Here is a 57,551-nt window from a genome sequence, read left to right as displayed (position 1 = left end):
TCGAGCCGCCGTGATCGAGCGCGACCCGGGCGATGTCGCGTTTCGCGTCGACCCACATGGCCCACGCCCGGTCATCCAGCTGCTGCTCCCAGATGCCGATGTCGATCTCGGTGAGGTAGTCCACCCCGGTGCTTCCCTGCGTGTACGCGAACATCCCCCAGTCGTCGAAGACGTCGGTGCGGCGTCGCAGGTCGGCGACGATCTCGTGCCACGCCCTGGTGACGGACGGGAGGGCCGAGAAGTTGATGGCCGCGTCCTCGCAGTGCCAGCTCATCGGCACGACCTGGCCGTCCTTGGTGCGACCGTGCAACGGGGTCGCGTAGCGATCGTGCCGCGCCGCCCAGTCGCCCTCCGAGATCTCGTCGCCGAGGTAGCGGGCGCCGTGCTCCTTCGCGATCCGGAACAGACGCCTGCCACCGGCGCGCACCTCGTCGTCCCAGCCGTACATCACGGCGCAGACGAGCGCCCGCACATCCGTCGGCTGGGGGATGTAGGCCTCATCGTCTCGTCGCAGGTAGGCGACCTTGTGCTCATCGAAGAGCACCGCACCCGCGAACGTCGCCACGCCGGCGCGCGCGAGCGCGCCCGTACAGGCGTAGGCGTCGTCGTAGTTGTCGAACGCCCAGAACGGCGAGAGCTCGGCCTCGGGCTTGGGGAAGAGCTTGAGGGTCGCACGCGTCGCGATCCCGAGCGTGCCCTGGTGCCCCATGAAGAGGTGCTTGAGCTGGTAGCCGCTCGAGGACTTCGAGACCTTGCGCCCGATGCCGTCGCCGACGTGCATCACCTCGCCCGTCGGCAGCACGTGGTCGAAGCTCAGCACGAGGTCACGCGTGTGGCCGTAGCGCGCCCCGATGAGCGACCATCCGCTCGTGCCGATACGTCCGCCCACGAGCGAGCACGGGTACGACGCCGGATCGTCGGGATAGAAGAGGCCGTACGGGGCGAGGTACTCGTTGAGCTTCAGCATATTGATACCGGTGCCCACCGTCACGGTGCGGTTCACGAGGTCGAGCTCGTGCACCTGGTTCATCCGCTTGACATCGACGAGGATGCCGCCCCGCAGGGGCACCGCGCCGTCGGTCAGTCCCGTGCCGCCGTCGCGGGGAACGACCGGCACGCGCAGGTCGTTCGCGATCCTCACCACCGCGGCGACCTGCTCGGTCGAGGTCGGGAGCACCACGAGATCGGGAACTCGCTCCGACCAGCGGTGCACCGGGAACGGTGCGGGAACCCTGGCCCGGTTGAAGCGGTCGGCGCGGCCCGTGAGGATCTGTTCGTCGGGGAGCACGGTGCGCAGGGCGCGAACGACTTCATCGACGTGCTCGAGCATGATCGTCATCGGTGCGCTCCCTCTCAGCCCTCGCCCTCGCCGGTATCGCGCCTGCTTCTCGTTCGACGCACCCGGCCCGGAGCGCCCGTACGGATCTGCGCGAGCCGTCGATCGCCGGTCTCGCCGCGCGAACCGCCCACATCGATGCCGAGCGAGGTCGCCAGCAGTTCGTGGATGTCGAGCACGTCGATGTCGACGTCGTCACCGGCTTCGGTGAGCGGGCGCTCCGACCACGGGCACGCACTGACGAGCGTGTCGACGTCGAGCCGGCCGGCGTGGTCGAGTCGTCGGGCGCTGATCGCCGCCGTGAGCTCGGGCTTCTCGACCGCGAGTCCTCCGCCGGCGCCCGAGCAGTACGACCATTGCGTGACCCGGTCGACGTCCTCGAACCGCAGGCCCGGGATCGCGCGGAGCACCTCGCGGGGCTCCTTCCAGATGCCCTTGCGCTTGTTGAGCCGACACGGGTCGTGGTAGGTGATGGCGCGATCCACGGGGACTTCCGGCACGAGCCGGCCGTCGCGGATCATCTCGGCGAACAGTTCGACGACGAGCACGACCTCGAGATCGAACTCCGCCCCGAAGTACTTCGGGTAGTCCTCGGTGAACGCGATGTAGTCGTGCGGGTCGAGCACGAGCAGTCGCTTCGTCCCGGTCGCACGCCACGACGCCAGGTTGTGCTCCGCGAACGCGCGAGCCTGGTCGACGTAGCCCATCTCGGCGGCGGGACCGCCGCAGCACCACTGCTCGCCCATCAGCCCGAACTCGTACCCGGCTTTCTGCAGCACCTGCGCGACCGCGCGCGGCACCGACGTGCGGTAGAACGCCGCCTCGCAGTCCACGAAGAGGATCGACTCGCCGCCGATCGGGATGTCGAGACCGTCGGCCCAGTCGCGCACCGTCTCCTGGCCGACCGGCACTTCGCCGAGCACCGGCTCGTGGCTGCGCTCCGCCGTGCGGGCGTTCCACGAGCGGTACCCCTCCTGATGGATGCCGGAGTCGACCGCGAGCGCGCGCGCCGCCTTGACGACATCGACCGTGCGGGTGCGGAACCGGTAGAAGTCACCGGTGAACAGCGTGTTGGGACACCGCAATTCGCACGCGCCGCACTGGGTGCAGTTCACGTAGTCGGCGGCGACGTCCTCGATGGTCAGCTCGCCGCGCTCCATGGCCACGACGTTCGCGTGGAACGCCGTCGGACTCCACGATTCGTTGCGCGTCTCGGTGACGACGGGACAGACCTCGCGGCAGAACTTGTGGCCCGACGAGTAGCAGTTGTACGAGGCGTTGCGCCACTCCTCGACGAACTCGCGGGTCTTCACGTCGGCGAGCGGGATGACCACCTGCGACACGATCTCGTCGTTGCGTGTCAGCTCTGCGAGCTCGGGCGGATTCGCCCGCATGCCGGGCGTGAATGGTTCGAGCAGCGGATCCGCGGACGGTGCCCCGTCCTGGTCGAGGTCAGTCACGGCACACTCCCCAGGGCCAGAATGCACGCCCCGGCGCGTGTGTCCGGGACGGCGATGACGTCGGACTGCGATTGTGAGTCATCCTCGCGGACTTCGTCCCACGAACGCAAGAGCCAGCCGGCCTCGGCGCCGGCAATGGCCCGAGAAGAGGGGCCACGGATGCCGCGACGCCGCGCCTGCGGCATCCGAGCTGCAGAGGAAAGGAAGCTCGCGGCAAACCAAAAAGACTCGCGGCATACCAAGAAGAAAGGCCCCGGATCTCCGAGGCCATGCTTGTGCGCGAGGGGGGACTTGAACCCCCACACCCTTGCGAGTACTGGCACCTGAAGCCAGCGCGTCTGCCAATTCCGCCACTCGCGCGTGTGGCGCACCGAGGTGCGTCAACCACACGAGCCTAACATCTCGCACGCGGTGTTTCGCGCAGACGTTCCTGCTGTGGTGGCGATTCCCGTGCCGAGAGTGCAGTCGTCTCCCTCGCGAGGGCGCGAAGTGCACACTGGGCGATGAACTGAATGCTCCTCGCACCCGGGAACCCTCTGTGAATCCTCAGAGTCCCCGTCCGGCCTCGCACTCCACGGTCGTCGGGAATAGCATCGATCAGCGGGATCCGGTGCCCTACAACCCGATCCGACGAAAGGACGACCGTGACCTCGCCCGAAACCTCCCCTACGCCCCGTCGAGGCGTCGACCTCAGCGGCATCCGGGGCTACCTCTTCGACCTCGACGGCGTGCTCACGCCCACCGCGACCGTGCACATGCACGCCTGGGCGCGCCTGTTCACCCCGTTCCTCGAGGCGCACGGGGCGCGCCCATATGAAGAGGCCGACTACTACGCGTACATCGACGGCAAGCCCCGCTACGACGGCGTCCGCTCGCTGCTCGAGAGCCGCGGCATCCGCCTGGAAGAGGGCGACGTGACGGATGCCCCGACCGAAGACACGGTGCACGGCCTCGGCAACCGCAAGAACGAGGCCTTCAATGCGACGCTCGCGGAGGAGGGCGTCACCGCGTATCCCGCGAGCGTCGCGTTCCTCGACGCGGTCGAGCGCACCGGGGCGAAGGTCGCCGTCGTGTCGAGTTCGAAGAACGCGCCCGCGGTGCTCGAGGCGGCCGGGCTCGCCGACCGGTTCGACGTGGTCGTCGACGGCTCGGTCGCCGCACGCGAGGGGCTGCCCGGCAAGCCCGAGCCCGACACGTTCGAGCGCGCCGCCGAACTGCTCGGCCTCCCCACCACCGCGTGCGCCGTCATCGAGGACGCCGAATCGGGTGTGAAGGCCGGGGCGGCCGGAGAATTCGGTATCGTCGTCGGGGTCGATCGCGGCGTCGGCCGCACCGCGCTCGAGCAACTCGGCGCCGACGTGATCGTCGACGAGCTCGACGAGCTCATCCCCGCGCTTCCCCCGAGCACCACCCGAGAGGAACCCGCATGAGGTTCGCCGACAACGACCCCCTGAATCGCCTACGGTTCCCGATCGACGAGTGGGCGCTCGTCGAGACCGACTTCGGGATGCACGACATGGGCCGCACCGAGACCCTGTTCGCCGTCGGCAACGGGTACCTCGGGCTGCGCGGCAACGTCGAGGAGGGCCGCGACGGCTACTTCCACGGCACGTTCATCAACGGCTTCCACGAGACCTGGCCGATCCGGCACGCCGAGGAGGCGTTCGGCTTCGCGCGGGTCGGTCAGACGATCGTGAACGCCCCCGATGCGAAGGTGATTCGCCTCTACGTCGACGACGAGCCCCTCGTGCTCACCGTCGCCGAGCTGCTCGGCTACGAGCGGCGCCTCGACTTCCGTCTCGGAACGCTGTCGCGTTCCATCGAGTGGCGCACGCCGTCGGGCAAGCGCGTGCTCATCACGAGTCGGCGCATGACCTCCTTCACCGACCGGCACCTCGCCATCATGGACTACGAGGTCGAACTGCTCGATGCGGATGCCGCGGTCACGATCTCGAGCCCGATCCTGAACCGCCAGGACGGCCGCGACGAGTACCGTTCGGGCGTGACGGCGCCCCCCGCCGGATTCGACCCGCGCCGGGCCGAGCAGTTCATCGACCGCGTGCTGCAGCCGCGCGTGCAGCGCTCGGGCAACGGTCGCTACGTGCTCGGGTACCAGTGCACCAACTCGGGCATGACCCTCGCGGTCGGCGCCGAGCACACCATCTCGACCGAGAACCCGTACACCGAGAGCGGATCGATCGGCGACGACCTCGCGAAGCACATCTATCGGATCCAGGCGAAGCAGGGCAAGCCGATCCGGGTCACGAAGTTCGTCACCTACCACACCGCGCGCATCGTGCCCACCCGCGAGCTGGTCGACCGCACCGACCGCACCCTCGACCGCGCCATCGAGCTCGGCGTGGCCGAGCTGTTCGACCAGCAGCGTTCCTGGCTCGACGACTTCTGGGCGCGGTCCGACGTCGAGATCGCCGACCAGCCGGCGCTGCAGCAAGCGGTGCGCTGGAACCTGTTCCAGCTCGCACAGGCCACGGCCCGCACCGACGGCGACGGCGTCGCGGCGAAGGGCGTCACCGGTTCCGGCTACGGCGGGCACTACTTCTGGGACAGCGAGATCTACGTCATGCCGTTCCTGAGCTACACGGCTCCGATCGTCGCCCGCAACGTGCTCCGATTCCGGCAGCGCATGCTCGACGCCGCCCGTGCTCGGGCGATCGAGCTCAACCAGCGCGGAGCCCTGTTCCCCTGGCGCACGATCAACGGGCAGGAATCGTCGGCGTACTACGCGGCCGGCACGGCGCAGTACCACATCGATGCGGACATCGCCTACGCGCTGTGCCAGTACGTCGCCGCCACCGGCGATGTGGACTTCCTCGCCCGTGGTGCGATCGACATCCTCGTCGAAACCGCCCGCATGTGGGAGGACCTCGGCTTCTGGCGATCCAACAAGACCGACGACGTGTTCCACGTCCACGGCGTCACGGGTCCCGACGAGTACACGACGGTCGTGAACGACAACCTGTACACCAACGTGATGGCGCGCGCGAACCTCGCGGCCGCGGCATCCGCCGTCGACAACCTGCAGGTCGACAACCCGATCGCCTACCACAAGCTCGTGAACCGCCTCGACATCACTCCCGGTGAGGTCGCGAGCTGGCGTCGGGCCGCCGCGCACATGCACATCCCCTACGACGAGCAGCTCGGCATCCATCCGCAGGACTCGCAGTTCCTCCAGAAGGAGCTGTGGGACCTCGAGAACACGCCCGAAGACCGCCGCCCCCTGCTGCTTCACTACCATCCGCTCGTCATCTATCGCTTCCAGGTGCTGAAGCAGGCCGACGTCGTGCTCGCCCTCTACCTGCAGGGCGATCGCTTCTCGACCGAGATGAAGCGCGCCGACTTCGAGTACTACGACCCGCTGACGACGGGCGACTCCACCCTCTCGGCGATCGTGCAGTCGATCATCGCCTCGGAGGTCGGGTACCACGAGCTGGCCATGCGGTACTTCCGCGCCGCGCTCTTCGTCGACCTCGCCGACCTGCACCACAACGCGGCCGACGGTGTGCACGTCGCCTCTGCCGGCGGCGTGTGGAGCACGCTCGTCGCCGGCTTCGGCGGATTCCGCGACCACGGAGGCGTCTTCACGTTCGACCCTCGGCTGCCCGACGAGTGGACGAAGCTCACGTTCCGCATCACCCTCCGCGGCACCCGCGTGCGGGTCGAGCTCGAGCCCACGACCATCTCGTTCACGCTCGAGGTCGGCGACGAGGCGCGCCTGCGGGTCCGAGGCGCCGAGATCGTCGTCACGGCCGACGAGCCCGTGAGCGTTCCCCTCCTCGATCAGGGGCCGCGCCTCTTCGGCGCCCCGACGATGCGCGACGTCGAGGGATCGCGCCGCTCCGACGGCACGCTGCTCACCGCATCGCTGCCCACGTTGTCGCTCGACCCCGACGACGAGGAGGCGCCGATACCCGTGGACTGATCGGGAGCGTTCCCAGACGCCACCGCTAACATGACACACAATCACGGAACCGGATCGGGAGACCTGTGGGCCTACTGGACAACTTCGAGAAGGGTCTCGAACGCGCCGTCAACGGCGCTTTCGCCAAGACCTTCCGCTCGGGGCTGCAGCCCGTCGAGATCACCGCGGCACTCAAGCGCGAGATCGACACGAAGGCGGCGGTCGTCTCTCGCGACCGGGTGCTCGTGCCGAACACGTTCCGGGTACGGATGTCGCCCGCCGATCACGACCGCATGGCCGGCCTCGGGCCGGCGCTGATCGACGAACTGACCGACCTCGTGCAGAAGCACGCCGCGAACCAGCGGTTCCAATTCGCCGGGGGCATCTCCATCACCCTCGAGCCCGACGCCGCACTCTCCGAGGGCATGGTGCAGGTCGACTCCCGCAACGTGAAGGGCAACGTCGCCTGGACGCCGGTGCTCGACGTCGGTGGCACGCGTCACCCGATCATCAAGGGACGCACGATCATCGGTCGTGGCAGCGAAGCCGACCTCACCCTCGACGACTCGGGCGCCTCTCGGCGCCACGCCGAGGTGCAGTGGGACGGCACCCGAGCCCGGGTCCGCGATCTCGGCTCCACGAACGGCACCCAGCTGAACGGCGCCCCGGTGACGGAGGCGGTGCTCGAACCCGATTCGGTGATCACCATCGGGCGCACGCGCATCGTCTTCCGCGTGCTCGCGCAGGCGTCGGCGACGGGCGCGCACAACGCCGCCCCCGCCGACCGCCGGTCCGACCCGGGCGGGTTCTGGGGGCCCGGCGAATGAGCGAACTCACTCTCCTGGTTCTTCAGCTCGGTTTCCTCGTGCTGCTCTGGGTCTTCATCTTCGCCATCGTGTACGCCCTCCGCAGCGACCTGTTCGGCCAGCGGGTGCGCAAGCTGCAGCCAGACGCCGGAGCGGCGCAGGCCCCGGCGCCGGCCGCGTCGTTCCCGGCGGCTGCGCCGGCGGCCGTCGGAGCATCGGCCGGTGCGGCCCCGCACCCCGCGGCCCCGGCGTCGGGGCCCGGCGGTGAGACGGCGTCGACCCAGAACGCGACGAAGCTCGTGATCACGAGCGGCCAGAAGGCCGGCACCGAGTTCCCGCTCGGCCGCGACGAGATCACGATCGGGCGGTCGGCCGACTCGGCGATCATCATCCGCGACGACTACACCTCGACGCACCACGCCCGCCTCATGCTCTGGAACGGCCGCTGGATGATCCAGGACCTCGATTCCACGAACGGCACCTTCCTCAACGGCTCCCGAGTGACCGTGCCGACGCCCATCCCGCTCGGAGCCACCGTGAAGGTCGGAGCGACGACGTTCGAGCTGCGGCGGTAGCCATGGCCACGGTCAAGGCGAGCGCGGCGGTCTCGCACGTCGGTCGGATCCGCTCGAACAACCAGGACTCGGGGTACGCCGGGCAGCGGCTGTTCCTCGTCGCCGACGGCATGGGCGGCCACGCCGGCGGTGACGTCGCCAGTGCCATCGCCACACGGCGCATCGCCGAGGCCGATGCGGACTACGATTCGGCGTCCGAGGCGACGGCGGCCCTCGAGCACGCCCTGATCGCCGCGAACCGTCAACTCGCCGAGACCGTGGCCGACCACTCCGAGCTCACGGGCATGGGCACCACCGTGAGCGCGGTGCTGCTGCACGACGATCAGGTCGTCATCTCGCACATCGGCGACTCTCGCATCTACCTGCTCCGTTCAGGGGAGCTCAGCCAGATCTCGACCGACCACACCTTCGTGCAGCGCCTCGTCGATGCCGGGCGCATCACCGCCGAGGAGGCGATGGTGCATCCTCGGCGGTCCGTGCTCATGCGGGTCCTCGGCGACGTCGAGGCCTCGCCCGAGATCGATTCGATGGTGCTCGACACCCGGCCCGGTGACCGCTGGATGCTCTGCTCCGACGGACTGTCGGGGGTCGTGCCGTTCGAGAAGCTGCACGAACTGCTGTCCGCCGATGCCGGCGCCAAGCAGGTCGCCGACCGGCTCGTCAAGGCGTCGCTCGACGGCGGCGCGCCCGACAACGTCACCGTCGTCGTGATCGACATCGGCGAGCCGCCCGCGCCGGCCACGCCGCCATTGGTGGTCGGGTCGGCGGCGGCACCGCTCGCCTTCGGCGCCGCGGCGGAGCCGGTGCGCGCACGCGGCATCCGACTGCCCAGCCTGCGCCCTCACCCGGTGCAGGAGACGCATTTCGAGCCCGACTCCGAGGACTACTTCGACGAGCTGATCGAAGAGGACGCGCGTCGCCGCCGGCGCCGCCGCTGGGTCTGGAGCTTCTGGATCGTGCTCCTCATCGCGGCCATCGTCACCGCGTTCGTACTCGGCTACCAGTGGACGCAGACCCGCTACTACGTGGGCGAGTCCAACGGCCGGGTCGCGATCTTCCAGGGGATCCAGCAGAACCTCGGGCCGCTCTCGCTGCACGAGCTGCACACCGAGACCACCATCGACGTCGCCGACCTCCGCACATACGACCAGCAGCGAGTGGAGCAGACCATCAGCGCCGGCTCCTTCGCGGAGGCGTCCCGCATCGTGCAGCGATTGGAGGAGTCCGTTGACTGACCGTGCCGGTGGTCGCGCGATGCGGACCACCACTCCGCCCGGGGGTGTCTCGGCCACTCCGCCGAGCGGAGTGCGTCGCATCCGACTTCCGCAGAAGCTCCGCAACACCGAGCTGTGGCTGCTCATCGTCGCCTGCATGATCAACGCCGCCGCGATCGTGCTCGTGCAGCTCGGCGCGATGGGCGGCATCGACACCCAGCTCGTGCTGCTCGGCGTCGGCCTCTCGGTGCTCGCGTTCGGCATGCACATCGCGATGCGATTCGTCGCGCGCGACGCCGACCCGTTCCTGCTGCCGATCGCCACGGTGCTGAACGGCCTCGGCATCGCGATGATCTACCGCATCGACATCGCCAACGCCGAGAGCGGCTGGGAGAGCGCATCGGTGCGCCAGATCGTGTGGAGCGCGATCGCGATCATCGCCGGAATCGTGACGATCGTGCTGCTCCGCAACCATCGGGTGCTGTTCCGGTACACCTACCTCTCGGGGCTCATCGCGATCGTGCTGCTGCTCCTGCCCCTCGTGCCCGGTCTCGGTCACCGCGAGGGCGGCGCCCAGGTGTGGATCTCCATCGGCATCGCCACCTTCCAGCCGGGTGAGATCGCGAAGATCGCGCTCGCGGTCTTCTTCGCCGGGTATCTCGTGCGCAACCGCGACTCGCTCTCGATGGTGGGGCGCAAGTTCCTCGGCATGCAGTTCCCGCGGGCTCGCGACCTCGGTCCCCTGCTCGTCGTCTGGGCCCTGTCGATGGCCGTCATCGTCTTCCAGCGCGACCTCGGCACCGCGCTGTTGTACTTCGGGCTCTTCCTCGTCATGCTGTACGTGGCCACCAGCCGGCTCTCCTGGGTCGTGCTCGGCCTCGGGCTCTTCATCGGCGGTGCGCTCGTCGCCAGTCAGACCCTCGACTACGTCGGCAACCGGTTCGCGAACTGGCTCGACCCGTTCAACCCCGAGCGCTTCGACCAGGAGTTCGGCGGCAGCTATCAGGTCGTGCAGGGCCTGTTCGGCCTCGCGAATGGCGGGCTCATCGGCACGGGCTGGGGGCAGGGCCGCCCTGACATCACACCTGTGCCCCAGAGCGACTACATCATCGCGAGTCTCGGCGAGGAGCTCGGCCTGGCCGGAGTCTTCGCGATCCTCGCCCTGTACGTGCTGTTCGTGGCCCGCGGCTTCCGCATCGGCTTCGCCGGACAGGACGACTTCGGCAAGCTCCTCGGCGTCGGCCTGGCGTTCGTCATCGCCCTGCAGGTCTTCATCGTGGTCGGCGGCGTCACCCGGGTCATCCCGCTGACCGGCCTGACGACGCCCTTCCTCGCGGCGGGCGGCTCCTCGCTCGTCGCCCACTGGATCATCGTCGCACTGCTGCTTCGGCTCTCCGACACGGTGCGCAACCATCCGAGGCTGGTGATCGACGGATGAATCGAGAGCTCAAGCGCGTGACCATCGTCGCGCTGCTCATGTTCCTGGCGCTGTTCGTCTCGTCGACGATCATCCAGTTCGTGCAGGCCGAATCGCTGGCCGCCGACCCCCGGAACTCGCGGACCCTCTACGAGAGCTATTCGGTGGAACGCGGGCCGATCCTCGTCGGGGGCGACCCCATCGCCTTCTCGCAGCCGACGGATGACCTCTACAAGTTCCAGCGCGTGTACTCGAACGGCCCCCTCTACGCGCCCGTCACGGGGTACATCCCGGTCAACGGCGAGGCGACCGGACTCGAGCAATCGCTGAACTCGTACCTCAGCGGGCAGTCGTCGAGCCAATTCTTCGACTCGCTGAACCGCCTCATCTCCGGGCAGGACCCGATGGGCGCATCGGTCGAGGTCGCCATCGACCCCGTGCTGCAGCAGGCATCATGGGATGCCCTCGGCGACTACACCGGGGCGGTCATCGTCACCGAGCCGGCGACCGGGCGCATCCTCGCCATGGTGACCAAGCCCACGTACGATCCGAACGCGCTCGCCGTGCATGACTCGGCCGCCGTGCAGGCGACCTACGAAGGCCTCCTGGCCGACCCGACCGACCCGCTCTTCAACCGCGCGACCGGTGGCGACATGAACCCGCCCGGCTCGGTCTTCAAGCTGGTCGTCACCGCCGCTGCACTCGAGTCGGGCCGGTACACCCCCGAGTCGACCTTCCCGAACCCGTCGTCGCTGACGCTGCCCGGAACCGACTCCGTGGTGCGCAACTCGGGCGGCGGCACCTGCGGGGGCGGATCCGAGGTCACCCTCGCCACCGCGCTGCGGCTCTCGTGCAACATCCCGTTCGCCGAGCTGGGCATGGAGCTCGGCGACACGGCCATCCGCCAGCAGGCGGAGAAGTTCGGGTTCAACTCCGAGTTCGAGATCCCGACGGCGACCGAGGTCAGCACCTACCCCCGCGGGCTCGACGAACCGCAGACCGCCCTCACCGCGTTCGGGCAGGGTGATGTGCGGGCGACGCCGATGCAGATGGCGATGGTGTCGGCCGCGATCGCGAACGGTGGCATCGTCATGAATCCGAACCTCGTCGACTCGATCACGGCTCCCGACTTCACCCCGCTCCAGGAGTTCGAACCCGCGGAATTCGGCCGTGCGATCAGCGAGCAGACGGCGAACACCATGGTCGAGATGATGGTCAACGGCGTCGAGAACGGTGCTGCGAGTAATGCAAGAATAGACGGCGTCAGCGTGGCCGGTAAGACGGGTACAGCGGAGAACGGCGAGGACGACCCTTACACCTTGTGGTTCACCGGTTTTGCCCCCGCCGACAACCCGCAATACGCGATCACGGTTCTCGTGGAGAATGGCGGGGGACTTGGTCAGGAGGGGTTCGGCAATCTCATTGCCGCGCCTGTGGCAAAAGAGGTACTAGAGGCGGTGCTGAATCAATGAGACCGAGCGCAGGGCTCACCTTCGGGGGACGCTATGAACTGCAGTCCCGGATAGCCATCGGGGGCATGGGCGAGGTGTGGCAGGCCACCGACCTCGTCATCGGCCGCCAGGTCGCGATCAAGATCCTGAAGGACGAGTACCTCGGCGACCCCGGCTTCCTCGAGCGGTTCCGCGCCGAGGCCCGCCACGCCGCGCTCGTGAACCACGAGGGCATCGCCAACGTCTTCGACTACGGCGAGGAGGAGGGCAGCGCCTACCTCGTGATGGAGCTCGTACCCGGCGAGGCCCTCTCGACCATCCTCGAGCGTGAGCACGTGCTCTCGACCGACAAGGTGCTCGACATCGTCGCGCAGACCGCCTCCGCGCTGCAGGCCGCGCACGCCGCCGGACTCGTGCACCGCGACATCAAGCCCGGCAACCTGCTCATCACACCCGACGGCCGCGTGAAGATCACCGACTTCGGCATCGCCCGCATCGCCGACCAGGTACCGCTCACCGCCACCGGCCAGGTCATGGGCACCGTGCAGTACCTCTCGCCCGAACAGGCGTCGGGGCATCCCGCGTCGCCCACGACCGACATCTACTCGCTCGGAATCGTGGCCTACGAGGCCCTCGCCGGCCGCCGCCCGTTCACGGGCGAGTCGCAGGTGGCCATCGCGATGGCGCAGATCAATGAGACGCCGCCCGACCTGCCCGTGACGGTCTCCGAGCCGGTACGCAACCTCGTCTACTCGTGCATCGCGAAGAATCCCGCCGACCGCCCGCAGTCTGCGGCACACCTGGCTCGCGCGGCCACCGCGCTCCGTCGGGGCGACGTCCAGGCTGCCGGTGCAGCCGTTCCCGCTGTGCTCGGTGCCGCGGGGGCGACGGCCGCGACGATGCTGCTCCCCCAGTCGGGTGCCACGGCAGCCACCACCGTCCTGCCCTCGGGCGCGGCCGGAGGCGTGGGAGCTGCCGGCATCTCCGATGGCGAGGTCGTCGAGGAGGAGGAGCCCGAGAAGAAGAAGCGCAGCCCGTGGACCTGGCCGCTCATCGTGCTCATCGCCATCCTGGCGATCGTCCTGATCGGCACGATCATCGCGCTCGCGATGAACGGGAACCGGGGCAACGACGACCCGACGACGACGACGGCCCGGCCGACGCAGACCGCGACGCCGACGCCGACACCCACGCCGACGCCCACCGAGGCTCCGCCCGAGACCATCCAGATCGACCGCAACGCCTACATCGGCATGAACATCGACGAGGCGGCGGCGCAGATCGAGGGGCTGGGTCTTCCCGTCAACCGGCAGGCGGGTGCCGCGGCGACCGAACCGGGGCTCGCCAACACCGTCTCCGAGGTGAACCCGAGCGGTCCCGTGCAGCCGGGCACCACGATCACGCTCACGTACCTCACCGATCCCGTCGCCCCCAGCGCTCCGACCGACCCGCCGTCGACCGAGAACAACCCCGTGCAGCCCGACGTCGGCCAGATCACCGTGAACTGGCCCGGTCAGAGCTGCCCCGCCGGCCAGACGCTCAGCGGTTACGAGGTCGCGGTGACCGGCGATGCCACGGTCCCGAACAACCCGGTCTTCGGTCCCGGAACCACGAGCGCTCAGGTCAACGTGAACAACACCCCCGGAGGCTCGTTCCAGGTCACGTACCGGTACTTCTGCGGTCAGCTCGACTCGCCCTTCTCGCCTGCCCTCACGGTCGACATCGAGAACTGATCACAGGGGCCGAGCGTGACTGGAGGATTCGAGACGAGGACGGAGACGCACGTGAGCGATGAAGGACGCGTGCTCGCCGGGCGTTACCGAGTCGGTGCCCTCATCGGTCGCGGCGGCATGTCGGATGTCCACGTCGGATCCGACGCCCGGCTGGGCCGGCAGGTCGCGATCAAGCTCCTCAAGCCGCAGCTGGCGACCGATCCTGCGTTCCGCATGCGGTTCCGGCAGGAGGCGCAGTCGGCGGCCCGGATGGCGCACCCGACGATCGTCCGGGTATTCGACGCCGGCGAGGAGACCGTCGTCGACTCCGCAGGCCACGAGGTGCAGCTGCCCTTCATCGTGATGGAGTACGTGGAGGGGCGCCTGCTCAAGGACATCATCCGCGACGGACCGGTCGACCCGGTTGCGGCGGTTCGGGTCATCGACGGCGTGCTCACCGCCCTCGAGTACTCGCACCGTGCGGGCGTCGTGCATCGCGACATCAAGCCCGGCAACATCATGATCACCACCACCGGCCAGGTGAAGGTGATGGACTTCGGCATCGCCCGTGCCGTCTCCGACTCGTCGACGACGGTCGCGCAGACCACCGCCATCCTCGGGACGGCGTCGTACTTCTCACCCGAGCAGGCGAAGGGCGAGACGGTGGATGCCCGCACCGACCTGTACTCCACGGGCGTGGTGCTCTTCGAGATGCTCACCGGGCGTCCGCCGTTCCGCGGCGACACACCTGTGGCCGTCGCGTACCAGCATGTGAGCGAGCGACCGGTCAAGCCGAGCGTCATCAACCCGAAGGTGTCGCCGGCGCTGGATGCGGTCGTGCTGCACGCCTTGACGAAGAACCGCGAGCAGCGGTACCAGACGGCGGCCGAGTTCCGAGCCGACGTCGACGCCGCGGCGGCGGGTCGCGTCCCCGTGCGGCGGCGGCCCGACGAGGCCGACATGCTGTTCAGCGCGCCGACCAGCTCCCTCTCGACCTCGGAGCTCGCCCTGCGCCAGCTCACCGAGGACGAGACGATGACCCGCACGCAGCGGCGCCCTCCGGCGATCTGGATCTGGTCGGGCATCATCGCCGTCGTCGTCATCGTGATCGCGGTCATGTACTGGGCGTTCAACCTGCGACCGGCCGATGACCTCCCCTCCAACGCGCGCGAGATCCCCACGCTGACGGGCGCCAGCTATGAAGAGGCCGTGCGCGAGTTGCAGGAGCTGGGGCTCCCGGCGAGCCGTATCGACGAGACCAGCGACACCGTGCCCGCCGATGAGGTCATCCGCAGCGATCCGCCCGCCGGCGAGATCGTCAACACGGGAACCGCCGTCACGATCTACGTCTCGACGGGCCGTGAGGCGGTGACCGTGCCCGACGTGCGGAACAAGACGCTGGAACAGGCCAAGCTCGACCTCGAGGCCGTCGGTCTCGCCCCGGGCACCGAGACCCGCGAGAACTCGCCATCCGTGCCCGCCGACACCGTGCTGGGCACGACGCCCGAGGGTGGCACGTCGGCCGAGGCCGGGTCGACGGTCGACTTCCGGATCTCCAGCGGTCTCGTCACGCTGACCGACCTCACCGGGCAGACCCTCGCCGCGGCATCCTCGTACCTGGCCGCCGAGAACCTCCAGCTGAACCCGATCCCGAAACCCGACCCCTCGTGCGAGTCACAGCCCGGCTCACCCGTGACGCAGCAGTCGCTCGCCCCCGGAGACGTGCCGCAACGCTCCGACGTCGAGCTGACGTACTGCGCGGGCTGAGCCGTCGGCTCAGGCGGTACGCACCAACGGACTCAGGCTCACGGCCCGCTCCCGCGCCTCGGGGAGGCCGGCGACCCCGAGCCAGTTCCCGAGCATGCGGTAGCCGCCCTCGGTCAGCACCGACTCGGGGTGGAACTGCACGCCGAAGATCGGCGCCGACTCATGCCGCAGGCCCATGATCACGCCGCCCTGCGTGCGACTGGTGATGACGAGCTCGGGCGGGAGGGTGCCGTCGACCACGGCCAGGGAGTGGTACCGGGTCGCAGTGAACGGCTGCGGCACCCCGTGGTAGAACTCGCTGTCGTCGTGCGTGATGCTCGAGGTCTTGCCGTGCATCAGCTCATCGGCGTTCGTCACCACGCCGCCGAACGCCTCTGCGATGGCCTGGTGGCCGAGACACACGCCGAGCAATGGCTGACCGGCCTCGAGGGCCGCCTCGACGACCGGGATCGACACACCCGCGTCCGTCGGCTTGCCGGGTCCGGGTGAGATGAGCACCGCGTCGTACTCGCCGAGGCGAGCGGCCACGTCCGACGGCGCGATCGCGTCGTTGCGCACGACTTCGGTCGTCGCTCCGAGCTCCTGGAGATAGCCGTTCAGCGTGTAGACGAAGCTGTCGTAGTTGTCGAGCACGAGGATTCGGGTCATGTGGTCACCGTTGCTTGGGTTCGGGAGGACGGGGCCGGCAGCGAGACACCCCGGTGAAGCCCGCCCCTGATCACCAGTCTATTCGGCGGCGACGGGCACTCGCCCGGGCGGCAGGTGGCCTCGGCTGGGAGTCCCAGTCGGACTCGGATAGAATCGCCCGCATGGCACGTACGAAACCAACGAAGCCCGAGCGCGCTGAACAGGTGAGCGGCGAAGAGACGCCGAATCCGGTCTGGTTCAAGCCCGTGATGTTCGGCTTCATGCTGCTCGGACTCGCCTGGATCATCGTCTTCTACGTGAGCCAGGGCCGGCTTCCGATCGCCGACCTCGGTTCCTGGAACATCCTCATCGGATTCGGAATCGCGTTCGTCGGGTTCCTCATGACGACACGCTGGCGCTGAGCCGAGCCCTCGGCTCGTTCACGCCCCGAGAAAGCGGGCGGATGCCGCGGCACCGCCCGTTTTCCGTGTGCCGTCGCCGTCGACGACGCAACGGAAAGACCCGTTGGGCTGACCCCCGAAGAGGCGTCAACTACATCGCTGTAACTCTCCCCACATGTGGACAGAGCTGTGGATAACTAGGCCGCGCCGATCTTCCAACGAGCGACGACGACGGCGATGGCGATGAGCGCCACGGTGAGCACGATGAGCAGTCCGATCTGCAACGCGCGCCTCGAGCGGTCTCGGGTCTCGAGGTAGACGAGGCCGACGAGCGCGCCGCCGATGAGCCCACCGAGGTGGGCCTGCCACGAGATGTTCGCGCCCGGGATGAACCCGATCGCGAGGTTGATCGCGAGCAGGATGTAGAGCTGCGTGGCGTTGCCGCCCAGCCTGCGCTGGATCACGACGAAGGCGCCCATCAACCCGAAGATGGCACCCGACGCCCCGAGTACCTGCGAATTCGGCGCAGCGAAGACGACGACGCCGACCGATCCGGCCAGCCCGCTGATGAGGTAGAGGGCGAGGAACCGGATGCGGCCGAGCATGGGCTCGAGCAGGCGGCCGAAGATCCACAGCGTGTACATGTTCAGCAGGATGTGGAAGATCAGCGCGGTCGAGTGCAGGAACACGGAGGTGATCGCCCGCCACGGCTCGGGGATGAGCCCGGTCATGAACACCGGGCTGAAGAACAGCGCGTTCGTCACCCCGAGCCCGGGAATCCACTGCAGCAGGTACACGAATGCCGTGATGCCGATCAGGGAATATGTCACGACCGGGGCCCCACGACCCGCCGCTGAGCGCGCCCGCGTGATCACGGCGGGCTTCGTGCGCGGAGCCGCCGCGCGCTGCTCGCGCATGCACTCGGGACAGATCACGCCGACCGGCGCCGGGGTCTGGCACTCACCGCAGATGGTGCGGCCGCATCGCTGGCAGAGCACGTAGCTCTCCCGGTCGGGATGCCGGTAGCAGGAGTTCGCGCGATCGACGCCCGGTTCGCTCACCCGAGTGTCAGACCTGCTCGACCGTGACGCTCTCGATCACGACGTCCTCGAGGGGACGGTCGCGCCCGTCGGTCGGAACCGCGGCGAGCTTGTCGACGACAGCCTGGCTCGCGGCATCCGTCACCTTGCCGAAGATGGTGTGCTTTCCCTGCAGCCACGTCGTCGGCCCGACCGTGATGAAGAACTGCGATCCGTTCGTGCCGCGGCCGCCCTGGATGCCGGCGTTCGCCATTGCGAGCACGTACGGCTCGGTGAAGTCGAGCTCGGGGTTGATCTCGTCGTCGAACTGATAGCCCGGTCCGCCGACGCCCTGGCCGAGCGGGTCGCCGCCCTGGATCATGAATCCGGGGATGATGCGATGGAAGATGACGCCGTTGTACAGCGGGTCGTTCGACTTCTCGCCGGTTGCCGGGTGGGTCCACTCGATCTCGCCGGTCGCCAGTCCGACGAAGTTCTTCACGGTCTTCGGGGCATGGTGGCCGTAGAGGTCGACCTTGATCGGGCCGTGATTGGTGTTGAGCGTCGCGACTGCGGTGTGAATCGGCATCCACCTATTCTGTCATGGGCCTGTTCGTCAAGCCGTACGGAGGATTCGGCCTCCCACCCCGTTTCCAGCCGTTTCGGTGGCAAGATGGAGGAGTTCGCCGCACAACGATGGAGGTCGAGATGAGCCTGTCACGCAAGCGCCGGAAGGAACTCAAGCGACTGCGCAGGAGTGCCGAGGAACTCTGGGGCAACCAGCAGAACGTGCTCGAGCACGCCAACATCGTGGCGAGGGAGGCGAGCCGGCAGCTCGGTCACCTCACCCGCGAAGAGGTCGTTCCGCGGATGCGTATGGGCTACGACAGCTACCTGCGCCCGCGCGTCGATCAGGCGAGGAGCCTCGCGCAATCCGCGGGCAACACGGCCGAGAAGACGCTCGGCACCGCCCTCGGGTCGTTGCTCGCGATCGGCGATGTCGCCAATGATGCTCGCGTGCGTCGTGCGGTCGGCCGCGTCTCGCCCCGTTCGGCCGCGATCGTGGAGCAGAAGAAGGGCCCCGGCTTCGGCACGTATCTCGCCATCGGCGCTGGCGTGATCGCCGCCGTCGGCGTCGCGTACGCGGTGTGGCAGACGTTCCGCGCCGATGATGAGCTCTGGGTCGCCGACGACGAGCCGATGCCCACGACGCCTCCGCCGGCCACGCCGCCGTCCTCGACCTCGTCGACGTCCACAGACGCGACCATCTGATCTTCACGCCGAAACGTACGCGAACGCCTCACCGCTCCGGTGGGGCGTTCGTCGTCTCCACGGAACGTTCCGTTGCGCACCGCTCAGGGTCTGCACCGATTTTCTGCCGCATTTCGACGAATCTGAGAAATCGCCTTGCGTTCGGTACGAAAGTCCCGCTAAGGTCAACACTCGGTCGCGTTCCCTGAAGACCGGAGAGGAGTTGATACCGATGATGCCCATTCGCATTTCTCGTCAGGCACACACGGAAGTCCTCCTCGCCATTGCGGCCTGCTAGCCGCCAGCGCGTCGTGCGCGTGAGCGCCTGACCGCCCCGTCGCCAGTGGTGCGACGGCCGCATCCGTCACTCCATCCGACGTCGACCGTCGTCGTCGCCATGTCCTGATCCGGATGCCGCAGCGCGGTCGCTCCTGCGCACGCGCGTCTCTTCGCCCCTGCGCGAGCGCGCTTTCGCGCGCCCATTTCCGTCACCTCGAAGAACCATCACCCACCCACAACCGAAGGAATGATCGTGAACACCAGTTCGCTCACCGTCGGCTCGACCGATCGAGGTCGAGCCACCGCCCTCCGTGCCCAGGCACGCCAACTGCACGAACGGCTCGCCCGCCGCGCCGGCCTCGCGCTCCTCGCGTGGAGCCGTCGCCAGGACGAGCGCCGCACTCACGATGCGATGCAGCTCCGTCGCCAGACCGAGCAGGCCGCAACCCGTGCACGCGACGGCGAGTTCCTGCGACTCGCCACCCTCGGAAGCCCGCAGCTCTGATGAACGCGGCAACCGAGTCCATCACCGAGCCGCCGCGGCTCGCGACCTCGTCGTCGATGAGGAAGCGAGCCGCGCGGTTCCGGGTGAACGGCGTCGTCGAGAGCGCATCGGCCCATCAGGTCCCTGCGCTGTCGTCGTCGCCGTTCGCCATGAGTGACGAATCCGTCTCGTCCGCCGTCCGCGGCGCCGGTGGCGCGACGCCATCGGCCGGTTCGGCGGCGTTCATCCGCAGGGCGATGTCGAGCAGGCTGACTCGCTTGAGGCTCGGCACGTCTCCGAGCGGGAACCAACGAGCCTCGTCACTCGACCCGCCGACCTCGCTGTGCAGCTCGCCGGCGACGACGCTCGCCCGGTACACGATCCGTATTGCGTAGAGCGGCACGCTTGCGGCGTGGCGTCGGGGCGCCGGTACGACCATCGTGTCGATGCCGAGCAGCCGGTCGACGGATGCCTCGTAGCCGGTCTCCTCGAGGATCTCGCGTTTCGCGGCCTGCACCGGATGCTCGGCACCCTCGATCCCGCCGCCGGGAAGCGTCCATCCCGACCGCCCGTGCTGGTTCCAGTGGGACAGCAGGATCATCCCGTCGCGGATGATGACCCCGTACGCGGCGACGCGGATGTCCATCCCGCCACTGTAAACCCCGACGGCGCGCAGGGAAGCAGCACGGGCCCACCTGACTCACGGGACGCTCGTCACGGCGCGACGTTCGAATCGACGCAAGCCGGGCCGGGACCGGAACGCAACCCGACATCTCAAATTAGCCACAGCGATTCGGCGGCGTGTACGGCGAATCGCGAATCGACGCAAGCCGGGCCGGGACCGGCTTGCAGAACAAGCAGTGTGGAGCCTAGGAGATTCGAACTCCTGACATCCTGCTTGCAAAGCAGGCGCTCTACCAACTGAGCTAAGGCCCCCGAGCGGATGCCGCGGCATCCGCAAGCTGTGGAATTGTTCGGTGGGGATACGAGGACTTGAACCTCGGACCTCTTCGTTATCAGCGAAGCGCTCTAACCGCCTGAGCTATATCCCCGAATTTCGGCCGAAGGAAAGACTACCCGACGGGTCGGGAATCTCCGAATCGGGCCGGGTTCTCGACGCTGAGGTTTCGATTCGGCGTCCCGGGAGGGGCCGCCGACTCAACCTGACTCGGCCGAACGCTGTCGCCTTCGTCGCGAGTCAGTTGTTCGTGAAGCCGACCAGGATGCCGCCCGTGATCTTGACGCTGAGGTTGTAGAGCACGGCGATGATCGCCCCGAGCGCGGTCGTGACGACGAGGTTCAACAGCGCCGCGACGACCGCGAAGCCCATGACGTTGCCGAGCGAAAGAATGGACGAGAGGTCGCCGCCCGAGCCCGCGACATCCTGCACGAGGGAGTTGACCTGCTCGAAGATCCCGGTGGAGTTCAGCACGGTGTGGATGAGGAAGGTCACCACGATGCTGATGACGGCGAAGCACACGGCCACGAGGAACGACAGCTTCACCGCCGACCAGAAGTCGATGTAGACGAGCCGCAGGCGGACCTGCTTGGCCGGAGGCCGGCGGCTGCCCTTGCGGGCGAGCTTCTCGGCGACGCTACTCATACGTGGTTACTCCTCTCGCGCGGGCTCGGCCGCATCGGTGTCTGCGGTCTCCTCCACGAGGTTCCGTTCGGAATTCTTCGCGATGGCGATGATCCGGTCGTCGTTCGCGAACTTCGCGAACACGACGCCCATCGTGTCCCTGCCCTTGGCGGGGACCTCGGCGACGTCAGAGCGTACCACCTTGCCGCTGGCAAGAACCACAAGCACCTCGTCGCTTCCGGAGACGATGAGCGAGCCGGCGAGGTCGCCGCGGTCGTCGTTGAGCTTCGCGACCTTGATGCCGATTCCGCCGCGCTGCTGCTTGCGATAGTCCTCCACCCGAGTGCGCTTCGCGTACCCCCCTTCGGTCACGACGAAGACGTAGGTGTCGGCCGGGCTGAACTTCTGTCCGTTGTCTTCGGGGCCGTCTGCCGCATCGCCGTCGCCGTTGGAGTGCGCGACGACGGATGCCTCGAGCAGCGAGTCGCCGGTGCGGAAGCTCATGCCCTTCACGCCCGACGTGGCACGTCCCATGGGGCGGAGTGCGGCATCCGTCGCCTCGAATCGAAGCGACATGCCCTTCTTCGAGACGAGGAGGATCTCGTCGTCTTCGTCGGCGAGCATCGCCGACACGAGCTCGTCGCCGTCGCGGAGGTTGATCGCGATGACGCCGCGCGACCGATTCGTGTCGTAGGCGGTGAGATCGGTCTTCTTGACGAGCCCGTCTCGGGTGGCGAGCACGAGGTACTGCGCGACCTCGTAGTCGGGGATGTCGAGGATCTCGGCGATGCGCTCATCGGGCTGCAGCTCGAGGAGGTTGGCGACGTGCTGGCCCTTCGCGTCGCGGCCGCCCTCCTGGATCTCGTAGGCCTTCGCCCGGTAGACGCGCCCCATGTTCGTGAAGAAGAGGAGCCAGTGGTGGGTCGTCGTGACGAAGAAATGCTCGACCACGTCGTCGGCCCGAAGCTGGGCGCCCCTGACGCCCTTTCCGCCGCGGTGCTGCGAACGGTAGTTGTCACTGCGGGTGCGCTTGACGTAGCCGCCCCGCGTCACGGTGACGACCATCTCCTCCTCGGGAATCAGGTCTTCGACCGACATGTCGCCATCGAAGCCCGGCAGAATGCGGGTACGTCGCTCGTCACCGTACTTGGCGGTGATCTCGGCGAGCTCCTCCGAGACGATCCCGCGCTGGCGCTCGGGTGACCCGATGATCTCGCGGTAGTCGGCGATGAGCGCCTCGAGTTCCTCGGCTTCGTCGATGATCTTCTGACGCTCGAGCGCTGCAAGCCGGCGCAGCTGCAGTTCGAGGATGGCCCGGGCCTGCAGCTCGTCGATGTCGAGCAGCCCGATCAGTCCGTCGCGGGCCTCCTCGACGGTGGGCGACCGCCGGATGAGCGCGATGACCTCGTCGAGCGCGTCGAGCGCCTTGAGGTAGCCGCGCAGGATGTGCATACGCGCCTCGGCCTCGCGGAGGAGGAACCGGGTGCGGCGCACGATGACCTCGACCTGGTGGTCGACCCAGTGTGCGATGAAGCCGTCGATCGACAGGGTGCGGGGTACGCCGTCGACGATCGCCAGCATGTTCGCGCCGAAGTTGTCTTGGAGCTGGGTGTGCTTGTAGAGGTTGTTCAGCACCACCTTGGCGACGGCATCGCGCTTCAGCACGATCACGAGGCGCTGACCGGTGCGGCCCGAGGTCTCGTCGCGGATGTCGGCGATGCCGCCGATGCGCCCGTCTTTCACGAGGTCGGCGATCTTGATCGCCAGGTTGTCGGGGTTGACCTGGTACGGAAGCTCGGTCACGACGAGGCAGGTGCGACCCTGCAGTTCCTCGACCGAGACGACGGCCCGCATCGTGATGGAACCGCGACCGGTGCGGTACGCGTCGTTGATGCCCTTCACGCCCAGGATCTGGGCGCCGGTCGGGAAGTCGGGCCCCTTGATGCGCTGCATCAGCGCCTCTTGCAGTTCTTCGCGGGTGGCGTCGGGGTGCTCGAGGTACCACTGGGCGCCGGATGCCACTTCGCGGAGATTGTGCGGAGGAATATTGGTCGCCATGCCGACGGCGATGCCGACCGACCCGTTGACCAGCAGGTTCGGGAATCGCGACGGCAGGATCGACGGCTCCTGCGTGTGACCGTCGTAGTTGTCCTGGAAGTCGACGGTGTCCTTCTCGATGTCGCGAACCATCTCGAGGGCGAGCGGCGCCATCTTCGTCTCGGTGTACCGCGGCGCCGCGGCGCCGTCGTTGCCGGGCGATCCGAAGTTGCCCTGGCCCAACGCGAGGGGGTAGCGCATGCTCCACGGCTGAACCAGCCGCACCAGCGCGTCGTAGATGGCGGTGTCGCCGTGGGGGTGGAACTGGCCCATCACGTCGCCCACCACGCGAGCGCACTTCGAGAACGCCTTGTCGGGACGGTACCCGCCGTCGTACATCGCGTAGATGACCCGGCGGTGCACCGGCTTCAGGCCGTCGCGCACGTCTGGCAGGGCACGGCCGACGATGACGCTCATCGCGTAGTCGAGGTACGAGCGCTGCATCTCGAGCTGCAGGTCGACCTGGTCGATCTTGCCGTGCACGCCGAAGGCCTCGCCGGTGTCGCTCTCGTCCGTCATCTTCTCGTTTCTCGTTTCGTCATGTGCTGGGTCTCGATACGTCCGGCCGGAAGGGCCGGACTACTCGACCCTGACCGGCTCGCCGCTTGCGCGGTTCGCGCGGTCAGATATCAAGGAAACGCACGTCCTTCGCGTTCTTCTGGATGAAGCTGCGGCGGCTTTCGACGTCTTCGCCCATCAGGGTCGAGAAGATCTCGTCGGCGGCAGCTGCGTCTTCCATGGTGACTTGGAGCAGCGTGCGGGTCTCGGGGTTCATCGTCGTCTCCCACAGCTCCTGGTGGTTCATCTCGCCGAGACCCTTGTAGCGCTGGATCCCGTTGTCCTTCGGGATGCGCCAGCCTTTCGCGATGCCATCGGCGAGCAGCAGGTCGCGCTCCTTGTCGGAGTACACGAACTGATGCTCCGCGTTCGTCCACTTCAGGCGGTAGAGCGGCGGCTGGGCCAGGTAGACGTACCCCAGCTCGATGAGCGGCCGCATGTAGCGGAACAGCAGCGTGAGCAGCAGGGTCGTGATGTGCTGGCCGTCGACATCGGCGTCGGCCATCAGCACGATCTTGTGGTACCTGACCTTGTCGGGATCGAAGTCCTCGCCGATGCCCGCCCCGAATGCCGTGATCATCGCCTGGATCTCGGCGTTGGCGAGGGCGCGGTCGAGGCGTGCCTTCTCGACGTTCAGGATCTTGCCGCGCAGGGGCAGGATGGCCTGCGTCTCTGGGTTTCGGCCCTGCACGGCGGATCCGCCCGCCGAATCGCCCTCGACGATGAAGATCTCGGAGACGGATGGGTCTTTCGACGAGCAGTCCTTGAGCTTGCCGGGCATGCCGCCCGACTCGAGCAGGCCCTTGCGCCGGGTGGCCTCGCGCGCCTTTCGTGCGGCGATCCGCGCGGTCGCCGCCTGGATCGCCTTGCGGATGATCTCACGGGCCTGCGACGGATTGCGCTCGAACCAGTCGCCCAACTGGTCGCCCGTCACCTTCTGCACGAACGACTTCGCCTCGGTGTTGCCGAGCTTGGTCTTCGTCTGGCCTTCGAACTGTGGCTCGCCGAGCTTGACCGAGATCACGGCCGTCAGTCCCTCGCGGACGTCTTCGCCCGAGAGGTTGTCGTCCTTGTCTTTGAGGATGCCCTTCTCACGCGCGTATCGGTTCACGAGGGTGGTGAGCGCCGCGCGGAACCCCTCCTCGTGCGTGCCGCCCTCGTGCGTGTTGATCGTGTTCGCGTAGGTGTGCACCGATTCGGTGTACGCCGTGGTCCACTGCATCGCGACCTCGAGCGCGATCTTGCGCTCGGAGTTCTCGGTTTCGAACGAGATGATCTCGTCGTTCACCACATCGGACTTCTTGGAGCGGTTGAGGTACTCGACGTAGTCGACGAGGCCGCGCTCATACAGGAAGGTGTCGGAACGCGGGGCGGCGGGATCGGTCTCGGTGTCGGCCGTGTCGTCGGGGTCGACCTCGGTGTGCCCGAGACGCATGTCGGTGAGGGTGATGCGCAGCCCCTTGTTGAGGAAGGCGTACTGCTGGAAGCGTGTGCGGAGCGTCTCGTAGTCGAACTCGACGGTCTCGAACACCTCGGGGCTCGGCCAGAACGTGATGACGGTGCCGGTGGCGTCGGTGGCCTCGCCCTTCTCGAGCGGCGCGTCGGGCACGCCGACCGTGAACGACTGCCGCCAGACCGCTCCCTGCCGGCGGACCTCGACTTCGAGCCTCGATGAGAGTGCGTTGACGACGGATGACCCGACGCCGTGCAGCCCGCCCGAGACGGCGTATCCGCCGCCGCCGAACTTGCCGCCGGCGTGGAGCACGGTGAGCACGACCTCGACGGTCGACCTGCCCTCGGCCTTGTGGATGTCGACGGGGATGCCGCGGCCGTCGTCGACCACGCGAACCCCACCGTCGGGAAGGATGGTCACGTCGATCGCCGTCGCGTAACCGGCCAGCGCCTCATCGACCGAGTTGTCGACGATCTCGTACACCAGGTGGTGGAGCCCGCGTGGTCCGGTGGAACCGATGTACATGCCCGGTCGCTTGCGAACCGCTTCGAGGCCCTCGAGAACCTGGATCGCGTCGGCGCCGTATTCCGGCTTCTGCTGGGCCTTCAGGGGTTCGGCTGTCATGTGTGAATCGGGCTCCTGACCGTCATTCTGGCGACCCTTAACCCTATCAAACCGAGCCTTCGCCGAAGGCCGGAAGCGCCGATCTGAGGGGATGCCGCTGGTGGAGTGACCGAATTTGCCGTGTCAGCCGTAAGTATCGCGCGGGCCACGCCCTGGAACCGATCTGGGGCCCTTTTTCCAGGTGGGGGCATCCGGCCCCTGGAAGCGGATGGTCTCGACGCCGGCACGAGGGAACCGGTCGAGGATGCGGGTGACCAACTCGGTGCGCATCAGCCGGAGCTGCGTCGCCCACGCGGTCGACTCGCACCGCACCTGCAGCACGCCGTTCTCGATCGCGATCGCCTCGGAGTGCTTCGCGATCTCGTCGCCCGCGATCTGCGCCCATGCCACGAGCAGGTCGTGCTGCGACAACGGCGCTGTCCAGCCGAGCTGCGCGGTGAGTCCATCGATCGCTTCGCCGAGCGGCTCGGGGTCGCGGCCGGGGGTGAACGGTTCGCTGCCGGATGACTCCCGCTGACGCGGACGAGCCCGGCCGGGTCGTGGACGTGCATCACCGAAGATCTCGCGGAAGTGCTGGTAGACGCGGGCGGCCTCAGACACCGGTCGGCTCGCTCTCTTCCACGCGGCCCGCCTCGATGTGGACGACACGGGCGGTGAGCGGGTCGGGCACGTCTTGGAGGACCGCCGCGGTGACGAGGACCTGCTCGAATTCCCCGATGGCCATCGCGAGGCGGTCGCGTCGAGTTCGGTCGAGTTCGGCGAACACGTCGTCGAGCACGAGCACCGGATCGCCCGTCGTGCTGTCGCGTCGAAGGAGCTCGGCGGACGCGAGGCGCAGGGCCAGGGCGAAGGACCACGATTCGCCGTGGCTCGCGTACCCCTTCGCCGGCAGCGAGTTGAGCAGCAGCACCACGTCATCGCGATGTGGCCCGGCAAGCGTGATGCCGCGCTCGAGTTCCTTCGGCCGGAGGACCCGAAGGGCATGGCCGAACCGGGACTCGATGTCAGCTTCGTTCGATGGTCGAGCGCCCGGCGAAGCCGGACGCGTTTCGAGACCTTCGGCCGAACTCTCGGGATCCGCGCCATCGATCGAGAGCAGCGGATGAAGCTCGGGCGCATGGTCGGCGTCGACGATGGCTCGATACGCGTCAGCCAGCGGTGTCGCCAGTTCGCGGATCAGCGCGACCCGCTGCTCGATGAGTTCGGAGCCGAGGCTCACCAGCCGTTCGTCCCAGATATCGAGGGTGGAGAGCTGGCTGGCGGCGAGCCCCCTCGAACGCGCACTCTTCAGGAGGGAGTTGCGCTGCTTCAGCACCCGCTCGTAGTCCGTCATGACGCCGGCGAGACGAGGGGTGCGCTGCACCAGCAGCTCGTCGAGCATCCGCCGTCGCACCGAGGGCTCGCCACGGACGATCGCGAGGTCCTCGGGAGCGAAGAGCACCGTGTGCGCGTAACGCGGGAGTTCGCGCGCCTTGACCGGTGCACGATTCAACTGCGCGCGGTTCGCGCCCTGGCGATTCAGCTGCACCTCGATGAGCACCTCGCGGTCGCCGTGCGTGAGAAGTGCCCGGATGATGGCCGAGTCAGCTCCGGCCCTGATGAGGGCCTGATCGCCCGACACCCGGTGCGATCCCAGTGTCGAGAGATAGCCGATCGCCTCGACGAGGTTCGTCTTGCCCTGCCCGTTCCGCCCGACGAACACCGTCGCACCCGCCTCGAGCGAGATCTCGGCGCGCCGGTAGTTGCGGTAGTCCGTGAGCGAGAGCCGGGCGACGTGCACGCTGGGCTCCCTTCGACGACGCGGCATCCGGAATCACCACGCTACCCGCGCCCGACGACACCTGCCTCGGTGGTCGACGCGGCTCAGCGCAGCAGCAGGTTCGGCTGCAGGAGGTAGCGGTACGTGTCGGCGCCGGCCTGGTCGCGCGAGGTCTGGCTCGTGATGAGCACGGGGCCGGGCTTGTTCGGATTCTCGGTCTTCGTGAACGAGATGCGAACGAACTCGGAGTGCACGGCGCCGAGGCCGTCGAGCAGGAACTGCGGCTTCAGCGATACCACCGTGTCGTCGCCGGTGAGGATCGCGTCGATCGACTCCGATGCCTGCGCCTGCTCGCTGCCGATCGCCTCGAGGGTGAGGCCGTCGGCGGTGAAGCTGTAGCGCAGGGCGGCCTCGCGCTCGAGCACCAACGCGACGCGGCGGGTCGCCTCGATGAGCTCGGCGGTGTTCATCACCGCGTAGTTCTCGACGGCATCGGGGAAGAGTCGACGCACCGGCGGGAAGTTGCCCTTGATGAGCAGCGAGGTGACGGTCTTCTTCTCGGCACTGAAGGCGATCAGTTCGCGGTCGTCGCGACTCGTGATCGCAACCGAGATGTTGCCCGAGTGCCCGAACGTCTTTCCGACCTCCTGCAGCGTGCGGGCAGGAACCAGCGCCGCGACGGCGTCATCGGAGGAGACCGAGCCGCCATCCCACTCGATCTCTCGCACGGCCACCCGGTAGCGGTCGGTCGCGACGAGGCTCAGGTGATTCTCGCGCACCTCGAGTTGCACACCGGTGATGACCGGGGTCACATCGTCTCGGGATGCCGCGACGGCCACTTGCGCGACGGCCGTCGCGAATTCGTCGGCCGGAACCAGTCCGGATTGCTCGCCGACCTCGGGGATCGACGGATATTCCTCGACGGGCATCGATAGCAGCGTGAAGGTCGCGGAGCCGCAGGTCACCGAGATGCGGGACTCCTCTGTCGCGACTCGAACGGGAGCGTTCGGCAGCCGACCGGCGATCTCCGCGAGCAGCCGGCCCGACACGAGTACGGTGCCGGGCTCTTCGACATCGGCCTGGATCTCGGTCTGGGACGACACCTCGTAGTCGAAGGAGGAGAGCACGAGGCCATCGGCATTCGCCTCGATGAGGATGCCCGACAGGATCGGCAGGGTCGTGCGCTGGGGCAGGAGCTTGACGGCGAAGGAGACGGCCTCACTGAAGACGTCGCGATTGACCTGGAACTTCACGGTTCTCCCGTCGTGGCTGTGTTGGCCCTGAAGGGGCTGGGTGGCTCCCCCATGCTATCCGCAGAGTTCTTCCCGGCGCCGGAGGAATCGGTGCGGCTCTGGGCCGTCTCCGAATGTTGTCGGGATCCCTCGATTAATCCAGTTCTCTCTTAACAGTGTTAACCGCTGTGGAATCTGTGGATGGTGTTCGGCGATCGGCGCAACGACGCTCGAGTGATGCGATCCGTGGCTGTGGACAACATGTGAGTCGTGACGAAGGCGTCGGCCTGCGGCATCCGTCGGTCGCGGAGTTCTCCACAGGCGCCAAGCCCGTCTCAACAGGAATCACCGGGTTGCTCGTTAATGTTCCACAGGTTTTCCACAACTGTGGGAATGGCTCTCACGCAGCGTCGCCGCAGCGTCGACCGCGGGGCTTGGAGGGGGCGAACGTGGGGGGAGACGGATGCGGAATCCGTCACCGATAGCGATGTGACTGCTTGATGCGCGCGGTCAGCTCGGTGACCTGGTTGTAGATCGACCGGCGTTCCTTCATGAGCTCGGAGATCTTCTTGTTGGCGTACATGACCGTGGTGTGGTCGCGGTTGCCGAACAGCTGGCCGATCTTGGGCAGCGAGAGGTTGGTGAGTTCGCGGCACAGGTACATCGCGATCTGCCGCGCGGTCGCGACGGCCTGTGAACGGCTCGAACCGTACAGATCGTCGACGGTGAGCTTGAAGTACTCGGCCGTCGCAGTGATGATGTCGACCGGCGCGACGATGTTGTCGGAGTCATCCGAGATGAGGTCCTTGAGCACCGTCTGCACGAGCGGCATGTCCACCGGCGTGCGGTTGAGGCTGGCGAAGGCAGTGACCCGGATGAGCGTGCCCTCGAGTTCACGGATGTTGCTCGAGACCTTCGATGCCATGTACTCGAGGATGTCGTCGGGCACCTGGAGTCGCTCGGACTGTGCCTTCTTCCGAAGGATTGCGATGCGAGTCTCGAGGTCGGGCGCCTGGACGTCGGTGATGAGGCCCCACTCGAACCGGCTGCGCATGCGATCTTCGAAGCCGGTGAGGTGCTTGGGCGGCACGTCGCTCGTGATCACGACCTGTTTGTTGTGGTCGTGCAAGGTGTTGAAGGTGTGGAAGAACGCCTCCTGCGTCTCGGCCTTGCCCTGCAGGAACTGGATGTCGTCGATCAGCAGGATGTCGATGTTGCGGTAGCGCTGCTGGAACAGCGAGCCGCGGTTGTTGGCGATCGAGTTGATGAAGTCGTTCGTGAACTCCTCGGACGACACGTAGCGTACACGGATGCCGGGATAGAGGCTCTGTGCGTAGTGACCGATCGCATGCAAGAGGTGGGTCTTGCCGAGGCCCGAATCGCCGTAGATGAAGAGCGGGTTGTAGGCCTTCGCCGGAGCCTCCGCCACGGCGACCGCCGCGGCGTGCGCGAATCGGTTGGACTGACCGATGACGAAGCTGTCGAACGAGTACTTCGGGTTGAGCCGGGCATCGCGCGGCCGGTCGGGGCTGGTGTTCTCGAAGACCGACTGCGGTGTGGCCGGGAGCTCGACCGGGTTCTGGTAGTCGTCGAGCCCGGATGCCGCCGGCTCGGGTGTGCGGAGCTCCTCGAGCTCGGGGTTCACGACGACGTAGAACGACGTGACGGAGGCCGGCGAGTCGATTGCACTCATCGCCGAGAGGAGGGAGACGCGCATGCGCTGGTTGAGCATGCTCGCCGTGAAGTCGTTGGGCACCTCGAGGTAGAACGTTCCGGCCGCGATGCCCTTGGGCTCGACGAGATTGAGGAAGCCCTGCAACATCGGCGTGATCGCCTCGTCGTCGGACAGCCGATCGAGCACCGTCGCCCATGTCTCGGAGATGGGCCGCTCGGTCATCGTTCCCCGCAATCCTTCCGGTGCCGTCGTCTGCCGCGAGTCGATCCCCCGATCGACGGAGCAAGCGGCGCGAGGCGAGGTGTTCACAGTGTTATCCACGGCTGTGAGCAGATCTCGGAGAAGCCCGAGATTTCGCGCACGAGGCTGGGGATAACTGGTCTCACACGCTAGCGAACTCGCCCCCGCTCGACAAATGCCGGCTGGGGGATTCGACAACTCGCGCGTGTCGATCCACAGGTGTTCCCGAGGAACGCGGGATACTGTGTCGTTTGCACTGCGCTGGGCTCGAACCACACCTGGTTTGACCCCGGCACGCCGAGGCCGTAGCTTTAATCAGTTGACCTCGCCCGTTCGGGCACCCAGTTTTCCTGCCGGGGCATCCACGCGCTGCTCGGCACGGAGATCCAAGCCGGAGAAGAATCATGAGCAAGCGTACGTTCCAGCCCAACAATCGTCGGCGCGCGAAGAAGCACGGCTTCCGTCTTCGCATGCGCACCCGCGCCGGCCGCGCCATCCTGTCGGCGCGTCGCCGCAAGGGCCGCACCGAACTCTCCGCCTAGTTCGTCGGTGCTCGCCAAAGCGAATCGCATCACGAGCGCCGATGACTACCGTGTCGTCGTGCGCAAGGGTGTGAAGGTTGCCCGTGCCCATACCGTGAGCTATGTACGCTCACGGGAGTCGGGCGCCGCACCACGCTTCGGCTTCATCGTTTCGAAGAAGGTCGGCACGGCCGTGCAGCGCAACCTCGTCCGCCGGCGCTTGAAGGCCATCTGCCTCGAGGCGATCGTCGACGGCGGGGTGCACGGTGTCGACGTCGTCGTGCGCGCGCTCCCTGGTTCGGCGGATGCGGAGTGGCCGGTGCTGCGCGCCGAGGTGCTCGCGGCACTCGACCGACAGATGCGGGGAGCCGTCAATGCGTGACGTGCTCCTCTTCATCGTGCTCATCCCGCGCAATATCGGCGTCGCCATCATCCGTGCCTACCGCGCCGTCATCTCGCCGCTCTACGGGGATGTGTGCCGGTACTATCCGTCATGCTCCGCATACGGACTCGGTTCTGTGCAGCAGCGCGGGCTCCTCGTGGGTTCGGCACTCACGGCCTGGCGAATCCTCCGGTGCAATCCGTGGTCGGCCGGCGGGATCGATGAGGTTCGTACCGCCCGGCACGCCCGCTACCGGGTCACTCCGTTCGGCTGGGTGCTTCCCGCCCGGCCGGCCCCGCGGCATCCATCAGCCGCCCGCGTTGCCGGGGAACCGGTCGCTACCGAGCCTGCTCTCCTGGTCCCCTCCCCCACCGTGTCCCGGAAGGACTGACCCGCTCCATGCCTGATTTCATCGGCTTGATCCTCTGGCCCATCAAGTGGGTCATCGAGTTGATCCTCGTCGCGTTCCACTCCATGTGGACGTTCTTCGGGCTCGACCCTGACTCCGGCGTCACCTGGGTGCTGTCGATCGTGGGCCTCGTCATCGTCGTCCGTGCAGCGCTGATCCCAATCTTCGTTCGGCAGATCAAGAGCCAGCGCCGCATGCTCGAGGTCGCGCCCCAGCTCAAGAAGATCCAGGACAAGTACAAGGGCAAGAAGGACCAGTTCTCGCGCGAGGCCATGTCCCGCGAGACCATGGAGCTCTACAAGCGGACCGGTACCAACCCCCTCTCGTCGTGCTTGCCGCTGCTGCTCCAGATGCCGATCTTCTTCGGCCTGTTCTCGGTGCTCAACGACGCGTCCGTGCGCGATCAGGCCGGCGTCGGCCTCCTGAACCAGGACCTGGCCGATTCGTTCGCGAACGCCGTATTCCTCGGCGCCCCGCTCAGCTCGACGTTCATCCAGGCCTGGAACAACGGCGGTCCGTGGCAGGTGATGGTCGTTGCGGTCGTCATGATCGTGCTGATGACGGCGTCGCAGTTCATCACTCAGCTGCAGATCGTCTCGAAGAACATGTCGCCCGAGACCAAGGCGAGCCCGATGTTCCGCCAGCAGCGGATCCTGCTCTACCTGCTCCCCCTCGTGTTCGCCTTCTCCGGTGTGGCGTTCCCGCTCGGCGTGATGTTCTACTGGCTGGTTTCGAACTTCTGGACCATGGGTCAGCAGTTCATCGTGATCCGCAATATGCCGACACCCGGCAGTGAGGCGGCGAAGGCTCGTGAGGCCCGGCTCGCCAAGAGGGGCAAGCTCACCGTCGAGGAGAAGCCCGCCGGCGACACCATCGTCGTCGAGGAGAAGAAGTCCACCCAGCGACAGCAGCCGATGAGCAAGGCGCGCGCGAAGAAGCAGAGCGGGAAGTAGCCGATGACCGACGTGCACCACGACACCGACGACCGCTCCCTGGCTCAGCTCGAGCAGGAGGGCGACATCGCCGCCGACTACATCGAGGAGCTCCTCGACATCTGCGATCTCGACGGCGACATCGACATCGACGCTCGGAACGGCCGCGCGTATGTCTCGGTGAACGCCGGCGAGGGTGCGAACCTCGGCATACTGTCGAAGCCCGAGACGGTCAGCGCGCTCCAGGAGCTGACTCGTTTGGCGGTGCAGACGAAGACCGGTGTGTTCTCGCGCCTCATCCTCGACATCGGCGGCTCGCGCGACCAGCGTCGCAACGAGCTCGCCCGCCTGGTGGATCGAGCCACCGAGCGCATCGAAGCCGGAGCCGCCGAGGCCGCACTGCCGCCGATGTCGTCGTACGAGCGGAAGCTCGTCCATGACCTCGTGAGCGAACGGGGGTTCCATTCGGAGTCCCGCGGCGAGGGCGCCGAGCGGCACACCGTGATTTCGCGTGGCGCCTGACGCGGGCGTTCCCGTAGCGTTTCACGTGAAACCATGAGCGACACTCTGGAACCGGAACCGAGCGTCGCGACGCAAGTATTCGGTTCGCAGCTTCCTCGTGCCCGCGAGTTCGCGAATGCGCTGGCACGGCACGGCGAGGAGTTGGGCCTGATCGGCCCCGTCGAGCTTCCCCGTCTGTGGACTCGCCACATCCTCAACAGCGCCCTCGTTGCACCGCTCCTCCGCCCGGGCCGAGTCGGCGATGTGGGATCGGGCGCAGGGCTCCCGGGCATCGTGCTCGCCATCGCACGACCCGACGTGCAGTTCACCCTCATCGAGCCCATGGAGCGGCGTGTGGCATGGCTCGAACGGCAGGTGCGCGAGCTCGAGCTCGCGAACGTGGATGTCATGCGAGCACGCGCAGAGGATGCCGCCCTCCGCGGTGAACTCGACCAAGTCACGGCACGAGCGGTCAGCGCGCTTCGAACCCTCCTTCCCATCACCGCTCCCCTCGTTCGGTCGGGTGGAGAGCTTGTGTTGATGAAGGGCGCCGGCGTCGACAACGAGATCGCAGCCGCAGAGAAGGTGATCCGGAAATTCCGCCTCCATAGGCCTGAAGTTCTGGTGCTCGGCGAAGGCGTCGTTCCTGACGCGGAAGTCACCCGCGTCTTCCGGGCCACCGTGGGCGAGCGGTAGGTAGGTCAGCGGGGTCTCGCGGGAGACGCCGCGGGCGGAGGGCAAGACGGCTGGTTCCGGCGGGAATCGATGCCACCGGGCATCCGAGTGAGGCAGGCGTGAGCGGCGTCCGCGGACGATACGCACGACAGGCGGCCGCGCGTAGCACCTGAACACCTCGTTGCGCACTGGAGTTCTGATGTGGCCAGGCGCGACCGTTCGTCCTTGAAGCGGGGGTGACCCGCAGGATGCGTGCCGCAGTGCGTGAGCGTAGGTAGGACGCGGGGCTGCGCCGACACTTGCGTGCCCCGAATGCATCCGTTGGCGCACACTCGCGACCGTTCGTCGGTGGCGTCCCGCTGTGTGGTGGAGTTTCTCGACACCGTGCGGGTCAGCTTGGTTGATTATGCCGCAGCGAGTTCTGGGATGGCCACCTCCTCGGGTTCGATGTTCAGGAGCTTCATGGAGTGCTCGCTGAAGTAGCGGCGGTCGGCGCCGTCCCACTCGTCGTGCTGCTCGATCAGGACGTGCCCGGCCAGGCGGAGCAGCGCGGCGGGGTTCGGGAACGTCCCGACGACGTCCGTGCGGCGTTTGATCTCCTTGTTTACGCGCTCGAGGGGGTTCGTGGACCAGATCTGCCGCCAATGCGCGACCGGGAAGCTCGTGAACGCGAGCAGGTCATCGCGGTCGTCCTCGAGCATGCCGGCGACCTTCGGGTGCGACCTCGTGAGCATCCGGACGACCTCGTCGAACTGGGCGTGCACGTGGCCGGCATCGGGTTGGGCGAAGATCGTGCGGATGATCGACGCGACCATCGGGCCCGCGGTCTTTGGCACGTTCGCGAGCACGTTGCGCATGAAATGCACCCGGCACCGCTGCCACACCGCACCCTGCAGCACGGTCTGGGTCGCGGCGATCAACCCGGTGTGCGCGTCCGAGATGACCAGCTGCACCCCGCCCAGCCCGCGCGCCTTGAGCGACCGCAGGAACGTGGTCCAGAACGGTTGCGACTCGGTGTCGCCGACCTCGAACCCGAGCACCTCACGGCGCCCGTCCTGTGCGACGCCGACCGCGACGACGACGGCCTGGGACACGACTCGCCGGCCGACCCGGGCCTTGCAGTAGGTCGCGTCCAGGAACACGTAGGGGTAGGTGCTGTCGGCGAGGGGCCGGTCCCGGAACGCGGCGACGTCCTCGTCAAGGTTCGCGCAGATCCGCGAGACCTCCGACTTCGAGATCCCGGTGTCGGCGCCGAGGGCCTTCACCAGGTCATCGACCTTCCGAGTCGACACGCCGTGCACGTACGCCTCCATCACGACCGCGAACAACGCCTGATCCACCCGGCGGCGCCGCTCCAGCAACGACGGGAAGAACGACCCGGTCCGCAGCTTCGGGATCCGCAACTCCAACTCTCCCGCCGTGGTCGTCAGCGTGCGAGGCCGAGTGCCGTTGCGCTGCGCGGTGCGTGACTCGGTGCGTTCGAACGGGGCGGCACCGATGAACGCGGCCGCTTCCGCGTCGATCAACTCCTGGTAGAGGGCTTCGGTCGCGACCCTAATCCGGTCGCTGACATCGGTGAGTTTCAGTTCCCCGAGCAGCTCGAGGAGGGCAGACTGGTCAAGAGCCATCGTGCGTATGTGTCCTTCCGTGAGATTCCTAGACAGTTCTCACCGACCATCGCACGATGGCTCACCACGTCAAAGACGTGACACTCAACACCGAGAACTACACCACCACAAGGGACGCCACCCCGTTCGTCCTCGAAGTGGGGGTGACCCCGCGATGCGTGCGACGGTGCTCGAGCGTAGTCAGGACGCCGCGCTGCGCCGCCACTTGCGGGCCCCGATGCGTGCGATTCGGTCCGTTGGGGCGCACTCGCCACCGTTCGTCCTTGGGTGACACGCCCTGCGGGTCACGGTGCGCGAGCGGTAGGTAAGACGCCGGACCGCGCCGCCAATTGCGGGGTGCGATGCGTGCGTTGGCTCGCACTCGTGACCGTTCGTCGTTGAAGTGGGGCTGACCCCGCGATGCGTGCGATTCGTTCGGTCGGGCGCGCTCGCCGACGATTGACACGGAGCGCCGCAGCATGTTTCACGTGAAACCCGCCCTCCCGACGGAGTCGTAGCGCCCGGCCGGTGTGCCTGTAGCTGGAACCAGGTCATCGGCTCCCGGAGGCGCAGCGAGCGGAAGGGTAAGACGGCGGGTTGCGGCGCGAGTCGTTGGCCACCCATCCCCTAAGCGAGTTGCTGTTGAGCGCCGTTGCCGACGATCGACAACGGCGTCGCCCAGGGTGTTTCACGTGAAACGCTCGCGCGGCGGGGCGCGGCTCTGTGCTCGGCGAGGACGCGGTGAAGCGGGGGCTGAGAGGGCCCACGGCCCAAGGACGGTGAGTGCAGGTCAAACGTTGGGTAGCGGAGCGAGTCGTGGGCCACGCATGGGTTCGCGGTAACTGGGTTGAGAAGGCAATACCCAGCCTGGCGCCGCCCTGTCGGTGCGCGGTGGAGACGGACGGCCGACTTTGCTGAGGAGGTGATACCCCAGCGTTGTCCCGCACGACGTCGAAGCGGCGGGCGGCATGGAGCCGCTCGCCTGGCGCGGTGAGTGTATGTGGTTGGACCACCACCGCCGCTTGACGATGCGAGGTTGAGCTGGACGCCCCTACGCGGTCGCGCAGCACGTGAGCAGCCCGAACGTGCGCCGTCATGGCGGCCAGTACCTTCACGGCGGCAATGGCCACCTTGGCTCGGGGGGTCGTGGAGGATCGCAGCGTCGGCAAGACCGCCGGTGGTGTCTTTCGGCCCTGCACTACTGGCGCAGCGCTGTCGTGGGAACTGAGTACCGCTGCGCGTGGAGTGTGGCCGTGGCCCGTTTCACGTGAAACGGCAGCGGCATGGTGCGAAACGGACACGCGGTTGGAATGCGCAACCGCAGGCATACCAGCGTTCAGCATCAAGCGCAGGGTGGCTCGTGCTTCTCGTCGGTCCCGGCGGGCTGGACCTGGACCGTTATCCCGGGCCGGATCGGGGGGTGCTCGCACCTTGGCGACCTCGCACACGTGTGCGATCGGATTTGACGTCTGCATCGGGTGGTTCGGTGAGCGCTCCCCGTCGTGGCGACGCATAGACCTCCTCAACACGGCGGGGCCGTGTCCCTCATTCGACGGAACGCGCCTCAGCGTGATCGAGCAGACGGCGGTCGCCGTTAGGCTTGATCTGCGCCTCGGGCAGGCGGGCGTCTCGTCGCCCGAACGTGGTTGCGAGATTGGAGTAATCGGCATGGCACAGGGCGGAGGACGCGGATGGTTCCATCGCAGGCGTACCCCGCACCAACCTGAACCGGCCCCGAGGGCCGCAACGCCGCCGGCATCTCCGTCCGCAGCCCCAGATGTCGACATTCCCGCTGATGGGTCGGCCCAACCTTCCTCCCCGCAGGTCCCCCCGCCGCCGCTCGCCGAGGGCCGAGTCGACCCAGCGCTTTCGGCCACGACAGGGGCGGCGTCGCACCCGACGGCCATCGCGGCCAGCCAGCTCGATCCGCCGGCAGGAGTCCCCTCGCCGACCGGGATCGGGGCATCCCAGAACCGAGACACCTCATCGGAATCGCTCGGGCCGGCGATCGATGACCGGCCCGTCCGCGGCCCGATACAACCGCAGGAACCCGCTCCTGCCGCTGACCCGAGTCGGCCGTACGCTGACGCGGCCGGCCGTCAGCCATCGACGCGCATCGATTGGGACGCCGAGACGGCGGCCGCGCTGACCGGAGAGGTCGAGCCGCTCCGATCGATGCCCACGACACCTCCGCCTCCCGACGCGTTGCTGGAGGACCTCATCCGCGAGATCGTCGGTGGTTCCGCTGAGCACGCCCCCGGCGACATCCAAGCGAGCGACCAGCGCGCTGCAACGCCGCGAGCACCCGTTGCCGAGGCGGAGGAGACAGGTGCCGACCCGGTGGGGGCGCCTCCCCCAGCCATCACGTCGGCCACCACGCCGCCCGAAACCAACGGGTCCGGTCGCTCCCCATCGCTGGCTTCCGAAACCCCGGACGTGTCCATTGAAGTTGGTGGACTGGAGAACACACCCGGTCGACCCCAACTGGAGACGTCCACGTTCGCCGGTGCCCGCCTGACCGATGGGGTGCACGCGACTCCGTCACCGTCCAGAGACACCGGCTCGCCATCTCGGGATGTTCCGGCAGCATCGGAGATGACCCCCTACCCCGCGGCGCCGGGCCTCTCGGTTGATGTTTCACGTGAAACGCAGCCTGGTCGACTGACCGATTCGGAGGGAGTGCCGTCCTTCGTCGTTTCACGTGAAACTGCGACGACGGATGTGACCGCGACGTCAGCCTCCGTCATGGACGGGACCGCCACTGCTCCGCAACCGCCTTCCGATCTCCTATCACCTGAAACGACCGCCCTAGCAGCACACCCCAATCATCTTGCCGGTACACCGGAAACCCCGGCGCAAGCATCTTCAGACGCCGTTTCACGTGAAACGACCACCGACCACGGAGGAACTCCCCTGGCTGACGAACTCGCTGATGAGACGCGACGACGGATCGCCCTCGAAGAGACGCGCCTCCCACTTCCGCCCGAGACGCGTGTGCTCACGATCTCGAACCAGAAGGGCGGTGTGGGCAAGACCACCACGGCAGTGAACCTCGCGGCCGCGCTTGCCCGCGCCGGCGCGCGGGTGCTCGTGATCGATCTCGATCCGCAGGGCAACGCGTCGACCGCGCTCGGTGTCGAGCACCGGTCCGATCAACAGAGCGTTTACGAGGTGCTTGTCTCCGATCTCCCGCTCGCCGAGGTGATCCGGCCGTCTACTGAGCACGAAGCGCTCGACTGCGTCCCAGCGACGATCCACCTCGCAGGCGCGGAGATCGAGTTGGTGTCGCTGGTCGCTCGCGAGCAACGGCTCCGCCGCGCACTCAATGCGCACCTCGCCTCCATGGATGAGCCGTATCACTACGTGCTCATCGACTGCCCTCCGTCGCTCGGACTCCTCACGATCAACGCGTTCGTAGCTGCTCGGGAGGTGCTCATTCCCATACAGTGCGAGTACTACGCGCTCGAGGGCCTCTCCCAACTCCTCAGCAACATCGAGCTCATCGAGAAGCACCTCAATGCCGATCTCAGGCTGTCGACGATCCTTCTCACGATGTACGACTCGCGCACCAACTTGGCGCAACAGGTGGCCCAAGAGGTGCGCAACCACTTCCCCACCCAGACCCTCGACACGATCATCCCGAGGTCGGTTCGCGTGTCCGAAGCCCCCAGTTACGGACAGAGCGTGATCACGTATGACTACGCGTCGAGCGGGTCTCTTTCATATCGAGAAGCCGCCGCCGAGATCGCTCGGCGCGGTGCTGCATAAGCCCGAGGAGTCGGAATAGATGGCAACAAAACGAACCGGACTCGGCCGAGGGATCGGCGCGCTGATTCCGAGCGGTGACGACGGGACCCGATCCGCTCGTCCGGTCGACGTGTTCTTCCCCGACGCGGAGTCGACTCCGGCGACGGCGATCGCCGCCGTGGAGCATGCGGCAGCAGCGGAGGGCCTGCTTACGGTTCCCGGCGCGCACCTCGCGCATCTCGACCCCGACACCATCGTTCCGAATGCTCAGCAGCCCCGGACCGTTTTCGACCCCGACGATCTCGCGGAACTGATCCACAGCATCAAGGAGTTCGGCGTTCTGCAGCCGATCGTCGTGCGACCACACCCTGATTTGCTGGGGAAGTTCGAGCTGGTCATGGGTGAGCGGCGGCTCCGGGCCACGAAGGCGGCGGGGCTCGCCACCATTCCGGCCGTGATCAAGGACACGGCGAACGACGCGATGCTTCGCGACGCGCTCCTCGAGAACCTGCACCGGTCACAACTGAATCCTCTCGAGGAGGCATCCGCGTACCAGCAACTCCTCGCAGATTTCGGTATCACGCAGGAGGAACTCGCCAGCCGAATCGGGCGATCGCGGCCCCAGATCTCCAATACGCTCCGGCTGCTGAAGCTTCCCGAGCCCGTGCAGCTCCGCGTCGCCGCGGGAGTCCTGAGCGCGGGACACGCTCGCGCGATCCTCGCCGTCGGTGATGATCCCGAGCGCATGCAGCAGTTCGCTGACAGGATCGTCAACGAGGAACTGTCGGTCCGGGCGGCGGAGGCCCTGGCCACGGCGGATCCGAAGCCCGCGCGGGCGAAGCCTGCGGCCGGGAAGCGTCAGGATTTCCTCGACGACTTGGCGGCAAGGCTTGGCGATCGTTTGAACACTCGGGTCCGCATCTCCCTCGGGGCGCGCAAAGGCCAGATCAGCATCGATTTCGCCACGGTCCAGGACCTTCGTCGGATCCTCACGGACCTCGGCGAAGAGCTCGAAGGCGTGTGAGGTCAGAGCCTCTCCCCTCGTGAGAAGGAAAACGCGTTGGGGCATCGTCGTGATGACGACTCGAGCAGAGCGAACCGGCTAGGCACCACGTGCAACGGCGGCGCGCACGAGGGAGTCGTACACGGCGGCGGTATCCGTGCCCGATGCTTCGATCGCGAGCGGCACCGACGACGTCTCCGTCAGTCCGGGGATCACGTTCGCCTCGAGGAACCAGGGCGTCCCCGCATCGTCGACCATGAAGTCGACCCGGGAGAGGTCTCGGAGTCCGAGGGTGCGATGCGCGAGGGTCGCGGCATCCGACACTGCATCGATCGTGGCATCGTCGAGGCGGGACGGCGCATAGAACGTCGTCTCGCCGGCCGTGTAGCGCGCCTCGAAGCTGTAGATGCCCCTGTTGGGCTCGATCTCGACGGGCGTCAGTGCGCGAGGCCCGTCACCCGCGTCCACCACCGCGACGGCGAGCTCGGTTCCCTTGATGCGACGCTCGACGACGGCGACCTCGGCATAGGTGAAGGCTTCGACCATTGCTCGAGGCAGGTCGTTCGGGTCTTGCACGATGGTGACGCCTTGGGCCGACCCTCCGGAACCCGGCTTCACCACGACATCACCCTCGAGCGCTTCACGGACGACTCCCAGCACGCTCGCCGCGCCGAGTTCGCGGAACGACTCGTGCGACAGCACGACCGACTCGGGCACGGCAACCCCGGCGCCCGCAACCAGCGAGCTCGCGACCGGTTTCGACCACGCCCGCCGCGCCGAGCTGCCGCTCGAACCGACAGTCGGCATGCCGACCGCCTCCAGGAGGTCGAGGAGCGAACCGTCCTCGCCGGAGGAGCCGTGCAGCGCGGGGAAGACGACGTCGGGGCGCTCGCTCGCGAGGAAGGGAAAGAGACCGGCGTCGGGGTCGCGAAGCACGACGCGGTGGCCGGCTTGGGTCAGCGAGTCGGCGACACGGCGGCCCGAACGAAGCGACACGTCACGCTCGTGTGAGATCCCGCCCGCCAGGACGACGACGAACAGGCCGCTCGAATCGCTCATGATCAGGGGTTCTCCTCTACTTGAGGTCGGTTGGCGGGGCGGAGTCGAATCCGGGGGTGGGCGGAAGCTGGAGGGTGCCGGTACCTGCGAAGGTATCCAGGAGGTCGAGTTCGCCGTTCACGACGGTGGCGAGACGCCGGATGCCCACCCGGATGGCATCGGGCGTCGGATAGCAGAACGACAGGCGCATGGCATGTCGCCCGCGACCATCGGCGAAGAACGCGGTACCGGGGGTGTAGGCGACGAGTTCGCGCACGGCCCGAGGAAGCATCTGCTTCGAATCGAGCATGTCGGGCATGGTCACCCAGACGTAGAAGCCGCCGTTCGGGTTGGTCCAGCTCAGTTGGGGAAGGTGCTCGCCCAACGCCTCGATCATCGCGTCCTTGCGTTCGCGATAGACGCCGCGGAAGGTGTCGATCTGGCCACGCCAGTCGGCGTTGGAGAGGTACTCCGCGACGACGAGCTGGCTGAATGAACTGGGTGAGAGGATCGCGGATTCGGCTGCCAGGATGAGCTTCTCGCGGATGGCGTGCGGGGCCAGGGCCCAGCCGACCCGGAATCCGGGGGCGAGGGTCTTCGAGAAGGATCCAAGGTAGATCACGTGCTCCTCGTCGAGCGATCGCAGCGCGGGCGGCGCGGGCTCATCGAAGTGGAGCAGGCCGTACGGGTTGTCTTCGAGGACCAGGATCTCGTTCTGCCGGCAGATTTCGAGGATCTCGGGGCGCCGGGATGCGGCCAACGTCACGCCGGCCGGGTTGTGGAAGTTCGGGATCGTATAGAGGAACTTGATCCGCCGCCCTTGGCCACGGAGGTGGGCGATCGTTTCCCGAAGGGCATCGGGAATGAGGCCGTCCTCGTCCATCGCGACGTGCACGACGCTCGCCTGGTACGAGCGGAACACTCCGAGGGCACCGACGTAGCTCGGCGATTCCGCGAGGATGACGTCGCCCGGGTCGATGAACAGCTTGGCGACGAGGTCGAGAGCCTGCTGCGATCCAGTCGCGGTGACCACATCGTCGACCGAGCCGCGGATGCCCTCGAGCGACATGACGTCGAGAATGTGCTCGCGGAGCGCGGGGATCCCCTGTCCGGAGCCGTACTGCAGCGCGGTCGGGCCCTGCGTGCGCATGACCCGTTCCATCGAGGAGACGATGAGCTCCTCGGGAAGCGCCGACACGAACGGCATGCCGCCCGCGAGGGAGACGACCTCGGGTCTGGAGGCGACCGCGAAGAGCGCGCGGACTTCGGAGGCAGCGAGCCCCGCGGCTCGCTCGGCGTAGTTCGAGTACCAGGGGTCGAGATTGTTGCCGGTCCGCCGGGGGACGCCGTCAGAGGTCACGTCGCTTCCGTTTCTGCTCGAAGTTCAATGCTAGTTGTGCGTCGGTACGCGAAAGACCCGCCCGGTGGCACCGGACGGGTCTCGAGTTGGTGAGGCGGCCGGCTACGAGATGTAGGCGGCGAGGTCGGCCTCGAGCGCGGGCTTGGGCTTCGCGCCGATGACGGTCTTGACGACCTCGCCCTTCTCGAACACCTTGAACGCGGGAATCGCGGTGATCTGGTACTTCATCGCGAGCTGCGGGTTCTCATCGACGTTCAGCTTGACGATGTCGAGCTTGTCTGAGTGCTCGGTCGCGATCTGGTCGAGGATCGGGCTCACCATGCGGCACGGACCGCACCACTCTGCCCAGAAGTCGACGAGAACAGCCTTGTCGTTCTTGAGGACCTCCTGCTCGAAGGTGGCCTCGGTCACTGCACGTGCAGTCATAGCGTTTTCTCCTTTGGTGAAGCGGATGCCGCGGACGACGGCCCGGCGTCGTCAGCGCGTCTGGGCGAAGTTCTCGACAGCGGTGACCTCTTCGATCGCCTCCGCCTTGATCTCGGCGATCTCGGGTGAGGGCGAGTCTTCGAGGGCGGCCAGGTAGTGCTCGGCGTCGAGTGCGGCGACGGTGCCCGAGCCGGCGGCGGTCACGGCCTGCCGGTAGAAGGGGTCGATCACGTCACCCGCGGCGAACACGCCGGGAACCGAGGTGCGCGACGAGCGACCCTCGACGTGAATGGTTCCCTCGCGGGTGAGCTGGAGCTTGCCGTGCACGAGGTGGGTGCGTGGGTCGTTGCCCACCGCGACGAACAGACCGTCGAGGTCGAGCGCTCGCAACTCTCCGGTGACGGTATCGCGGAGCGTCACCCCGGTCACCTGGTCGGTGCCGTGGATCTGCGTGACCTCGGCGTTCCAGATGAACTCGATCTTCGGGTTGTCGAAGGCTCGCTTCTGCATGATCTTCGATGCCCTGAGCGAGTCACGGCGGTGGATCACGTACACCTTGTCGGCGAACTTCGTGAGGAAGGTCGCCTCCTCCATGGCGGAGTCGCCGCCGCCCACGACCGCGATGGTCTTCTGCTTGAAGAAGAAGCCGTCGCAGGTGGCGCACCACGAGAGGCCATGGCCCGAGAGGATCTCCTCCTCGGGGAGACCGAGCTTGCGGTAGGCGGAACCGGTCGCGTAGATGAGCGCCTTGGCCTCGTGCACGTCGCCGCTCCCGAGCTTGACGCGCTTCACCGGGCCCTCGACGTCGAGTTCGACGACGTCGTCATAGACCACCTCGGTGCCGAATCGCTCGGCCTGGGCCTGCAGCTTGGCCATCAGGTCGGGACCCATGATGCCCTCGGGGAATCCGGGGAAGTTCTCGACCTCGGTGGTGTTCATCAGCTCGCCGCCGATCTCGACGGAGCTCGCGATGAGGAGCGGCTTCAACTCGGCGCGGGCGGCGTAGATGGCGGCGGTGAACCCGGCAGGGCCCGAACCGATGATGATGATGTCGCGCAAACCCGCTCCCGTCGTTGCTGGTGGATCTGAAGCATCCGTCGCAACGCATGCCTCGACGTGTTGAACACAGTCTAGGTGTCGGGTATTCCGAGGCCGGGTGGGCCTTTCACCGCTTGGAAAGTCGTGCGAGGAGTGGGGCGGCGAATCCCCGCAGCTCAGGGGAGCGCAGCAACCAGAGCACTCCGAAGTAGATCGTCGCCATCACGATTCCGATGATCGCCATCGAGATGATCGCACCGCTGCGGTCGGTGACCGCGAAGCCGCCGGCCGTGGTGCCGCCGAGTGCGATGAGCAGTGCGACGCCCACCGCGGCCGGGATCAGCACCGCGCCGAGGTCGCGCAGCAGGCTCAGGGCGATGCGTCGCCCCTCGAGCAGGCCGAGCTTGCGGCGCAGCAGCACGAGGGCCAGCACGAGTTGGGCGGTGCCCGCGAGCGTCGTCGCGAGGGCGACGCCGACCGCGATCCACTGCACCGGAAGGGCGATGCACGCGAGCGCTGCCGCCGAGAAGACGATGACCTGGAAGAGCGTGAAGAAGAACGGAGTGCGGGTGTCACCGAGGGCGTAGAACGTGCGCTGCACGACGAAGAGCATGCTGAACCCGACGAGGCCGATGGCGAACGCGATGATCACGTTGCCGAGGGCGGATGCGCGTTCGAGTCCGGGTTGGAACACCGCGGCGAACGGATACGCCACCACCATGAGCACCGCCGCGGCGAGCACGAGGATCACGGTCACGCCCCGCACGGCGCTCGAGAAGTCGTCGCGGACCCGGTCGAGGGCGCCGAGGTGCGCGTGCTCGCTCATGCGCGTGAAGTAGGCGGTCGCGATCGAGACCGTGATCACCGAGTGCGGCAGCATGAACACGAGCCACGCGTTGTCGATCGCGGCCAGCGAGGCGCCCGCGCCCGACGCCAGGAGCACGACCTGGGTCTGCACGATGCCGGCGAACGTGGTGAGCAGCAGCATCCCGAAGGTCCAACCCGCCATGCGTCCGGCGGCGCCGAGTCCGACGCCGCGCCAGCCGAAGTCGGGACGGTAGCGGAGCCCGATGCGCCGCCAGAACCAGAACAGCACCACGGCCTGCGTGACGATGCCGAGCGTTGCAGAACCCGCGAGCACGGCGATCATGAGCGGATCCCAGTCGTCGACGGTTCGCGTGCCGTCGGGATCGAAGCCGAAGAGCACGCCGAAGATCACGAGGCCGATGAGCGCGACGATGTTGTTCAGCACGGGCACCCAGGTGAACGGGCCGAAGCTGCGTCGAGCGTTCAGCACCTCGCCGAGCAGTGTGTAGAGCCCGTAGAAGAAGATCTGGGGCAGGCACCACCACGCGAACGCGATGGCGAGCGGGAGGATCTCGGGGTTGGACCCGGCGTAGATCCACGCGAGCACCGGGGCGAGCGCCGTCGCCAATACCGTGGCCGCGCCGATGACGACGAGCGCCAGCGTGAGCAGCTTGTTGATGTAGGCGCTGCCGCCGTCGGGATTCGTGCTGGCCCGCACGATCTGCGGCACGAGCACGGCCGAGAGCACGCCGCCTGCGACGATGACGTACACCGTGTTCGGCAGGCCGTTGGCGACCGCGAACGCATCGGCCGACGTGGAGCCGACGACGCCGATCGCGGCGGCGAGAACGATCGCCTTCAGGAATCCGAGGAGTCGCGACACGATGGTGCCCGAGGCCAGGAAGAAGCTGGCGCGACCGATGCGATCGGGGTCAGTCACGGTGCGCATCCGTCGGTTCGTCGGAATCCGAGCGAGCGGATGACGCGGGGCCGGCGTTCGTCGAACGGGGGTCGGCTGCGGCATCCGTGGCATTCGCCTTGGCGGTGCGCTCCCGGCGGCGGCGGCGGATGCTGCGCCATACGCCGATGCCGAACACGAGAATCACGATCGCCGCGAGGATCGCAGCGCCGAGCCCCTCCCAGTCGGCCTGCACGTTCGCGGGGATGGTCACCGTGCTGCCGATCGGCACGCCCGAGGGGGACGACAGCGACACCGCCAGCGAGACCTCGCCGTTGCCGACACCCGCGGCGACCGGCACCCGCACGGTGCTGCGCGACTGGGGCTCGACCGTGACCTCGACCTGGTCTTCGACGATGAGGCGTCCGTTGGACGGGTTGACGTCGACGACGACCGTGACGGGATACGACAGCGCGTTCTCGATGGTGGTCGGCACGCCCGTCTCGGTCGACACGACGTTGATCGTGCTGCTGGGGACCACGGAGACCGCATCGAGGATCGCGGACTGCGTCGTCAGCCACTCGGTGACCGCGGCGTTCCACGCCTGGGGATCGTCGATCCACTCGACACTGAGGAGGGCGAGCAGGTCGCGTCGCGTCGGCCCCGTGAGCAGGGCGGCATCGGCGAGCACGCTCGCGAACGCCGTCACGTCGGCCTCGGCCTGCACCATGCTCGCCGCGGTCGCGAGCCGCTCTTGGGTCTCGGGCTCATCGACGAGCGCGCGGGCCTCGGGTGGGGCGCCGATCGCGTCGGAGAGTCCGGCGAGCGACGACCAGGGCGAGGTGGCCACCTCGTCGATGAGGGCGGACACACGGATGGGCTGCGGCGCCGCACCACGGTCGAACATCGCCAGCACCGTCGTGCGCGCATCGCTCGCGTCGAGCGCGAGCTCGGACAGCATCAGGCCCGCCGCAGCCCTCCACTCGGTGTCGGTCGCAGCGTTCGACGCGGCCCGGATCGCGTCGGTGAGCGCGCCATCGGCGACGAGCACGGTGGAACCGTCGACGTTCGCCGACGACTGGGCGGGGCCCTCGACGGGCGCGGCATTTGCTGAGGAGAGGAATGTCGTCGTCAGGCCTGCGGCGTCGAAGAAGCCGAGATTCCCGGCTGCCACGGAGTCGTCGGCGGGCCAGGCGATGTCGGCGCGGGTATACGGCCAGTCGAGCAGTTCCTCGGTCGTGGGAAGGCCGCCCGGCGTCGGCTGGGGCTCGGGCGAGGCCGTCGGGGTGGGACCGGCGCCGTCGCCGGCGTCCTGCTCGGTTCCCGCTTCGTCGGCCGGGGTCGAGAAGTTGGCCGGGTCGAGCGCATCGGCGAACGTCGTCGCACTGAGCGGCGCAGACAGTCCGAGCTGCGCCTGCAGCGCGAGATCCGCGTCGGCGTAGGCGAGCGGGAAGACCTCGTTCGGTACGCTCGCCAGCCGGTCGAGCCACGCCGTCGCGGTCGCCGGCGCCGCCGTGCCGAGCACCCGGATCGACGCGATGATGCGCGGGTCGATGCCGATGGCGACGCGTCGCCCGGCCAGTGCCTCGAGCTGCCGGGTCAAGAGCCCGGTCGGGCCCGTCCAGTTCTCGAGCTGCGAGGCGTCGATGAGGCCGTCGGTGACGGTCGACGGCACGGTGAGCGGGGCCGCGAGTGCGACGGCCACCGATCCGGATGCCGGTACATCCCCGTTGGGGAATGCGTCGACGCCGGCGGCCACCACGGTGTCGCCGACCACCAGTTCGGCTCCGAGCCCGATGACGTGAGAGTCGGCGAGTTCGGCGAACGACTCCCCCGGGACCGTGAACGGCACGACCGTCGTGCCGCCTGAGGCGAGCCCCCGGGACGGCGCTTCGGCGAGCGGGACCACCGATTGGCCCAGCCCGGGCTGGCCTTCGGCGGCGCCCGACGACAGCCAGTCGTCGAGTTCGGCCTCGTCGTCGATCGATGAGCCGGTGCGGACGAGCCGAACCACGCCCGCAGCAAGGGATTCGCCGGTGGCGTTCTCGATCTCGACCGAGAGGGCCACGGACGCACTCGGCGTGATGGCGGTGGTGATCGTCGGCGAGACGCGAACGAGCACGCCGCTCTCGTCGTCGGCGGGTTGGATCGTCCGCGCTCCCCTGGCTGCCGCGGGTCGAGCGCTCGAGGCGTCGGCCCCCGGCACGGCGAGTACCGACAGCATGCCCGCGGCGGCCTCGAATCCCGCGCTGGCGGCGAGCGGTGCGGTCATCACGCCCACCACGATGGCGGCGCCCGCACCCAGCAGCAGCGCCCCTCGGCGGCGGCGCCGGTGCCGGAGGGTGGAGTCGGCGCGCGCGTACGCCTCGTTCCGCTCCGCCACCATGCACGCGATTCTACGGCGTGGGTCTTGAGCATCCGCTCGACGTCCACAGGCGTTGCCCGCGGCATCCGACCGCCTTCTGTTCGGTCACGACGCCGACCGCCCGAGCCCCCGGAATAGCATGGAGGCCATGCAGAGCGTCGCGGCGGCCCTCGAGCGGCTGAGAGGGCTGGCCGATTCGCCGACGGTCGCGCAACTCGCCCAGGCGTTCGACGCGGCGGGTCGCGAGATCGCCCTCGTCGGCGGCCCGGTGCGCGACGCGTTCCTCGGCAGGCAGACGAACGATCTCGATTTCACGACGGATGCCACGCCCGACGAGATCCTCGCGATCGTCGAGCCGATCGCCGAGGCCCACTGGGACATCGGCCGCGACTTCGGCACGATCGGGGCGAAGATCGCCGGCGAGGCGGTGGAGATCACCACGTACCGCGCCGACTCGTACGACGGCGACTCGCGCAAGCCCGAGGTGGTGTTCGGGTCGAGCCTCGAGGACGACCTGGCGCGCCGCGACTTCACCGTCAACGCGCTCGCACTGCGCCTGCCCCAGCTCGCGCTCGTCGACCCGTCGGGCGGGATCGACGACCTGCTCGCCGCGACCCTGCGCACGCCGGCCGCGCCCGAGCGGTCGTTCGGCGATGACCCGCTGCGCATGCTGCGCGCCGCCCGATTCTCGGCTCAGCTCGGATTCGAGGTCGAGGAGGGGACCCGCGCGGCGATGACCGAGCTCGCATCCGAGATCGACCGCATCTCCGCCGAGCGCGTGCGCGACGAGCTGTCGAAGCTCCTGCTGACCGCGGCACCTCGGGGCGGCATCCGCCTGCTCGTCGAGTCGGGACTCGCCGATCGGGTCCTGCCAGAGATCCCGGCGCTGCGCCTCGAGATCGACGAGCATCACCACCACAAGGACGTGTACGAGCACTCGCTCACCGTGCTCGACCAGGCGATCGATTACGAGGTGTCGCGCGGTCGACTGGACTCTCCCGACCTCGTGCTGCGGCTCGCGGCCCTGTTGCACGACATCGGCAAGCCGGCCACGCGTCGGCTCGAGCGCGGCGGCGCAGTGACGTTCCACCACCACGACGTCGTCGGCGCCAAGCTCGCCCGCAAGCGGCTCCGGGCGCTCCGGTACGACAACGACACGATCGCCGCGGTCTCCCGCCTGATCGAACTGCACCTGCGGTTCTTCGGGTACACCGACGGGGCCTGGACCGACTCGGCCGTCCGTCGCTACGTGCGCGACGCCGGCGACCAGCTCGAGCGGCTGCACATCCTCACTCGAGCGGATGTCACGACCCGCAATCGTCGCAAGGCCGATCGCCTCGGCTTCGCCTACGACGACCTCGAGGAGCGCATCGCGGTGCTCGCCGAGCAGGAGGAGCTCGCGGCGGTGCGCCCCGAGCTCGACGGCGAGCAGATCATGGCGCTGCTGGGCGTGAAGCCCGGCCCGATCGTGGGCGAGGCGTACCGCTTCCTGCTCGACGTGCGGCTCGACGAGGGCCCGATCGGTGCCGACGCCGCGCGCGAGCGGCTGCTCGCCTGGTGGGCGCAGCGCGCGCCATCCTGACCTCGTCTTCTCGCCGAGTGTGCTCATCGTGCGCCCGCCGCGGGGCGAGCTCGCCGAGTGTGCTCATTGTGCGCCCGCCGCGGGGATTTCGGGCGGTTCCGGCGGCAGTATCGGGCACACTCGGCGCGCCGGACTCGTCCTCCACATCGCTGCGAACGACGTTGCCGTGAGGCGGTTCGCCGGTCGTCGCGCAACGAGGGCTCGATATGGCGTGGACTGCGCCGATGGAAGGTTCGGAGGATTGGACGCTCCGCCACGTGTCATTGGTCACCGGCGACCGCAGGTCGAGTACGCGAGCGAAGGGCGGGCTCCTGGTCAAGGTACGGCACGGCGCGTACGTGGCGCCCGAAGACTGGCCGGAACGCGAGCGGGAGGCCGCCCACTTCATACGGATGCAGGCGGTGGATGCCGCGATGCGAACCCGTCCGGTGTTCTCGCATCGATCCGCCGCCCTCGTGTGGGGATTGCCGGTCATCGGCATCTCGAACAGGGTCGACCTCGTCGGCTTCGCCCGTCAGGGCGGACGCACTCGGCGAGGGATCGTCTGGCACAACGACGCCATCCGCGACGACGAGGTGGTCGAGGTCGACGGGATGCTCGTGACCTCGCTGGTTCGCACGATGGTCGACCTGGCACGCACACGCGACTTCGCGGCCGCGGTCGCGGCCGTCGACCGCGGACTGCGGAGCGAGTTCCGGTCCGATCTGCTGGGACAGGTCGACGGAGTGCCTCGCGAGCAGGTGATCGAGGCGATCGAGCGGTATCCGGGGCGGCGCGGCATCCGGGCCGCCCGGGCCGTGGTCGCCTTCGCCGACCCTCGCTCCGACTCCGCCGGCGAATCGGCCAGCCGGGCGAACATGCACTTGGCGGGATTCCCGGCGCCGGGCCTGCAAGTGGCCTTGGAGCGATACGACGGCGGTCGCGACATCGTGGACTTCGACTGGCCCGACTCCGGTCATTTCGGGGAGTTCGATGGGCGGGGCAAGTACCTGCGGGAGGAATTCACCGATGGACGTGCGCTCGAGGAGATCCTGCTCGCGGAGAAGGACCGAGAGGATCGGATCCGACGCCATCGGCCGTTCGGCATTCGATGGGGCTGGGACATCGGGACGAACCTGCTGCGCCTCCGGGCTCACCTGATCGCGCACGGTCTCCATCCCACCCGGTGACAGGAGTCGTCGACTGTGCCCGAAATGCTATCGAAAGGCCGGCGCGCGCTGTCGCGGCACGTGGTTTCGAGCACACTCGGCGATCAGACCGGGAAGGGCAGCACCGGCGGCGATGTGCGCGCGGGCGGGGCATCCGTTACCATTGACAGGTTGCCCGTGTGCCGCAGTCGCGGCCTCCTCGGTGCGACGCGTGAACACCCTCCTGCTGCCGGGACCGACCCGGCAGCCGCTGAGTCCGAAGGAGGTGGGTAAGTCATGCACCAGTACGAGCTGATGGTCATCCTCGATCCCGAGATCGACGAGCGCACCGTTGCTCCCAGCCTTGACAAGTTCCTCAACGTCATCCGTAACGATGGCGGCACCGTCGACAAGGTCGACATCTGGGGACGTCGTCGTCTGGCCTACGAGATCAACAAGAAGTCCGAGGGCATCTACGCCGTCGTCGACTTCACCGCGGAGTCCACGACCACCGATGAGCTCGACCGCCAGCTGAACCTCAGCGAGGCCGTCATGCGCACCAAGGTGCTCCGCGCAGAAGACGCGATCGCCCAGGTCGCCGCCCACACCAAGGCGCAGGAGGAGAAGGCCGCGAAGAAGGCCGCTGCCTCTGCGAAGGCCGGTGCCCGGGCTGCTGCCGCGGCATCCGCCCCCGCCTCGACCAAGGACGCCTAGGTCCCATGGCCGGCGAGACGATCATCACCGTGGTGGGCAACCTCACGGCAGACCCCGAGCTGCGCTACACGCAGAACGGGCTGGCGGTTGCCAACTTCACCATCGCGTCCACCCCCCGCACGTACGACCGTCAGGCGAACGAGTGGAAGGACGGTGAAGCGCTGTTCCTGCGCGCGAGTGTCTGGCGCGAGTTCGCCGAGCACGTCGCCGGATCGCTCACCAAAGGTACCCGGGTCATCGCTTCCGGGCGTCTCAAGCAGCGTTCGTACGAGACGAAGGAAGGCGAGAAGCGCACCACCATCGAGCTCGAGATCGACGAGATCGGCCCGAGCCTGCGCTACGCCACCGCTTCCGTGACCCGAGCCCAGTCGAACCGTGGCGCGGTCGGCGGCGGCTCCTACGGCGGCGGCCAGTCCGACGACGCGTGGGCGCCGAGTGCTCCCGCGGCCCGGCAGGGCGGCGGCGATGTCTGGAACACGCCGGGCACGAGCTACGGCGACGAGACCCCCTTCTAATCACCAGGGTTTCGAGACGGCGCTTCGCGCCTCCTCAACCCGCAGAACACCAAGACAGGAAATCCAATGGCTGGAAAGTCAAGCGGCGACCGCCGCAAGCCGAGCCGCGGGAAGGGCGCGAAGAACGCCGCCCCGGCGAAGTCGATCAAGGTCGGCGTCATCGACTACAAGGATGTCGCCACCCTCCGCAAGTTCATCTCCGAGCGCGGCAAGATCCGCGCCCGCCGCATCACCGGTGTCTCCGTGCAGGAGCAGCGCCTCATCGCCCGCGCCGTGAAGAACGCGCGCGAGATGGCCCTCCTGCCCTACTCGGGCTCCGGCCGCTAAGGAGCACGACGATGGCAAAGGTTATTCTCACCAACGAGGTCACGGGCCTCGGGGCTGCAGGTGACGTGGTCGAGGTCAAGAACGGCTACGCCCGCAACTACCTGGTTCCGCAGGGCCTCGCCACGCCGTGGACCCGCGGCGGCCAGAAGCAGGTCGACCAGATCAAGGCCGCCCGTTCGGCTCGCGAGCTCCACTCCCTCGAAGACGCCCAGGCCGTGAAGGCCAAGCTCGAGGCGGAGAAGGTTCGACTGACCGTCAAGGCCGGCCTCGGCGGTCGCCTCTTCGGTTCGGTGAAGACGGCGGATGTCGCGGCTGCCGTCGCCGACGCCGGTCTCGGCGAGCTCGACAAGCGCAAGATCGAGATCCCGACCCCCATCAAGGCGGTCGGCGAGCACGAGGCGACCGTTCGCCTCCGCGATGAGGTCTCGGCGACGATCACCCTCCAGGTGGTCGCTGCGAAGTAATTCGCGCACTCAGGCAGACGGCGGCTCGGGCTTCGGCCCGGCCGCCGTCTCGCATCTTCGGGTCGCGACGGAACACGCGTCGCTCGACCCCCATCGACCGCGTCGAGGACGTACAGGACTCCGCCGCCATCCTCCTCGACGGCCGGCGCCCCCACGCAATCGACAGCACCGGTTGTACCACCGCGACGATGCCGCGCACAATATTTCTTGACGATTCCTGTGATCGTTGTGCACAGGTCCACGCGTGGCCGCCTCGGAGTTCTGAAGAAGTTTTCGTCCACAGGTGTGGAATGATGAATTCCCTGATCATAAGGAAATTACAGCGGTGTAGTTCGGGGCAATTCCACAGTTTTCCACAGGGCGAGTGCACACGTTCCGCGGCGTTTCGCCCAGTTTCTCCCCAGAGTTATCCACAGGGTGAGTTGTGCTGTGCACGAGGCTTCCATATCGTGAAGCAGCGTCCTGGGATCAGCAGTTCAATCGGCTGGCCGAGCCCGTGTCAGAGGCTCCGGCCACACTGAAGTGCGGGCGCTGAATCCGCACCGCCGGGAGCCGAAATCGGAGGTCATCACGTTGTCGATCGCGCACATCGGGCTCGCCGAGCCGAACGACGACGGCAACCGCCGCGGTGAGCGCACTCCCCCGCACGACCTGCTCGCCGAACAGAGCGCACTCGGCGGCATGATGCTCTCGAAAGACGCCGTTGCCGACGTGATCGAGACGGTGCGGGGCGTCGACTTCTACGTGCCGAAGCACGAGGTGGTCTTCGACGCGATCCTCTCCCTCTACTCGCACGGCGAGCCGACCGACGTCATCGCGGTCACCGACGAGCTGACCAAGACCGGTGAGCTGCAACGGGCCGGCGGGGTCGAGTACCTGCACACGCTCACGAGTCTCGTGCCGACCGCCGCCAACGCTGGCTACTACGCCTCGATCGTGGCCGAGCGGGCCCTCCTGCGCCGTCTCGTCGAGGCGGGCACCCGCATCGTGCAGATGGGCTATGCAGGCGAGGGCGAGGTCACCGAGCTCGTGAACACGGCCCAGGCCGAGATCTATTCGGTCACGGGCTCCACCGAGAGCGAAGACTACGTCCCGCTCACCGATGCCGTCACGGCGGCCATCGATGAGATCGAGGCCGCGAAGCATACCGACGGCAAGTTGACGGGCGTCCCCACCGGGTTCGCCGACCTCGACGAGCTCACCAACGGGTTCCATCCTGGGCAGATGATCATCGTCGCGGCGCGACCCGCGATGGGCAAGTCCACGCTCGCACTCGACTTCGCCCGGGCGGCCTCCATCGGCAACGACCTGCCGTCGATCCTCTTCTCGCTCGAGATGGGCAAGAGCGAGATCGCCATGCGCCTGCTCTCAGCCGAGGCATCCGTGCCGCTGCAGATGATGCGCAAGGGCACCGTCGATTCCCGCGACTGGACCACGATCGCCGCCACTCGCGGCCGCATCAACGACGCACCGCTCTTCATCGACGACTCGCCCAACATGACGCTCGTCGAGATCCGTGCGAAGTGCCGACGGCTCAAGCAGCGGGTGGGACTCAAGATGGTCGTCATCGACTACCTCCAGCTCATGACGAGCGGCAAGCGCGTCGAGAGCCGCCAGCAGGAGGTCTCCGAGTTCTCCCGCGCGCTGAAGCTCCTCGCGAAGGAGTTGCAGGTTCCGGTGGTCGCACTGTCGCAGCTGAACCGCGGCCCCGAGCAGCGTGCCGACAAGATGCCCGCCCTGAGCGACCTGCGTGAGTCGGGGTCGATCGAGCAGGACGCCGACATGGTGATCCTGCTGCACCGCGAGAGCGCCTACGAGCGCGACAGCCCCAGGGCCGGCGAGGCCGACCTCATCGTGGCCAAGCACCGCAACGGGCCGACGCGCACCATCACCGTCGCCTTCCACGGGCACTTCTCGCGGTTCGCCGACATGGTGCAGGTGTAGTCGACATGTGATCACAGAGGTCGCCAAGCTGACGCTGTGGTTCGCCGTGTGATCCCAGAGTAGGGAAGGTGGTCGACGGGACCGCCGCGGGCGCGAAACGTCGTCGGGTCTAGCCGCGCGTGGACATCGCGCGTACCGTCGACCCATGGCGAAGCTCATCGAGAACTTGGCGGAATCGGTGCCCGCGTGGGGCGCGAAGGTGGCATACGGCGAGAAGACCACGGTGGACGGACGTGAACTCGTGCCAGTGGCGCTCGTGGCGTTCGGCTTCGGCGGAGGCGAGGGTTCGGGCGACATGCCGGCATCCGAGAAGATCCCGGCCGGGCGGGGCGAGGGAAGCGGTGGTGGTGGCGGCGGCTATTCCGTGCCGATCGGGGCGTACATCGGCGGCCCCGATGGTCTGAAGTTCCGCCCCAATACGGTCGCGCTCGCCGTGGTCGCGGTGCCGTTGGTATCCGCGCTCGGTGCGGCGCTCGCCATGATCGTCGGTGCGGCCCGGTACTCCAGCCGTCGCTGACCTGCGCCGCGACATCCGAGGTGCGTGAACGATCACCTCGCCGACGTCAGCGCGCCCGGAGCTGCGGTCGAGGCTCCTGACTGGAAGGCGCGGGATGGTGCCCCCCGTCATTAGTGTGCGCGTCGACCGCGCGATTCGTGAATTCCTCGCTCATGCGGAGACGCTCCTCGTGCGCTGCGGGGGTCGCCATGTATTTCGCGTCTTCGAGACGGCTGGAGCGACGCGGCCGTCATCGTCGAGTTCGACGCCCTCGAGGACGCCGAGCATCTGCAGTGCGGCCGGACAGCCGACGGGGCTTGCGCCGCGCCCGGGAAGAGGTCGGTATTCAGTGTTGCTATCTACCGGTACTCGTGGTTACTATGTACCAGTAGTCAGCAACGCTGAGTAGTCGAAGGCAGGAACCCATGGGCAGACAGATGACCGAGATGCTGAAGGGCACGCTCGATGGCATCGTCCTCGCGATCCTGGCCGTTCGGCCCGCATACGGGTACGAGATCACGGCCCGGCTTCGCGACGAGGGCTTCTCCGACATCGTCGAGGGCACCGTGTACGCGCTGCTGGTCAGGATCGAACAGCGCGGCCTCGTCGACGTCGAGAAGGTCCCCTCGGAGAAGGGGCCACCGCGCAAGGTCTATTCGCTCAACCAGAAGGGCAGCGAGTACCTCGCGGAATTCTGGCGGACGTGGAGCTCGCTCGCCGAGCGGATCCAACACCTCCACAGCGAAATCCCCGAAGGAGAGAACTGAAATGGCAGCGAAATGGATCGAGGCCCTTACGGGGTCGCTCGAGCAGAAGAAGCAGTACCGGCAGTACAAGGCCCGCATCGAGGCCCTTCCCGAGCCGTATCGCGCCGCCGCGAAGGCATTCGAGCGGTACCTCATGTACAACGGCGGGATCACCGACGGCGACGCGGAGATGATGATCACGATGCTCAGCGACTTCGCCGACCTCTGGGAGCGCGCGGCCGCGGACGGGACGCCGATCAGTGCGATCGTCGGCGAGGATCCGGTCGAGTTCGCCGATGCGTTCGCCCAGGCGTACGCCGGGAAGCGCTGGATCGACAAGGAGCGCGCCCGCCTGACCAAGGCGATCGACGACGCAAAGCGAGAGGAGCAGAAGTGACCATCGACCAGGCTCTCGCACCAGCCATCCAGGTGCAGGGCATCGAGAAATCGTTCAAGGACCTGCAGGTGCTGCGGGGCGTCGACTTCGATGTGCAGCGGGGAACCATCTTCGCGCTGCTCGGCTCGAACGGCGCGGGCAAGACCACGCTGGTGCGGATCCTGTCGACGCTGCTGAACGCAGACGGGGGCACCGCGACGGTCCACGGCTTCGATGTCGCCGAACATCCGGGCGACGTGCGAGAGTCGATCAGCCTGACCGGGCAGTTCGCCGCGGTCGATGAGGTGCTCACCGGTCGTGAGAACCTCGTGCTGGTGGCCAAGCTGCGTCACCTGAAGAACCCGGGTGCGATCGCCGACGACCTGCTCGCTCGCTTCTCGCTCAGCGAGGCGGGAAACCGCAAGGCGTCGACGTACTCGGGCGGCATGCGCCGCCGGCTCGACATCGCGATGAGCCTGATCGGCGATCCGCCGATCATCTTCCTCGACGAGCCGACGACCGGGCTCGACCCACAGGCACGCGTCGAGGTCTGGCGCACCATCGAGCAACTCGCCGCGAACGGTACGACCGTGCTGCTCACCACGCAGTACCT

At 67.6% G+C, this 57,551-nt stretch carries 51 protein-coding genes and 3 tRNA genes (2 of these 54 only partly in view); 31 read left to right on the top strand and 23 right to left on the bottom strand.

Translation table 11 applies throughout. The features are described from left to right. The 3 genes from HUS56_RS03035 to HUS56_RS03025 all read right to left on the bottom strand — a co-directional run. Positions 1-1,339, bottom strand: the 5' portion of a protein-coding gene (locus HUS56_RS03035; RefSeq protein ID WP_217423920.1) for an FAD-binding oxidoreductase. The gene continues 167 nt to the left of window position 1, outside the view; the window shows 1,339 of its 1,506 coding nt (coding positions 1-1,339); its start codon is at positions 1,337-1,339; its stop codon lies off the left edge, out of view. 14 nt (positions 1,340-1,353) lie between these two features. After that, positions 1,354-2,796, bottom strand: a complete 1,443-nt coding sequence (locus HUS56_RS03030) for a (Fe-S)-binding protein (protein ID WP_217423919.1) — start codon at positions 2,794-2,796, stop codon at positions 1,354-1,356. A gap of 276 nt (positions 2,797-3,072) precedes the next feature. Continuing rightward, a tRNA-Leu gene (locus HUS56_RS03025) sits at positions 3,073-3,156 on the bottom strand. A gap of 284 nt (positions 3,157-3,440) precedes the next feature. Between HUS56_RS03025 and HUS56_RS03020 the strand changes: the two genes are divergently transcribed. The 9 genes from HUS56_RS03020 to pknB all read left to right on the top strand — a co-directional run bounded on the left by HUS56_RS03020 (position 3,441) and on the right by pknB (position 15,657). Next, entirely contained in the window at positions 3,441-4,226 is a 786-nt protein-coding gene (locus HUS56_RS03020) for an HAD family hydrolase (protein WP_371808290.1), read from the top strand. Then, positions 4,223-6,736 (top strand): glycoside hydrolase family 65 protein, encoded by a 2,514-nt coding sequence (locus tag HUS56_RS03015; RefSeq protein ID WP_173921909.1) that lies wholly within the window; start codon positions 4,223-4,225, stop codon positions 6,734-6,736. The genes HUS56_RS03020 and HUS56_RS03015 overlap by 4 nt, the downstream gene beginning before the upstream one ends. Positions 6,737-6,801: 65 nt before the next feature. Beyond that, positions 6,802-7,542: a DUF3662 and FHA domain-containing protein gene (locus tag HUS56_RS03010; protein ID WP_173921908.1), complete on the top strand. Its 741-nt coding sequence runs from the start codon at positions 6,802-6,804 to the stop codon at positions 7,540-7,542. Beyond that, positions 7,539-8,096: an FHA domain-containing protein gene (locus HUS56_RS03005; protein WP_173921907.1), complete on the top strand. Its 558-nt coding sequence runs from the start codon at positions 7,539-7,541 to the stop codon at positions 8,094-8,096. The genes HUS56_RS03010 and HUS56_RS03005 overlap by 4 nt, the downstream gene beginning before the upstream one ends. A 2-nt stretch (positions 8,097-8,098) precedes the next feature. Then, the gene (locus tag HUS56_RS03000; RefSeq protein WP_173921906.1) at positions 8,099-9,331 is read left to right on the top strand and encodes a PP2C family serine/threonine-protein phosphatase; all 1,233 of its coding nucleotides are present in this window, start codon (positions 8,099-8,101) and stop codon (positions 9,329-9,331) included. Positions 9,332-9,350: 19 nt separating this feature from the next. After that, entirely contained in the window at positions 9,351-10,748 is a 1,398-nt protein-coding gene (locus HUS56_RS02995) for an FtsW/RodA/SpoVE family cell cycle protein (protein WP_173921928.1), read from the top strand. After that, complete coding sequence (locus HUS56_RS02990) at positions 10,745-12,199, top strand: penicillin-binding protein 2 (RefSeq protein WP_173921905.1); 1,455 nt, start codon at positions 10,745-10,747, stop codon at positions 12,197-12,199. Before HUS56_RS02995 ends, HUS56_RS02990 begins: the two co-directional genes overlap by 4 nt. Then, positions 12,196-13,911 (top strand): protein kinase, encoded by a 1,716-nt coding sequence (locus HUS56_RS02985; protein WP_173921904.1) that lies wholly within the window; start codon positions 12,196-12,198, stop codon positions 13,909-13,911. Before HUS56_RS02990 ends, HUS56_RS02985 begins: the two co-directional genes overlap by 4 nt. 117 nt (positions 13,912-14,028) lie before the next feature. After that, positions 14,029-15,657: a Stk1 family PASTA domain-containing Ser/Thr kinase gene (pknB, locus tag HUS56_RS02980; protein ID WP_254431257.1), complete on the top strand. Its 1,629-nt coding sequence runs from the start codon at positions 14,029-14,031 to the stop codon at positions 15,655-15,657. Between the two features lie 9 nt (positions 15,658-15,666). Here pknB and HUS56_RS02975 read toward each other — a convergent pair whose 3' ends face one another. Next, positions 15,667-16,305: an aminodeoxychorismate/anthranilate synthase component II gene (locus tag HUS56_RS02975; RefSeq protein ID WP_173921902.1), complete on the bottom strand. Its 639-nt coding sequence runs from the start codon at positions 16,303-16,305 to the stop codon at positions 15,667-15,669. Positions 16,306-16,466: 161 nt separating this feature from the next. Here HUS56_RS02975 and HUS56_RS02970 point away from each other — a divergent pair, with 161 nt between their 5' ends. Continuing rightward, complete coding sequence (locus HUS56_RS02970; RefSeq protein ID WP_173921901.1) at positions 16,467-16,706, top strand: cell division protein CrgA; 240 nt, start codon at positions 16,467-16,469, stop codon at positions 16,704-16,706. Between the two features lie 176 nt (positions 16,707-16,882). Here HUS56_RS02970 and HUS56_RS02965 read toward each other — a convergent pair whose 3' ends face one another. Beyond that, positions 16,883-17,746 carry a rhomboid family intramembrane serine protease gene (locus HUS56_RS02965; RefSeq protein ID WP_173921900.1) on the bottom strand — a complete coding sequence of 288 codons (864 nt, stop codon included), beginning with the start codon at positions 17,744-17,746 and terminating at the stop codon, positions 16,883-16,885. A 7-nt stretch (positions 17,747-17,753) separates the two neighbouring features. After that, positions 17,754-18,293: a peptidylprolyl isomerase gene (locus tag HUS56_RS02960; protein ID WP_173921899.1), complete on the bottom strand. Its 540-nt coding sequence runs from the start codon at positions 18,291-18,293 to the stop codon at positions 17,754-17,756. A gap of 119 nt (positions 18,294-18,412) precedes the next feature. On the opposite strand from HUS56_RS02960, the gene HUS56_RS02955 reads away from it, so the two are divergent. Together HUS56_RS02955 and HUS56_RS02950 are read left to right on the top strand one after the other, a co-directional pair. Next, positions 18,413-18,976 carry a hypothetical protein gene (locus tag HUS56_RS02955; RefSeq protein ID WP_173921898.1) on the top strand — a complete coding sequence of 188 codons (564 nt, stop codon included), beginning with the start codon at positions 18,413-18,415 and terminating at the stop codon, positions 18,974-18,976. Between the two features lie 511 nt (positions 18,977-19,487). Then, a complete protein-coding gene (locus HUS56_RS02950; RefSeq protein WP_173921897.1) occupies positions 19,488-19,739 on the top strand; it encodes a hypothetical protein in 252 nt (83 codons plus the stop codon). Between the two features lie 115 nt (positions 19,740-19,854). Here HUS56_RS02950 and HUS56_RS02945 read toward each other — a convergent pair whose 3' ends face one another. The 10 genes from HUS56_RS02945 to dnaA all read right to left on the bottom strand — a co-directional run bounded on the left by HUS56_RS02945 (position 19,855) and on the right by dnaA (position 30,920). Further along, positions 19,855-20,364 carry an NUDIX hydrolase gene (locus tag HUS56_RS02945; RefSeq protein ID WP_173921896.1) on the bottom strand — a complete coding sequence of 170 codons (510 nt, stop codon included), beginning with the start codon at positions 20,362-20,364 and terminating at the stop codon, positions 19,855-19,857. A gap of 217 nt (positions 20,365-20,581) precedes the next feature. After that, positions 20,582-20,654, bottom strand: a tRNA-Ala gene (locus HUS56_RS02940). Between the two features lie 42 nt (positions 20,655-20,696). After that, positions 20,697-20,770, bottom strand: a tRNA-Ile gene (locus tag HUS56_RS02935). Between the two features lie 146 nt (positions 20,771-20,916). Beyond that, positions 20,917-21,321: a DUF3566 domain-containing protein gene (locus tag HUS56_RS02930; RefSeq protein ID WP_173921895.1), complete on the bottom strand. Its 405-nt coding sequence runs from the start codon at positions 21,319-21,321 to the stop codon at positions 20,917-20,919. 6 nt (positions 21,322-21,327) lie between these two features. After that, positions 21,328-23,916 (bottom strand): DNA gyrase subunit A, encoded by a 2,589-nt coding sequence (gene gyrA, locus HUS56_RS02925; protein ID WP_173921894.1) that lies wholly within the window; start codon positions 23,914-23,916, stop codon positions 21,328-21,330. A 103-nt stretch (positions 23,917-24,019) separates the two neighbouring features. After that, complete coding sequence (gyrB, locus tag HUS56_RS02920; protein WP_173921893.1) at positions 24,020-26,032, bottom strand: DNA topoisomerase (ATP-hydrolyzing) subunit B; 2,013 nt, start codon at positions 26,030-26,032, stop codon at positions 24,020-24,022. 123 nt (positions 26,033-26,155) lie between these two features. After that, positions 26,156-26,632 (bottom strand): DUF721 domain-containing protein, encoded by a 477-nt coding sequence (locus HUS56_RS02915; RefSeq protein WP_254431254.1) that lies wholly within the window; start codon positions 26,630-26,632, stop codon positions 26,156-26,158. Then, positions 26,625-27,812 (bottom strand): DNA replication/repair protein RecF, encoded by a 1,188-nt coding sequence (gene recF / locus HUS56_RS02910; protein ID WP_173921891.1) that lies wholly within the window; start codon positions 27,810-27,812, stop codon positions 26,625-26,627. The genes HUS56_RS02915 and recF overlap by 8 nt, the downstream gene beginning before the upstream one ends. Positions 27,813-27,895: 83 nt before the next feature. Then, positions 27,896-29,044 carry a DNA polymerase III subunit beta gene (gene dnaN, locus HUS56_RS02905; RefSeq protein WP_173921890.1) on the bottom strand — a complete coding sequence of 383 codons (1,149 nt, stop codon included), beginning with the start codon at positions 29,042-29,044 and terminating at the stop codon, positions 27,896-27,898. A 454-nt stretch (positions 29,045-29,498) separates the two neighbouring features. Then, a complete protein-coding gene (gene dnaA, locus HUS56_RS02900) occupies positions 29,499-30,920 on the bottom strand; it encodes a chromosomal replication initiator protein DnaA (protein ID WP_173921889.1) in 1,422 nt (473 codons plus the stop codon). A gap of 422 nt (positions 30,921-31,342) precedes the next feature. On the opposite strand from dnaA, the gene rpmH reads away from it, so the two are divergent. From rpmH to rsmG, 6 genes are read left to right on the top strand one after another with little or no spacing between them, the layout of a single operon-like run. Beyond that, positions 31,343-31,480 carry a 50S ribosomal protein L34 gene (gene rpmH, locus HUS56_RS02895; RefSeq protein WP_153683454.1) on the top strand — a complete coding sequence of 46 codons (138 nt, stop codon included), beginning with the start codon at positions 31,343-31,345 and terminating at the stop codon, positions 31,478-31,480. A gap of 7 nt (positions 31,481-31,487) precedes the next feature. Next, positions 31,488-31,841, top strand: a complete 354-nt coding sequence (rnpA, locus tag HUS56_RS02890) for a ribonuclease P protein component (protein WP_173921888.1) — start codon at positions 31,488-31,490, stop codon at positions 31,839-31,841. Next, entirely contained in the window at positions 31,834-32,232 is a 399-nt protein-coding gene (gene yidD, locus HUS56_RS02885) for a membrane protein insertion efficiency factor YidD (protein ID WP_173921887.1), read from the top strand. Before rnpA ends, yidD begins: the two co-directional genes overlap by 8 nt. 8 nt (positions 32,233-32,240) lie before the next feature. Continuing rightward, entirely contained in the window at positions 32,241-33,203 is a 963-nt protein-coding gene (gene yidC, locus HUS56_RS02880) for a membrane protein insertase YidC (protein WP_173921886.1), read from the top strand. Positions 33,204-33,206: 3 nt separating this feature from the next. Next, the gene (locus HUS56_RS02875; protein WP_173921885.1) at positions 33,207-33,704 is read left to right on the top strand and encodes a R3H domain-containing nucleic acid-binding protein; all 498 of its coding nucleotides are present in this window, start codon (positions 33,207-33,209) and stop codon (positions 33,702-33,704) included. Between the two features lie 33 nt (positions 33,705-33,737). Continuing rightward, positions 33,738-34,379 (top strand): 16S rRNA (guanine(527)-N(7))-methyltransferase RsmG, encoded by a 642-nt coding sequence (rsmG, locus tag HUS56_RS02870; protein WP_173921884.1) that lies wholly within the window; start codon positions 33,738-33,740, stop codon positions 34,377-34,379. A 383-nt stretch (positions 34,380-34,762) separates the two neighbouring features. Here rsmG and HUS56_RS02865 read toward each other — a convergent pair whose 3' ends face one another. Continuing rightward, entirely contained in the window at positions 34,763-35,986 is a 1,224-nt protein-coding gene (locus HUS56_RS02865) for an IS256 family transposase (RefSeq protein WP_173921883.1), read from the bottom strand. A gap of 2,724 nt (positions 35,987-38,710) precedes the next feature. Here HUS56_RS02865 and HUS56_RS02860 point away from each other — a divergent pair. Both HUS56_RS02860 and HUS56_RS02855 read left to right on the top strand, forming a co-directional pair. Further along, positions 38,711-39,733: a ParA family protein gene (locus tag HUS56_RS02860; RefSeq protein ID WP_173921923.1), complete on the top strand. Its 1,023-nt coding sequence runs from the start codon at positions 38,711-38,713 to the stop codon at positions 39,731-39,733. A gap of 19 nt (positions 39,734-39,752) precedes the next feature. Continuing rightward, positions 39,753-40,736, top strand: coding sequence for a ParB/RepB/Spo0J family partition protein (locus tag HUS56_RS02855; protein WP_173921852.1), 984 nt, complete (start codon positions 39,753-39,755; stop codon positions 40,734-40,736). Positions 40,737-40,814: 78 nt separating this feature from the next. Here the strand turns inward: HUS56_RS02855 and HUS56_RS02850 are convergent, their stop codons facing one another. The 6 genes from HUS56_RS02850 to HUS56_RS02825 form a co-directional block, all read right to left on the bottom strand. Then, positions 40,815-41,774, bottom strand: coding sequence for an ATP-grasp domain-containing protein (locus HUS56_RS02850; RefSeq protein WP_173921853.1), 960 nt, complete (start codon positions 41,772-41,774; stop codon positions 40,815-40,817). Positions 41,775-41,790: 16 nt separating this feature from the next. After that, positions 41,791-43,113, bottom strand: a complete 1,323-nt coding sequence (locus HUS56_RS02845) for a PLP-dependent aminotransferase family protein (protein ID WP_173921854.1) — start codon at positions 43,111-43,113, stop codon at positions 41,791-41,793. Positions 43,114-43,215: 102 nt separating this feature from the next. Next, complete coding sequence (gene trxA, locus HUS56_RS02840; RefSeq protein ID WP_173921855.1) at positions 43,216-43,539, bottom strand: thioredoxin; 324 nt, start codon at positions 43,537-43,539, stop codon at positions 43,216-43,218. Between the two features lie 51 nt (positions 43,540-43,590). After that, complete coding sequence (trxB, locus tag HUS56_RS02835) at positions 43,591-44,598, bottom strand: thioredoxin-disulfide reductase (protein ID WP_173921856.1); 1,008 nt, start codon at positions 44,596-44,598, stop codon at positions 43,591-43,593. A gap of 106 nt (positions 44,599-44,704) precedes the next feature. Then, positions 44,705-46,324 (bottom strand): murein biosynthesis integral membrane protein MurJ, encoded by a 1,620-nt coding sequence (gene murJ, locus HUS56_RS02830; RefSeq protein ID WP_254431251.1) that lies wholly within the window; start codon positions 46,322-46,324, stop codon positions 44,705-44,707. Beyond that, a complete protein-coding gene (locus HUS56_RS02825) occupies positions 46,317-48,668 on the bottom strand; it encodes a DUF6049 family protein (RefSeq protein WP_173921858.1) in 2,352 nt (783 codons plus the stop codon). Before HUS56_RS02825 ends, murJ begins: the two co-directional genes overlap by 8 nt. 127 nt (positions 48,669-48,795) lie before the next feature. Here HUS56_RS02825 and HUS56_RS02820 point away from each other — a divergent pair, with 127 nt between their 5' ends. The 11 genes from HUS56_RS02820 to HUS56_RS02770 all read left to right on the top strand — a co-directional run. Next, positions 48,796-50,229, top strand: a complete 1,434-nt coding sequence (locus HUS56_RS02820; RefSeq protein ID WP_173921859.1) for a CCA tRNA nucleotidyltransferase — start codon at positions 48,796-48,798, stop codon at positions 50,227-50,229. A gap of 257 nt (positions 50,230-50,486) precedes the next feature. Continuing rightward, the gene (locus tag HUS56_RS02815; protein ID WP_173921860.1) at positions 50,487-51,398 is read left to right on the top strand and encodes a hypothetical protein; all 912 of its coding nucleotides are present in this window, start codon (positions 50,487-50,489) and stop codon (positions 51,396-51,398) included. Between the two features lie 255 nt (positions 51,399-51,653). Continuing rightward, positions 51,654-52,070 (top strand): 30S ribosomal protein S6, encoded by a 417-nt coding sequence (gene rpsF, locus HUS56_RS02810; protein ID WP_173921861.1) that lies wholly within the window; start codon positions 51,654-51,656, stop codon positions 52,068-52,070. 5 nt (positions 52,071-52,075) lie between these two features. Beyond that, the gene (locus HUS56_RS02805; protein ID WP_173921862.1) at positions 52,076-52,585 is read left to right on the top strand and encodes a single-stranded DNA-binding protein; all 510 of its coding nucleotides are present in this window, start codon (positions 52,076-52,078) and stop codon (positions 52,583-52,585) included. 66 nt (positions 52,586-52,651) lie between these two features. Then, positions 52,652-52,912 (top strand): 30S ribosomal protein S18, encoded by a 261-nt coding sequence (gene rpsR / locus HUS56_RS02800; RefSeq protein WP_056727560.1) that lies wholly within the window; start codon positions 52,652-52,654, stop codon positions 52,910-52,912. An 11-nt stretch (positions 52,913-52,923) separates the two neighbouring features. Continuing rightward, entirely contained in the window at positions 52,924-53,376 is a 453-nt protein-coding gene (gene rplI / locus HUS56_RS02795) for a 50S ribosomal protein L9 (protein WP_173921863.1), read from the top strand. A 573-nt stretch (positions 53,377-53,949) separates the two neighbouring features. Next, on the top strand, positions 53,950-55,320 hold the full coding sequence (dnaB, locus tag HUS56_RS02790; protein ID WP_173921864.1) for a replicative DNA helicase: 1,371 nt from the start codon (positions 53,950-53,952) through the stop codon (positions 55,318-55,320). A 145-nt stretch (positions 55,321-55,465) separates the two neighbouring features. Further along, the gene (locus HUS56_RS02785) at positions 55,466-55,837 is read left to right on the top strand and encodes a hypothetical protein (protein ID WP_173921865.1); all 372 of its coding nucleotides are present in this window, start codon (positions 55,466-55,468) and stop codon (positions 55,835-55,837) included. A gap of 404 nt (positions 55,838-56,241) precedes the next feature. After that, the gene (locus HUS56_RS02780) at positions 56,242-56,583 is read left to right on the top strand and encodes a PadR family transcriptional regulator (RefSeq protein WP_173921866.1); all 342 of its coding nucleotides are present in this window, start codon (positions 56,242-56,244) and stop codon (positions 56,581-56,583) included. 1 nt (position 56,584) lies between these two features. Next, the gene (locus HUS56_RS02775) at positions 56,585-56,959 is read left to right on the top strand and encodes a DUF1048 domain-containing protein (RefSeq protein WP_173921867.1); all 375 of its coding nucleotides are present in this window, start codon (positions 56,585-56,587) and stop codon (positions 56,957-56,959) included. Then, positions 56,956-57,551, top strand: partial view of an ABC transporter ATP-binding protein gene (locus HUS56_RS02770; protein ID WP_173921868.1) — the 5' portion only. The gene runs 238 nt beyond the window's last position; only the first 596 of its 834 coding nucleotides appear in the window; the start codon lies at positions 56,956-56,958; its stop codon lies beyond the right edge, outside the window. Before HUS56_RS02775 ends, HUS56_RS02770 begins: the two co-directional genes overlap by 4 nt.

Origin of the sequence: Agromyces sp. Marseille-P2726 (assembly GCF_902809835.1) — a bacterium.
Taxonomy (GTDB): domain Bacteria; phylum Actinomycetota; class Actinomycetes; order Actinomycetales; family Microbacteriaceae; genus Agromyces.
This window is presented reverse-complemented; position numbering and strand designations above follow the sequence as displayed.

Excerpts from the sequence above, each read along its gene's own strand:
- HUS56_RS03015 (WP_173921909.1), top strand. The coding sequence starts at position 4,223 with ATGAGGTTCGCCGACAACGACCCCCTGAATCGCCTACGGTTCCCGATC.
- HUS56_RS03005 (WP_173921907.1), top strand. The coding sequence starts at position 7,539 with ATGAGCGAACTCACTCTCCTGGTTCTTCAGCTCGGTTTCCTCGTGCTG.
- HUS56_RS03000 (WP_173921906.1), top strand. The coding sequence starts at position 8,099 with ATGGCCACGGTCAAGGCGAGCGCGGCGGTCTCGCACGTCGGTCGGATC.
- HUS56_RS02995 (WP_173921928.1), top strand. The coding sequence starts at position 9,351 with ATGCGGACCACCACTCCGCCCGGGGGTGTCTCGGCCACTCCGCCGAGC.
- HUS56_RS02990 (WP_173921905.1), top strand. The coding sequence starts at position 10,745 with ATGAATCGAGAGCTCAAGCGCGTGACCATCGTCGCGCTGCTCATGTTC.
- HUS56_RS02985 (WP_173921904.1), top strand. The coding sequence starts at position 12,196 with ATGAGACCGAGCGCAGGGCTCACCTTCGGGGGACGCTATGAACTGCAG.
- pknB (WP_254431257.1), top strand. The coding sequence starts at position 14,029 with ATGTCGGATGTCCACGTCGGATCCGACGCCCGGCTGGGCCGGCAGGTC.
- HUS56_RS02975 (WP_173921902.1), bottom strand. The coding sequence starts at position 16,305 with ATGACCCGAATCCTCGTGCTCGACAACTACGACAGCTTCGTCTACACG.
- HUS56_RS02970 (WP_173921901.1), top strand. The coding sequence starts at position 16,467 with ATGGCACGTACGAAACCAACGAAGCCCGAGCGCGCTGAACAGGTGAGC.
- HUS56_RS02960 (WP_173921899.1), bottom strand. The coding sequence starts at position 18,293 with ATGCCGATTCACACCGCAGTCGCGACGCTCAACACCAATCACGGCCCG.
- HUS56_RS02955 (WP_173921898.1), top strand. The coding sequence starts at position 18,413 with ATGAGCCTGTCACGCAAGCGCCGGAAGGAACTCAAGCGACTGCGCAGG.
- HUS56_RS02945 (WP_173921896.1), bottom strand. The coding sequence starts at position 20,364 with ATGGACATCCGCGTCGCCGCGTACGGGGTCATCATCCGCGACGGGATG.
- HUS56_RS02930 (WP_173921895.1), bottom strand. The coding sequence starts at position 21,321 with ATGAGTAGCGTCGCCGAGAAGCTCGCCCGCAAGGGCAGCCGCCGGCCT.
- gyrA (WP_173921894.1), bottom strand. The coding sequence starts at position 23,916 with ATGACGGACGAGAGCGACACCGGCGAGGCCTTCGGCGTGCACGGCAAG.
- gyrB (WP_173921893.1), bottom strand. The coding sequence starts at position 26,032 with ATGACAGCCGAACCCCTGAAGGCCCAGCAGAAGCCGGAATACGGCGCC.
- dnaA (WP_173921889.1), bottom strand. The coding sequence starts at position 30,920 with ATGACCGAGCGGCCCATCTCCGAGACATGGGCGACGGTGCTCGATCGG.
- rpmH (WP_153683454.1), top strand. The coding sequence starts at position 31,343 with ATGAGCAAGCGTACGTTCCAGCCCAACAATCGTCGGCGCGCGAAGAAG.
- yidD (WP_173921887.1), top strand. The coding sequence starts at position 31,834 with ATGCGTGACGTGCTCCTCTTCATCGTGCTCATCCCGCGCAATATCGGC.
- yidC (WP_173921886.1), top strand. The coding sequence starts at position 32,241 with ATGCCTGATTTCATCGGCTTGATCCTCTGGCCCATCAAGTGGGTCATC.
- HUS56_RS02875 (WP_173921885.1), top strand. The coding sequence starts at position 33,207 with ATGACCGACGTGCACCACGACACCGACGACCGCTCCCTGGCTCAGCTC.
- rsmG (WP_173921884.1), top strand. The coding sequence starts at position 33,738 with ATGAGCGACACTCTGGAACCGGAACCGAGCGTCGCGACGCAAGTATTC.
- HUS56_RS02865 (WP_173921883.1), bottom strand. The coding sequence starts at position 35,986 with ATGGCTCTTGACCAGTCTGCCCTCCTCGAGCTGCTCGGGGAACTGAAA.
- HUS56_RS02860 (WP_173921923.1), top strand. The coding sequence starts at position 38,711 with ATGGACGGGACCGCCACTGCTCCGCAACCGCCTTCCGATCTCCTATCA.
- HUS56_RS02855 (WP_173921852.1), top strand. The coding sequence starts at position 39,753 with ATGGCAACAAAACGAACCGGACTCGGCCGAGGGATCGGCGCGCTGATT.
- HUS56_RS02850 (WP_173921853.1), bottom strand. The coding sequence starts at position 41,774 with ATGAGCGATTCGAGCGGCCTGTTCGTCGTCGTCCTGGCGGGCGGGATC.
- trxA (WP_173921855.1), bottom strand. The coding sequence starts at position 43,539 with ATGACTGCACGTGCAGTGACCGAGGCCACCTTCGAGCAGGAGGTCCTC.
- HUS56_RS02825 (WP_173921858.1), bottom strand. The coding sequence starts at position 48,668 with ATGGTGGCGGAGCGGAACGAGGCGTACGCGCGCGCCGACTCCACCCTC.
- HUS56_RS02820 (WP_173921859.1), top strand. The coding sequence starts at position 48,796 with ATGCAGAGCGTCGCGGCGGCCCTCGAGCGGCTGAGAGGGCTGGCCGAT.
- rpsF (WP_173921861.1), top strand. The coding sequence starts at position 51,654 with ATGCACCAGTACGAGCTGATGGTCATCCTCGATCCCGAGATCGACGAG.
- HUS56_RS02805 (WP_173921862.1), top strand. The coding sequence starts at position 52,076 with ATGGCCGGCGAGACGATCATCACCGTGGTGGGCAACCTCACGGCAGAC.
- rpsR (WP_056727560.1), top strand. The coding sequence starts at position 52,652 with ATGGCTGGAAAGTCAAGCGGCGACCGCCGCAAGCCGAGCCGCGGGAAG.
- rplI (WP_173921863.1), top strand. The coding sequence starts at position 52,924 with ATGGCAAAGGTTATTCTCACCAACGAGGTCACGGGCCTCGGGGCTGCA.
- HUS56_RS02785 (WP_173921865.1), top strand. The coding sequence starts at position 55,466 with ATGGCGAAGCTCATCGAGAACTTGGCGGAATCGGTGCCCGCGTGGGGC.
- HUS56_RS02780 (WP_173921866.1), top strand. The coding sequence starts at position 56,242 with ATGGGCAGACAGATGACCGAGATGCTGAAGGGCACGCTCGATGGCATC.
- HUS56_RS02775 (WP_173921867.1), top strand. The coding sequence starts at position 56,585 with ATGGCAGCGAAATGGATCGAGGCCCTTACGGGGTCGCTCGAGCAGAAG.